A 46,630-nucleotide genomic window follows, 5' to 3' on the forward strand; every position below is an offset into this window, starting at 1 on the left:
AGAAGTACGGGCTGCGGCCGCGAATCCGGTTCGGCGCCACCATCGAACGCGCCGACTTCGACGACGACCTGCACCTGTGGCGGCTGCGCACCAGTGACGGCGACGAGCTGACCTGCCGCTTTCTCATCGGCGCGACCGGGGTGCTGACCCGCCCGAAACTGCCGGACATCGCGGGGGCGGAACGGTTCCGGGGCGTCACCATGCACACCGCGCGCTGGGATCACGACATCGACCTGCGCGGCAAGCGGGTCGGGATCATCGGGACCGGGGCCTCGGCCATCCAGATCATTCCCGAGATCGCGCCGCGAGTGTCGGAACTCGTGGTCTTCCAGCGCACGCCGATCTGGTGCCTGCCGCGGCCCGACGCGCCCATGCCGCCGGTGGCCCGCGCACTGATGCGGCTGCCCGGCGGGCAGTTCCTCACCCGCTGGATCAGCCAGGCGTTCGTGGAACTGACCTTCCCGCTGTCGGCGCACTACTACAAGGTGCTGCCGATCGTGAAGCTCGGCGAGCGCACCGGTCTCGCGCACCTGCGGGATCAGGTGCGGGACCCCGAGATTCGCGCGAAACTCACCCCCGACTACGCGCTGGGCTGCAAGCGGCCGTCGTTCTCCAACGACTATCTGAAGACCTTCAACCGCGACAACGTCACCCTCGAAACCGATCCCATCACCGAGATCACCGCGAGCGGTCTGCGCACCACCGGCCGCCACCACCAGGTCGACGTACTCATCATGGCCACCGGGTTCAAGGTCATGGAGTCGGGCAATATGCCCACCTTCGACCTGCACGGCAGTGGCGGACTGCGACTGGAGGATTGGTGGGACACCCACCGGTTGCAGGCCTACGAGGGCGTCAGCGTGCCCGGTTTCCCGAACTTCTTCACCATCATCGGGCCCTACGGCTACAACGGGGCCTCCTACTTCACGCTCATCGAGATGCAGACCACCCACATCCTGCGGCTGCTCCGCCAGGCCCGCCGCGACGCCGCCACCCGGGTGGAGGTCACCGCCGCCGCCAACGAGCGGTACTTCCAGGAGATGATGTCGCGGCGCGGCACCCAGGTGTTCTGGCAGGACAGCTGCGCGCTGGCCAACTCCTACTACTTCGACAAGAACGGGGACGTCCCGCTGCGGGCCATGAGCACGCCCGAAGCCGCCTGGCGGGCAGCCCATTTCGACCTGAACGACTACACCTTCGAGGCGCCCGGCGGACGCCGCACCGATGATCGGCCCGCCACCCGGACCGCCACGGCCTAGCGCTCAGCGGGCCGGGAACAGCGCTCAGCGGTCCAGGGAGCGGTAGAGGTCCCGCAGTTGCCGCAGCCCGGCGGCGACGGACTGCTCGTCCTCGGCGGTCATGCGCAGGGCCTGGCGCAGCAGCACCGGGTCCAGATCGTCGGGGGCCGGATGGAATTCGGGGTCCGGCAGCGTGGGCAGCGCCGCGTGCTCGCCGTACAGGTCGCCGCAGTCGAGGGTCTCGCTCTGCAGCAGGCCGCCGATGAGGTCGTCCAGCCGGATCCCGCGCAGGGTGAGCAGGTCGGTCGGGTGCTCGTCGAGCCGTTCCGCCACCACGTAGCAGATGGCGGCCGCGTGCTTGCAGGGCCAGCTGTGATCGGGGCAGCTGCAGGAGAAGTCGAGTTCGGACACTGTCGTCGGCAGCAGCAGCGGGCCCAGCGCGCGGGGCAGCGTGCCCGCCGCGATCTCGCCCAGCATGCCCGGCGACTCGCGCACCGCGTCCGCCAGCTCCTCCAGGTGGTGGCGGTCGAAGGTCCGCATGGTCAGCACGGAGACGAAGGGACGGGGCTGACTGCCCTGCACCTCCGCGGTCACCATGCCCTCCTCGAGCCGGTAGTTGATCACCTGGCCGGTGCGGGCGTACGAGCGGCCGCGCGAGAGCCGCCCGGCATCGGCGACCTGCTCGACGGCGTCCAGAAAGGCGCGGCCCCACCAGGTGCGGGCGAAGGCGGCGCCGCGGCGGCTGCGCGCGGGCACCCCGCCGCGCACCGGGCGGCGCTTGCCGTACCCGCCGAAGTCGATGACCTCGTTCATTCGCCGACCGCCTCCGCTCCCAGCGCGAACAGTTCCCGCAGCTCCTCGTCGCCGAGTTCGGTGATCCAGTGCTCGCCGGCGCCGACGGTGAGATCGGCCAGCTGACTCTTGCCCTTCAGCATGTCGTCCACCCGCTCCTCGATAGTGTCGACGCAGACCAGCTTGCGCACCTGCACATCCCGGCGCTGACCGATCCGGAAGGCGCGGTCGGTGGCCTGGTTCTCCACCGCCGGATTCCACCAGCGGTCCAGGTGCACCACGTGATTGGCGGCGGTGAGATTGAGGCCGGTGCCGCCGGCCTTGAGCGACAACAGCATCAGCGGCGCGCCGTCGCCGCCCTGGAAGTCCTCCACCATGGCATCGCGGGCCTGCTTGCCCACCCCGCCGTGCAGGAACGGGACCTCGGCCCCGAAACGCTCGGACAGGAAGGGGGCCAGCAGCTTTCCGAACTCCGCGAACTGGGTGAACATCAGGGCGCGTTCCCCGTCGGCGATCACCGATTCCAGGATGTCCTCGACCAGCGCCAGCTTCCCGGACCGGTGCTGACCGCGGCGCAGCACCGCCGAACCGTCGTTCAGATAGTGGGCCGGGTGGTTGCACACCTGCTTGAGCCGGGTGAGCGCGGCCAGCACCGCGCCCTTGCGTTCCATGCCCTCGGCGGCCTTCAGCTTGGCCGACATGTCGTCCAGGACAGCCTGATACAGCGCCGCCTGCTCCACGGTCAGGTTGGCCCGCACCGTCATCTCGATCTTCTCCGGCAGATCCGAGATCACCGCCGGATCGGTCTTGACCCGGCGCAGCACGAACGGCGAGGTGATGGCACGCAGCCGGGTGACGGCGTTCTCGTCGTGCTCACGCTCGATCGGGACCGCGAACCGGGCGTGGAACTCCGACGCCTTGCCCAGCAGCTCGGGATTGGCGAAATCCAGGATCGACCGCAACTCCTCCAGGCGGTTCTCCACCGGAGTTCCGGTGAGCGCCAGGCGATGTCGCGCCGGGACCAGCCGGGCCGCCCGCGCCTGACGGGTCCCGGCGTTCTTGATGTGCTGCGCCTCGTCCAGCGCCACCCGCTGCCAGTCCTGCCGCTTCAGCTCCTCCACATCGCGGGCCAGCAGGGCGTAGGTAGTGACCACCAGATCCGAATCCGCCACCGCCGCATCCAGTTCCGCGCCCGAGCGGCGGGCCGGGCCGTGGTGCACCAGCACGCGCAGATCCGGGGCGAAACGTTCGGCCTCCCGCTGCCAGTTGCCCACCACCGACATCGGGCACACCAGCAGGGTGGGTCCGGGCGGCGCGACGGCCGTCTCCCGCTCGTGCGCCAGCAGGGCCAGCACCTGCACCGTCTTGCCCAGGCCCATGTCGTCGGCGAGGATCGCGCCGCAACCCAGGCGGCTCATGGTCGCCAGCCAGGCCAGGCCGCGCTGCTGATACGGCCGCAGCTGGGCCTTCAGGCCGACCGGGTCGGGGACGGGCTCGGTGGCGCGTTCGCCGTCGAAAAGTTCCGCCGCCCAACCGGTCGCGGTGACCTCGTCCAGCGGCACGCCGATCACCGGGTGCGCGGACAGCTCCGCGAACAGGCCGCCGATGGTGGTCTCGGTGCCGTCGGTGCGGCCCGAGACGTAGTCGGCGGCCGCGGCGAGCATGCGATGGTCGGCCTGCACCCAGTCGCCGCGCAGGCGCACCAGATCCGATTTCGCGTCCACCAGGCGCGCCATCTCCGCGGGCGTCAGCACGGTGTCGCCCAGGGCCAGCTCCCATCGGAACGACACCAAACCCTCGAGCCCCACGGCGGTTTCGGTCGCGGCGGGGCTCTGCACCCGCAGTTTCATGGTCGGCGCGGCGACCCGCCAGGCGCGGGGCAGCATGAGGCGCACCCCGGCGGCGGCCAGCGCGTTCGCGCCGTGCGCCACCAGGTCCATGACCACCTCGGTGGGCAGGAACAGGTCCATGCTGCGCGGATCGCCGGGCAGGTCCCGCAGGCGTGGGTACACCTCCTTGGCGGCGGCCAGCTTCTCCCCGGCCAGCCGGGTCAGCACCGGATCGCCGGGCAGCAGCACCGGTTGCGGCGCTTCACCTTCGACGCGCAGGCACACCTCGAGCCGCCACAGTTCACCCGGCTCGTCGCCGTCGGGTTCCAGCAGGCGCAGCACCAGATCCGGTTCGCCCGCGGTGAGGCTGGTCCGCCAGTCCTCGAGCACCGCCGCCACCCGATGCGAGCCGGTCTCCAGCGGTGTGGCGTCCAGCAGGGCCCTCAGCAGCGGATGCGACACCGAATCCGTCGGCGCGGAGCCGATCTCGGGGTCGCGTGCCGAAATCCATTTCCGGGCAATGGGATCGGTCAGTTCGGCGACCAGGTTCTCCAGGATGTCGGCGGGCCGGCCGTGGTCCTTCAGCGCCGACGGCATGGCCACGGCCAGCTCGGCCAGCCAGGCCCGCTGCCGCTGCCCGCCCACCAGCCGCCACCGCGCCCACCACTCCCCGTCGTCGCGCCGGATCTCCGGCACGATCCGCCCCGCCCGCACCCAGCGCTCGATCCCGCGCGCCACATGCCCCAGATAGCGCAGATCCCCCGCCACCGGCCAGTGCGGCGGCAGCTCCCCCAGCAGCACCCGGGCCGCCGCCTCCGGGGCCAGCGCGTGCGCGCGCACCCGGGCCCGTTCCGTGCCGTACTCCCCCGCCAGCGTGACCTCGGCCCAGTGCCGCCACTTGGCCGCCCGCACCACCGACCGCAGCGGCTCGGGCAGCTTCTCCGTCTCGTCGGCGAGCACGAAGCCGTCCGGGTCGTGCCACAGCACCAACCCGGACCCGGGCGTCCACAGTCCGTGCAGCATCCGACCATCCAAGCAGCCCGCTCCGACAGGGCCCGCGCTACCCGCGAGTCAGGTCCCTCTTTATTTCTGATCGGATACGGCACATACTGGATAAATCCGCAGGTCACCGCATGTCGGTGACACCTGTGTGCGCACCCGACATCACCGCGACCCAATCCGGGGCCGTGGCACTTTCGAGACCGTAGGGAGGCCGTGAAGATGACGATTCTGCTCCAAGTGCTCGAGCAGGCCTTCACGCCCACGACTTCGTGGGAACGGCGGAAATTCACCTTCGTGGATGCAGGCAAGATCGTGGGGATGCGTCTGGACGGGCAGTCCGGCGTGTGGCTGGATCTGTCCCGGCCCGGTGAGTCGCAGCGACTCGCCCGCACCCCGGATCCGCGCGACTCCATCACATTCCTGCTCACCGTCTTCGCCAAGATCGCCGAGTGCGAGGACCGGGGCGGCTCGTGGCTCATCGGGCACGACGGCGCGCACGTGGATTCCATTGCGGCCACGCGCTTTCCGCCACAACTGTCGGAAACGGCGGCCGACGACATCCTGGCGCACGCCTGGCTGTAACCCGCCGCGGGGGTGCGAAGTTCGAGTGACGGCCCGCTCCGGCGGGCGGTAGCGATACACCTGATGCCGTGGGGCTCAGAGGCGCGACTTCGCTGCTCGGCACGGTGGTCATCCTGTTCACGGTCCTGGGGTGCGGGACCGTCGGGCAGGTGACTCCCGCGCCGGGCAGTCCTACACGCGTCCAGCTCGAACGCCTGCTCACCGCCGTCGTCACCGTGCCCGCGCGGCCGCGACCCGGCGGCTACCAGCGCGGATGCGACGGCGGGCAGGGGTGTGTGTTCGGTCCGGCCTGGACCGACGATCACGACGGCCCGGGCGGGCACGACGGGTGCGACAGCCGCAACAGCGTGCTGGCACGCCAGCTCACCGAAGTAGTTCTGCGGCCGGGCGACGGCTGTGTGGTGGTCGCGGGCGCGTTGGACGATCCGTACACCGGGCGGCGCATCGCGTTCGAGCGGGCGGCGGCCAAGACTGTGCAGATCGACCACGTGTATCCGCTGGCGGCCGCGTGGGATCTGGGCGCGGCGGCCTGGCCGGTCGCGCGGCGGGTGCGGTTCGCCAACGACGTCGACTACAACCTGCTCGCGGTGGACGGAAAGACCAACCAGGACAAGGGCGATCGCACGCCCGGCGACTGGCTGCCGCCCGCGCGGGCGAATCGCTGCTTCTACGCGGGCAAGTATCTGACCGCCGCCGGCCGGTACGGGCTACCCGTCACCGCCGCCGACCGCGCCGCCCTCGCGGGCGTCGCCCGCGGCTGCCCATAGCGCGGCGAAATGCCGGTACGCCTGTTCGGCGGTCAACTCCTGGGCCGGATCCATGACCGATTCGAGCAATCCGTAAAGCCCCCAGGAAAGAAAGGTGATCGCGACGGACGCCGCGGCGGGATCGGGACCGAGCAGCGGGGCCAGATGCTCGGTGAGCAGTTCGGCGTACATCTGCCGGATCGACCGCAGCACTGTGGCGTTGGCGCGCGGGCCGACCAGCGGCCGGTACACCTCGGGGTAGGCGTCGATCAGACGGAACAGGATCTCGATCGGCAGCAGCGGCGGCGGCGGGCCCGGGTGGCGGGCCATCCGCGCCGAAATCTCGGCCCGCACATGCTCGATACAGCTGACCAGCAGCAGATCGTCCTTGTCGCGGTAGTGCGCGTAGAAGGTGGAGCGGCCGACATCGGCGCGATCGATGATGTCCCGCACCGTGATTCGGGCGTACGGACGGGACAGCATGAGTTCGATGAGCGCCCGGTGCAGGGCCGCGCGGGTGCGACGCACCCGCCGGTCGTCGACCGGGTCCGGAGCCGTTCCGGGACGGATCCCGGCTGAGTGTCCCGAAACGTACACATTCGGGGAAACTGCTTCTGGCCTGGCATTTCCCATCCTTCGATGATGGAACGCATGACCCAGAACAAGCAAGTGTCCGATATCGACACCCGGTCTGTCGGAGCCCTGATCACCTGGCCGCGCGGCTACACCCTGCTCACCGACGTCTTCTTCCTCGGACGCGGCGGCAGCCTGGCGCGGCACTTCGCCACCAGCGCGGGCATCCGGCCCGGCGATCACGCCATCGACATCGGCTGCGGTCCGGGGCGGCTGGCCAATGAGCTGGCCCGCCAGGCCGGGCCGCACGGGCGGGTGGTCGGCGTCGATCCGTCCGCGCCGATGATCGAGTACGCCACCGCCCACGCCGCCGCGAACTGCGTCTTCGAACTGGGCGCGGCCCAGGCCCTGCCCCATCCCGACGCGTCCTTCGACGTGGCGACGTGCACCTTCGCCATGCACCACATCGCCGAGGCGGATCGGAACGCCGCGCTGGCGGGGTTCTTCCGAGTGCTCCGACCCGGCGGCCGCCTGCTGCTGGCCGACACCCACCCGGCGACCACGGGTGTGCGCGGACTGGCGATTCGCGCCATGGCCGGGCTCGCCGCGCATCGCGGCGGCCGTGATCACGGGCACGGCGGCAACGGTCACGGCGGAGCCGACGATCACGGGCACACGCACGACGGCCCCGGCGACTCGCTGGCCGCGGTGGATGTCCGCCGCTACCGTGCCGTGCTGGCCGAGATCGGTTTCACGGCAGTCGAATTCCGCACCGGCCCGTTCGCGACCGGCATTCTGACCGCCGTCAAACCCGAGTGATCGGTCGAACCCTGGTGATCAGGCCGGTTCCGCGCCGGTCGCGGCCGGGCGCTTGGGGTCGTTGGACCATTGCGACCACGAGCCCGGGTACAGGGCGGCGTCGATCCCGGCCACGGCCAGCGCCGCCACCTGGTGGGCGGCGGTGACCCCGGAGCCGCAGTACACCGCGACCGGTCCGGAGCCGAAACCCGCGAAGCGGGAGGCCAATTCGGCGAGCGGCCGGAAATGCCCGGCGGTGGTGAGGTTCTCGGCGGTGGGCGCGCTCACCGCACCCGGAATATGGCCCGCGCGGGGGTCGACGGGCTCGGTCTCGCCGCGGTAGCGCTCGCCCGCGCGGGCATCCAGCAGCAGCCCCTGCCAGCCGGCCGCGCCATCGGCGTCGATGGTCGGCATGTGGCCGGGAGACAGCATCACCGTGCCGGGTTCCGGGTCGGGTTCGTCACCGGCGACGACCTTGCCCCCGGCCGTCTCCCAGGCGGGCAGCCCGCCGTCGAGGATCCGGACATCGGCCAGGCCGGCCCAGCGCAGCAGCCACCAGGCGCGGGCGGCGGCCATGCCGCCGGTCGCGTCGTAGACCACCACGGTGTCGCCGTCGGAGACGCCCCAGCTGCGCGCGCACTTCTGCAAGTGCGGCAATTCCGGCATGGGGTGGCGGCCGTGCGCGGCCGAGGGCGGATCGGCGAGTTCGGTTTCCAGATCGACGAAGACCGCGCCCGGAATATGCCCGTCCAGATAGTGCTGCGGCCCGTCCGGATCCCCGAGCGCCCACCGCACATCCAGCAATCGCACCCGGCTCCCGCTCGCTCCCAGCAGGTCCGCGAGCTCCGCAACCGAAATCAGCACCGAACTCAAGCCAACTCCTCTTCGCCGATTCACCGCATCATGACGTCGATTCCGTTCCACCCTAACCAGCCCGGGCAGCACCCCGCAGCCGCCCGTCGTTCCGGCCCGGGGCCCGGGCGGCCGTCAGGCCGCGGCCGGCGGCAGGAACCAGCGCACCACCAGACCCGCGACCAGCGCCCAGAAGGCCGCGCCGATCCCGAGCATCGAGATGCCCGAGGCCGCCACCAGGAAGGTGAGGGCGGCCGCGGACCGATGCGCGGCGGGGGTGAGCGCGGCGGTCAGCGCGCTCGCGAGGGTGGCGATGAGGGCAAGTCCCGCAACGGTTTCCAGCACGCCCTTCGGAGCGGCGGCGACCAGCGCGACCAGCGCGCCCGAGGCCAGCGCGAGCAGCAGATAGGTGCAGCCCGCGGTGTAGGCCGCGACCCAGCGGCGCTTCGGATCCGGGTGCGCGGACGGGGCCGCCGAGAGCGCGGCGCTGATGGCCGCCAGATTGATGGCGTGCCCGCCCGCGGACGCGCCCAGCACGGTGCCCAGACCGGTGACGGTCATGGCCGCGCGCCACGGCACCCGATAGTCGAAGGTGCGCATGACCGCCGTGCCCGGAATGTTCTGCGCCGCCATGGTCACCACGTACAGCGGCACCGCGACGCCGATCAGGGCCTGCCAACTCCAGTGCGGCACGGTCCATTCCACCCGGGGCAGCATGGCGGACAACTCCAAGCTCCGGTGCCGTACCGCGATGTCGATGCCCGACCCGATCGCCGCGACCGCGAAGGCCGCCAGCACCGACCAGCGTGGCGCGAAGCGTTGCAGCACAAGCCAGGTCACGATGACCGGCACCACCACGGCCGGGCTCACCGGCAGCGCCTTCACCGGCGCGAGGCACAGCGGCAGCAGCACTCCGGCCAGCATGGCCTGCGCGATCTCCACCGGAATGGCGGCGATGAGCGCGCCCAGCCGGTCCCAGAATCCGGTCAGCACGATGAGTCCGCCCGCCACCGCGAACGCGCCGACCGCCGCGGCCCAGCCGCCCGCCACCGCCCCGGTGCTCGCGAGCAGCGCCGCGCCGGGCGTGGACCAGGCCAGCGTGATCGGCATCCGATACCGGCGGCTCAGCACGAGCATGCCGACCGCCTGGGTCACGCACACCGCCAGCAGGCCCGACGCCGCCTGCGCCGACGTGGCTCCCATGGCGGTGAGACCCGCCAGCACCACCGCGAACGAACTGGTGAAACCGACCAGCGCGGTGACGATTCCGGCTCCGATCGGCTGCCCGGGACCCGCCGCCGGTGGGCTCTCGACCTCGGCGGCGGGAGTGACGCTGGTGCTCATGGGGCTATCGTCGCGGTCCAGTCACCCGCAGGTCTGCGGCCAATCAGCCGAAACTGGACTGAATTACGCGCGGCCGCCGGCCGCCAGCCGTTCCAGCAGCGGCGTGATGCGGGGCCCGACCAGCGACTGCATGACCAGCGCCATATTGGTGCGCTCCACGCCCGGGATCTTCAGGATGCTGCCCGCCACGCGGTACAGATCCTCCGCGTCGGCGGCCACCACCCGGACCGTCAGATCCGTCGGCCCGGTCATGCCGCAGACCTCGGTGACCTCCGGGATCTCGGCGAGTTCGGCCGCCACCGCGTCGAGCCGATGCTGGTCCACCACCACCGCGACGAAGGCGGCCAGGGAGTAGCCGAGCGCTCGCGGGTCCACCCGGCGCTCGAAGCCGGCCAGCACTCCGCTCGCCTCCCAGCGAGCCAGTCTGGCCTGCACGGTATTGCGGGAAAGGCCCAGGCGGGCGGCCAGTTCGACACCGGTCGCGCGCGGGTTCGCGACCAACTCCAGCAACAACCGGGCATCGGTGGCGTCCAGCGGCGCCGGATTGGGCTCCCTGCTGCTCATGGGGATCAGTATGACACCGACAAACGCGAATCGACCGTGCATTCTGCTCAGTTCTGCGCGTCAGACTTGCGCAGATCGCCATGCGGAGGATGCTTGTGGTACAGGACACACATTGGTTTGCCACACGGACACAATCCCGTGGTCGAAGCGATGTCACCCGGTGTCAGGAGGCGATACCCATGCCCGACAAGAACACCTATCCGGTCCAGCTCATCCAGCCCGACGGACAGCGCGTCCACGATCGAGCGCACGCCCCACTGATCGCCGATATCGACGGCCCGCGCCTGCGCGCCCTCTATACGGACATGGTCGTGGCCCGGCGCATCGACACCGAGGCCACCGCCCTGCAACGGCAGGGCCAGCTCGGACTGTGGCCCCCGCTGCTCGGCCAGGAAGCCGCCCAGATCGGCTCGGCCCACGCCCTCGAATCCGACGACTACGTGTTCTGCAGCTACCGCGAGGCGGGCGTCGCCTACTGCCGCGGCGTCGCGCCCGAGGACCTCACCCGGCTCTGGCGCGGCGCCGCGCACTCCTGCTGGGACGCCGACGCGGTCAAGATGACCAATCCCGCCATCGTGGTCGGCTCGCAGGGCCTGCACGCCACCGGCTACGCCTACGCCGCGCATCTCGAGGGCGCGGAGATCGCCACCATCGCCTACTTCGGCGACGGTGCGACCAGCCAGGGCGATATCGCCGAGGCGCTCGGCTTCGCCGCCACCTGGTCGGCCCCGGTGGTGTTCTTCTGCCAGAACAACCACTGGGCGATCAGCGAACCGGTCCGGGTGCAGAGCGCCACCCCGATCGCGAATCGCGCCCTCGGCTACGGCATCCCCGGCGTCCAGGTCGACGGCAACGACGCGCTCGCCGTGCTGGCCGTGACCCGGCAGGCGCTGCAGCACGCGCGGGCGGGCGGCGGACCCAGCTTCGTCGAGGCCATCACCTACCGGATGGGCCCACACACCACCGCCGACGACCCCACCCGCTACCGCACCGCCGCCGAACTCGAACTCTGGCAGCGCCGCGACCCCATCGACCGGATGCGGCGGCTGCTGGAACGAGAGAACCTGTGGGACAGCGCCTTCGAGGCGACGGTGGCCGAACGCGCCGACGACGTCGCCGCCCGGCTGCGCACCGCCACCCTCACCATGCCCGACCCGGACCCCGACCAGCTCTTCGACCACGTGTACGCCACCCCGCATCGGCTGATCGAGGAAGAACGCCGCGAGTACGCGGCCTACCTGGAGGGAGTCGGACGATGAAGACCACGTTCGCCGGAGCGATCAACCACGGGCTGCGCCGCAGCCTGGAGGACGATCCCAAGGTCGTGCTCATGGGTGAGGACATCGGCCGTCTCGGCGGCGTCTTCCGGGTCACCGACACGCTGCAGAAGGATTTCGGCAACAACCGCGTCATCGATACTCCACTGGCCGAGTCCGGAATCATCGGAACCGCTTTCGGAATGGCTTTGCGGGGATTGCGTCCGGTATGTGAAATCCAGTTCGACGGATTCGTGTATCCGGCGTTCGACCAGATCGTCTCGCAGGTCGCGAAAATCCACGCCCGGACCCGTGGAAAAGTGGTCGCGCCCATCACCATTCGCATTCCGTTCGGCGGCGGCATCGGGTCGGTGGAGCATCACTCGGAATCGCCGGAGGCGTATTTCGCGCACACCGCGGGGCTGCGGGTGGTGTCGCCGAGTAATCCCGCCGACGCCTATCTGATGATCCGGCAGGCCATCGCCCTCGACGATCCGGTGATCTTCTTCGAGCCGAAACGCCGCTACTGGGACAAGGCCGAGGTGGATGTCGAACGGCTCGACCACGACGGCGGAATCGCACTGGACCAGGCGCGGATCTGTGCCGCCGGGGAGGACGCCACCATCGTGGCCTACGGCGGCACCGTGGCCACCGCGCTCACCGCCGCCGATATCGCGGCGTCGGAGGGACATTCGATCGAGGTGATCGATCTGCGCAGCCTCTCGCCCATCGATTTCGACACCATCGAGGCCTCGGTGCGGAAAACCGGGCGGCTGATCGTGGTGCACGAGGCGCCCGTATTCGCCGGGCTGGGAGCCGAAATCGCGGCCCGGATCACGGAACGCTGTTTCTACCATCTGGAATCGCCCGTATTGCGCGTCGGTGGCTTCGACATCCCCTATCCCCCGGCTAAGCTCGAGCGGCACCACCTGCCCGACCCCGATCGCATTCTCGCCGCGGTCGACCGCACGCTCGCCGCTTGAACCGCTCGCCGCACGAATGGTTACCGCACGGAGGAAGCCCGGTGGATAGTCAGCAGCAGGTCATGGAATTCCGTTTGCCCGATCTCGGCGAGGGCCTGGCCGACGCGGAACTGGTGTCGTGGGCGGTCGCGCCCGGCGACAGCGTCTCGCTCAACCAGGTCATCGCGGAGGTCGAGACGGCCAAGGCCCAGGTGGCGCTGCCCAGCCCGTACGCGGGCACGGTGCTGGAACTGCTGGCTCGGCCCGGCGACACCGTGCCGGTCGGAGCGCCACTGATCCGTATCGGCGTGGCCGCACCCGCCGAGACCAACGGCGCCACGGAATCCGCGGACGCCGCGGCGGAAGCCCCGGAGGCTCCGGCCGAACGGCAATCCGTGCTGGTCGGTTACGGCCCCGACACCGAGCCGGTCTCCCGCCGCGCGGCCCGCGCGGCGACCGCGCGCGGCATGGGCTACGACGGCGCGGAGGGGCTCGGCAGTTCCGCACCCGCCGGACGGCCCGCCGCCACGCCCGCCGCCCGGAAGCTGGCCCGCGAGATCGGGATCGACCTGAGCACCGTGATCGGCACCGGACCGCAGGGCGCGGTCACCCTCGAGGATCTGCACGGCATGCGGCCGGAATCAATAGGCACAGGCCACATTCCGATCCACACGCCACCGCCCGCCACCCTCACCGCGCTGCCCGCCAACCAGGCCGCGCCCGAGGTGACGCCCATGCATCCGGCGCTCGGCGGCGGCCGCGCCGTCCCCGCCGAACGCGAGACCCGCACGCCGATCAGCGGCATCCGCAAGCGCACCGCCGCCGCCATGGTGGCCAGCGCCCAGCACATTCCGCAGGCCAGTACCTTCGTGACCACGGATTTCACCGCGTCCATGGAGCTGCTCGAGCATCTGCGCACCACGCCCAGCTTCACCGGGCTCACCCTCACCCCGCTGGCCCTGGTGGCCCGGGCCGCGCTGGCGGCGCTCACCGAGTTCCCGGAGATCAATGCCCGCTGGGACGAGGCGAATCAGGAGATCGTCACCAAGCACTACGTGAACCTGGGCTTCGCGGTCGCCACCGAACGCGGGCTGCTGGTGCCCAATCTCAAGGACGCGCAAGGGTTCACGCTGCGCGACCTGTGCCTGGAGATCGCCGGGGTCGCGGGCAAGGCGCGCAGCGGCACCGCCACCCCCACCGACCTGACCGGCGGCACCTTCACCATCACCAATGTGGGCGTGTTCGGCGTGGACACCGGTGTGCCGCTGGTGAATCCGGGCGAGGCGGCGATCCTGTGCCTGGGCTCGATCCGCAAACGGCCGTGGGTGCATCGCGACGAACTGGCCGTGCGCTGGGTGACCAGTCTCGGCCTGAGCTTCGACCACCGGATGATCGACGGCGAGCAGGGGTCGCGATTCCTGGCGAGCGTGGCCGCCCTGCTGGAGGATCCGCTGACCCTGCTGAGCCGGGTCTAGCCCGCGGCGGGCTGCGGGACCACCAGCGGCTCGGCGGCCGCCCGGATGACCGCCGGGATCGGCACCGGCTTGCGGGTCTGCTCGTCCACGTAGACGTGCGTGAAGGTGCCGGTGGCGGCCAGCTCCAAGTGGTCGCCGCCGTCACGGAAGATGGCCAGCTCGTAGTTTATGCTGGAATTGCCGAGCCGTGCCACCCGGATGCCCACCCGCAGCATGTCCGGGAAGCTGATCGACCCCAGGAACTTGCAGGAGGTCTGGGCCACCACGCCGATCGCGTGCAGATCCCGGATATCGGTGCCGGTCGCGCTGATCAGCCAGGCGTTCACGGCCGTGTCGAAGTACGAGTAGTACGTCACGTTGTTCACGTGCCCGTAGTGGTCGTTGTCGGCCCAGCGCGTCGGCACCGGCCAGAGCACGGGGTACTCAGTCATCTTGCCCTCCGCTTCGCTCCGGGCGGGTTCGCGGCCCCGAAGTCTCGATTCTTCCCTCCTCCGCTCCTCCGCTTCGCTCCCCCGCTCCGTCAGTCCAGAATCGAGACGGCCGCGAACCTTTGAGTTGAGGCAATGCCGAAGTCGAACCTTAGCCGTTCCTTCCGCGGACGGCTTCCCATGGTCAGGCGGAGCGTTCGTCGGGTGCGGCGCGATGGTCGCGGGGGCTGATGCCGTAGTGGCGTTTGAAGGCGGTGGACAGGGCGAAGGCGCTGCCGTAGCCGACCCGGCGGGCGATGGCCTCGAGGGTGGCGTCGGATTCGTGCAGCAGGTCGGCGGCCAGGGCCAGCCGCCAGTCGGTGAGGAAGGCCATGGGCGGTTCGCCGACCAGTTCGGTGAAGCGGCGGGCCAGCGCGGCCCGGGAGACGCCGACCTCGGCGGCCAGCGAGGCGACCGTCCACGGTTGGGCGGGATTGTGCTGCATGAGCCGCAGCGCCTTGCCGACCAGCGGGTCGCCGTAGGCGTGATACCAGGCGGGGGCGTCGGCGCGGGAGAACCAGGCCCGCAGGGCGGCGATGAGCAGCAGATCCAATAGTCGGTCCAGCATGGCCCCCTGGGCGGGCAGGTCCTTGGCGGACTCGTCGACCAGCAGGTCCAGCACCCGGGAGTCGATCTCGCCGCGGCCCAGCACCGCGATCGGCGGCAATGCGCGCAGCAGCCGGCGACTGGCCGCCGACTCGTGCTCGTAGGTTCCGGTGACCAGCACGGTCGCGGCGTCGGCGCTGGTGCCCCAGCTGCGCACGCCCAGACTCAGTGCCTCACACAGGACTTCACCGTCCATGGTGGTGGTGATGTTGCCGGGTTCGATGAGCACCTGCGGCGCGGTGCCCGGATCGTCGGCGACGACGTAGTGGTCGGGGCCGCGGAAGATGGCGATATCGCCGGTGCGCAGCTGCCGCGGCGGGCCCGCCTTGCCGCTCCTGGGTTCCGGCAGCACCCAGCCGCCACCCCGCACCACCGCCACCACGGTCAGCGGGGCCTCGTCCCGAATTCGCAGGGACCACGGCGGATCGAACGACGAGCGCATCACGAATGCCGCTCGTGCCCGTGGTCCTTCGAGCAGACTGGCCAACGCATCCATGACAAAGACGATGGCAAATGCCCGGGCGCTTCTCAACCATGTTCGCGCTCGCCGAATCCCGGTGTACTCGTTACATGATCAACGAAACCACCGCGAACAGCGCGAACACCGTCCTCGTCCTCGGCGCGACCGGCAAGACCGGACGCCGGGTGGCCGCCCTGCTGACCGAGCACGGCGTGCCCGTGCGGGCCGGTTCGCGCACGGCCGCAATCCCGTTCGACTGGACCGACCGCGCGACCTGGACGGCCGCTCTGGACGGCGTGGACGCCGTATACCTGTCCTACCAGCCGGATCTGGCGGTGCCGGGCGCGCCCGCCGACATCAAGGCGTTCTGCGACCGCGCCGCGGCCGCCGGGGTGCGCAGCGTGGTGCTGCTGTCCGGCCGCGGCGAGCCCGAGGCGCTGGAATGCGAAGGCATCGTGCGGGATTCGGGCATGTCATGGACCGTGGTGCGGTGCGCCTGGTTCGCGCAGAACTTCGACGAGGGCTCGTTCGCCGACTTCATCCTGGCCGGCGAGGTGGCCCTGCCCGCCGGTGACGTGCCGGAACCGTTCGTGCACGCCGACGACATCGCCGAGGTGGCGGTGGCGGCGCTGCTCGACGACCGGCACGCCGGGCAGGTGTACGAGCTGACCGGACCGCGCGCGCTCAGCTTCGCCGCGGCGGTGGCCGAGATCGGCGCGGCGTCGGGCCGGGAGATCGCCTACATCCCGCTCACCCGAACCGAATTCGTGGCCGCCCTGACCTCCTACGGGGTCCCCGCCGACGAGGTCAGCCTGCTCGACTACCTGTTCGGCACGGTGCTCGACGGACGCAACTCGCCCGTCACCGATGGGGTGCGGCGGGCGCTGGGCCGGGAGCCGCGCGACTTCGCCGACTACGTGCGCGCGGCCGCCGCGACCGGGGCCTGGTCGGTGACGGCGGACGCGTGAGTGCCGGCCCCTAGGATCCGGCGGATCCGAGCGCTCGGGAGGATCCGGTGAGCATGGCGGATCCGGAGGCCGGGTTGAGCTGCGCGATTGTGTTCTGCCAGTACTCGGCCTGCGTGTGGCACTTGGCATCGCCGCCGCTGATGGAGTTGAAGAACGAGCTCGGGAAGCACTCGGTCGGTTCGGGGCTGGGCGGCGGCGTGACCGGGGCCGCGGTCGCGGTCGCGGCCACCGTGGCCAGCGGGGCGAGTCCCGCGACCAGCAAAGCGAAAAGGCCATGTCTGAGCTTCATGCAGGCACTGTGCAGTCCTCGGTGTGATCGCGGTAGCCCCGGAATCAAGGGGGTACCGCGGCGCGCGCCGGGCCGCGAAACTTGTCGGACCCCGGGCCTAGAATCCAAAGCAAACAGGTTGTACCGCAAACGATTCGGATCGCAGTCCCGACCGTCGACGCTGCCGGGACGGATCGCGAAAACCGGGGAGACGCCGGGTGCACCCGGTAGCGTCGTACCGATGGCCGCTGCGACGCCCACTCCCCGCCTCCGCAAGGCGCGCCTGGCGCTGTTCGCGGTGTTCGGGCTCAACGGGATGCTCTCGGCCGTATGGATCGTGCACATCCCCGCCGTCACCGCGCGCGCCGGCGTCTCACCGACCGTGCTGGGCATGCTGATCCTGCTCATGGCGGCCTGCGCCATCCTGGGCATGCAGACCGCCGGGCCGCTGGCGGACCGGGTGGGCAGCCGCACGCTCACCGCGGCGGCCGTCACGCTGCTGGCCCTGACCCTGCTCGGCCCGGCCCACGCCGCCTCCCCCGTCGCCCTCGGACTGTTCCTGTGCGCCTTCGGTTTCGCCAACGGCGCGCTGGACGTGTCCATGAACGCGCAGGCGGTCCATATCGAGCGGGCCTACGCCCGGCCCATCATGTCCGCGTTCCACGCCTTCTTCTCCTGCGGCGGATTCCTCGGCTCGGCCTTCGGGGCGGCCGCACAGCACGCGCACTGGTCCCTGCCCGCCACGTTCACCCTCACCACGGCGGTCGGGCTCGCCGTCACGGCCGGGGCGATCCCCGCGCTGCTCCCGCACACCGCTCCGGCGGCGGGCGACGTGCCGGGCACGTACGTGGATCCGGCGGCGGCCCAGCATCTTCCGGCCACCGATGCGACGCCCTCGGACGGCAAGCCCTCCCGGCGGCTGGGACGGAAGGTCGTGGCCCTCGGTCTGATCGCGTTCGCGCTGCTGATGGCCGAGGGCGTCGCCGCGGACTGGAGCGCGCTGCAGGTCCGCGATCGGCTCGGTGTCGACGCGGGTGCCGCCGCGCTGGCCTTCACCGCGTTCTCCCTGACCATGACCATCGGCCGGTTCGGCGCGGACCGGGTGAGCGGCCGCCTCGGCCGGGTGGGCGTGCTGCGCTGGGGTACGGCCGTGGCGGCCATCGGTTTCGGGGTCGTCGTACTGTCCGGGTGGCTGCCGCTGACCGTGGCGGGGTGGGCCTTGTGCGGGATCGGCCTGTCCGGCGGCGTCCCACAGGTGTTCACGGCCGCGGGCAATCTGGGCTCGGCGACGGCCGCGACCGATATGTCACGGGTCTTCGGGCTCGGCTATGTGGGTCTGCTGGCTGGTCCGGCCGTCATCGGCTGGCTCGACAAGCTGGTGCCGCTGACCGCGGCCATGACGGTGCCGCTGGTCGCGATGGCATTGTGCGCGTGGGGCGCCCGCGCGGTCGCCGCGCCGGTTCCGGCGCCGGCGAGCGACTGAGGCTCAGGCCGACGGGCGGTCGCGGGCGGTGGCGCCCAGGTCGCCGATCACCTCGGCGTGATCGAGGAAGGCGTCCACCATGCGGTGATTGAGGACGGCGACGGCCTCGATGTCCTCGGGTGTCCAGTCGGCGAGCGCCTCTGCCATCCAGCCGCGCATCACCTCGCGCACCGCCTCCACGGCCCGGCGGCCCGACGCGGTCGGCCCGACCCGCTGGGCGCGACCGTCGTCCGGGTCCTGGACGCGTTCCACGTACCCGGCCTTCTCCAGCCGCTGGATCTGGCGGCTCACGTGCGGAGCCTCCACGTCCAGGCGCGCGGCGAGCTCGCCCAGCCGCATGGGTTCGGGGGCGTCGGCGAGCAGGCGCAGCAGCGGGACGCTGGCCCGGTCCATGGTCAGGCCGCACTGCACCATGGCCTTGTCGTGGCGGCGGACCCGGGTCAGCAGATAGGCGACACGGGCCAGCGCGCGTTCCAGTTCGACGATGTGAGCTGCGTCAACTTCGATGGCGGGAATGGCTTCCGGTCGCGGCATGTGGTTATCTTACGAAACCCATTTACTTAATTTTGGTAAGTAAACCAAAGGACCATTCCCATGACTACGACCGCTGTCGGTCAGGTCGACGTGTCGAAACCCGTCGAACCTTCGAAGGCCCACCTCGGCCTCACCCTGCTCGCATTGTCTGCGGCCGGTCTGGTCGTGTCCTTGCAGCAGACCGTCGTGATTCCGCTGCTGCCGCGCTTCATCGTGCAGTTGCACACCGACGTCGCCGGGGTCACCTGGCTGTTCACCGCCGCGCTGCTCTCCGGCGCGGTCGCCACGCCGCTGCTCTCCCGCTTCGGCGACATGTACGGCAAGAAGCCGATGGTCATGGTCACCATGGGCGTGCTCATCGTCGGCTCGGTGGTGTGCGCCTTCGCCACCACGCTGCCCGTCTACATCATCGGCCGGGCGCTACAGGGCATCTCCTCGGCCATGATCCCGCTCGCCATCGGCATCATCCGCGACACCTTCCCGCGCGAAAGACTGGTCCGCGCAATCGGAGTCGTGTCCGGCACCATGGGCGTCGGCGGCACCATCGGCCTGCTGGCCACCGGTGTCATCGCCGACCACACCACCAACCCGCACCCGGTCTTCTGGCTGACCGCGGCTCTCGGCGTGGTCGCCACCGTGCTGATCCAGGTGAGCGCCAGGAACAATGGCGTGCGCCACGGCGGCAAGCCCGACTTCATCGGCGCGGCCCTGCTGGCCGCGCTGCTGATCTGCCTGCTGCTCGGCATCAGCGAGGGCCCGCGCTGGGGCTGGGGCTCCGGCTCGGTCATCGGCATGTTCGGGGCCGCCGCGGTGCTCACCGCCGTCTGGGTGTTCGTGGAGCTCAAGGTCGAACAGCCGCTGGTGCGCCTGCAGCTGCTCGTCGGCCCGCAGTCGCTGTCGGCGAACGTGGCCTCCGCGCTGCTCGGCTTCTCCATGTTCGGCGCGTTCTCGCTGGTCTCCAACTTCATTCAGACGCCCGCGGACCAGGTCGGCTACGGCCTGTCCGGGACCGTGCTGTCGGTCGGCCTCTACGGCATCCCGAGCGCGGCGCTGATGACCTTCTTCTCCTTCAACACCGGCCGCATCTCCGCCAAGATCGGACCCGCCTACACCCTCGCCATCGGCGCGACCTTCGCCGGACTGTCGATGGGCTGGCTGGCCTTCTCGCACGGCCACGGCTACGACATGGTCATCGCGAACGCGCTGCAGGGCATCGGTTTCGGCATCGGCTACGCGGCGCTGGGCACCCTCGCCGTGCAGCACGTGCCGATGAGCGAGAGCGGCATCGCGTCGGGCATCAACTCACTGGTGCGGACCGCGGGCGGCTCGATCGCGGGCGCGATCACCGGCTCGATCCTGACCGCCCACGTGCTGAAGCTGGGCGCGCACGCCGTGCCGACCGAGGGCGCGTACGTCGCGAGCTTCGCGACGCTGGCCATCGGCGCCTTCGGCGCGGCGGCCGTAGCCCTCGGACACGGCCTGCGCCACAAGGGAAACTGACCGGATCAGGTCAGCAGCGTCGTGCTCTCGCCGTCGACGACGACCACGTGGTCGTCGGTGAGCGCCCAGTGCGGGATGCCGTCGGAGACGTAGTCGCGCACCAGTTTCCGGGAAAGGCCCTGCGGGTCGGTCGGGGAATCCAGGTGCGGGACGATGCGGCGGTCGACCAGGCCGAGACCGTCCCAGCGCGGCTCGACACCACAGGCGGTGCGGACCTCGCCCGGATCGTCGATGGCCTCGATGCCGTGGAAGTCGGGAGTCATCACGCAGGCTCCCGCGCTGTAACCCGCGTACACCAGGGCATCCTCGGCGAGCAGTTTCCGCAGGGCGAGATCGGCTCCGCTGCGGGCGAACTGGGCGCGCAGCACGAAGGTGTTGCCGCCGCGCACCCACACCGCCGGGAACTCGCGCAGCCGTCGCTCCACCTCGTCCGGGCGGTCGAGGTAGTCGCGCAGGTCCAGGACCTCGGGCTGGAAACCCAAGCGGCGCAGCGGAACCAGATCGCTGGTGACCGCGCTCTGCCAGGCCGAGGGCCAGGCGTCACAGGCATTGGCGATGACGGCCACCGGGCCGGGCGCACCGGTCAGTTCGAGCAACCGCCGCTGGTGCGCGCCGAAACGGTAGCTGGACAGAAACAGGCGCACGGGTCAGATGGTGAAGGCGAGGCTGCGGACCAGGCGGTTGCCGAGGTCCGTGTCACCGGCGAGAGTGATCTCCCCCGGGTGCGCGTCGGCGGTGGTGCGGCCGCCGCGCAGGCGGGCGAACAGACGCGAGTCCAGGGTGACGACCGTGGTGGCCGGACCGTCGAGCGCCTCGACCAGGTTCGCCCGGCCGCCGTCGACCGCCACGTGCAGGGTCTGCGGCACCGGACCGGTGAGCTCGAAGGTGATGCGCGAACCGTCCGCCGCGCCCGCGCCCTTGACCGCGGCCCGGCCGAGGGCGGTCAGCAGTTCGGCGTAGGCCTGCGCGCCCCGCGCCCCGCCCTCCTCGACGGAGACGCCGAGGGCGTCGGCGATGTCGTGCTCGTGCATCCAGCAGTCGAACAGGCGGATCCGCATGAACCGGCCGTAGGGGGCCATGCCCACCGGGGTCGGCACGAGTTCGGCCCACGCCTCGGGGGTGGTCTGCTCGAGCGCCTTCAGGCGGCGGCCGGTGACGTCGAGGAAACGCTCCAGCAGTTGCGGCCCGGCGAGCGGGCGCAGGGATTCGATCCACTTCTCGTTGAGCGCGCCGATGTCGTTGCGGATGTGCTCGCCGGACACCTCGGTGTCGGGGGTCGGCTCGCCCAGCAGCAGCGATTCGGTGCCGACCACATGGGCGATCACGTCGAAGACCGTCCAGCCCGGCAGCGGCGAGGACACACGCCACCGGCTTTCGTCCAGCCCGTCCACCAGCCGGGTGAGGGCGTCCCACTGGTCGGATAAAAGGGCGGTGATCTCGGCGCGGTCCGGCACCGTGTCGGTCATGCGGTGGTCTCCCTTTCCTCGTCCGCGAGCCGGTCCAATCCGGCTCGCAGTGCCGCGGCGGTGCGCTCGGTGTCGTGCGGGCGGCGCAGCACGAAGCCCTTCGCGAAGCGAAGGGTGTCGCCGTGATGGCGGGGAATCACATGCAGGTGCACGTGATGAACGGTCTGGAAGGCGGCCTTGCCGTCATTGATGAGCAGATTCGCACCGTCGGCCGTGAGGCCGGCCCGGCGCATGGACTTGGCCAAGCGGTGGCCGAAGCCGAACAGGCGGGCGCCCATCTCCGGGTCGAGCTCGTCGAGATCGGTCGCGTGCCGCTTGGGGATCACCAGGGTGTGCCCCCGGGTGATCGGCCGGACGTCGAGGAAGGCGACCAGATGGTCGTCCTCGAAGATCTTGGTCGCGGGTGCGTCGCCCGCGACGATCCGGCAGAAGATGCAGCCACTCACCATGCAGACATTACGGCGTACAGGTGATGCGCGACACCCCCTACTCGACCCCGATACGGGCACAACCGAACCCAGAGTTACCGACCAGTAGCATCAGGGATTCGATCGTGTTCGACGCCGGGAGAACCCCGGCCGAGCACGGAGTTGTCCGGTTTTCTCGCAACACCATGTGATGGGCATCTCCGCTACGCTCACCGCGAACCAGGTACAGTTGCGAGAATTCTCACGAACTTACTGCACAGTAAGTTCGGACCACCGTTCAACCGGTGACACGGCTTGGAACCGACAGGTGGCCTGGACTCACCACGAGAAGGAAGTTTGACAAGTGGACACAACGCAGAGCGCACAGACCGCTGCGCCCCGCGGTGCGCGCGTCGGAGTGGTTCGCGAGACGAACCCGGACGAACGACGCGTCGCATTGGTGCCGAAGATCATTCCGGCCCTGCTGAAGCAGGGTGTCGAGGTGATCGTCGAGGCCGGTGCCGGTCTGGGCGCGTTGATTCCGGACGAGGCGTACACCGAAGCCGGTGCGACGCTGGGCGATCCGTACAGCGCCGACGTCGTCGTGAAGGTCGCGCCGCCCAATGACGGCGAGATCGGCAAGCTCGCGCCGGGCCAGACCCTCATCGGGTTCCTCGCGCCCCGCAACGCCGACACCAAGATCGGTGCGCTGAAGACCGCGGGCGTGCAGGCCTTTGCCGTGGAAGCGATTCCGCGCATCTCCCGCGCCCAGGTCATGGACGCGCTGTCCTCCCAGGCGAATGTCGCCGGCTACAAGGCCGTGCTGCTCGCCGCGTCGGAATCCACCCGATTCTTCCCCATGCTGACCACCGCCGCCGGCACCGTGAAGCCGGCCACCGTGCTGGTCCTCGGTGTCGGCGTCGCCGGTCTGCAGGCCCTGGCGACCGCCAAGCGCCTCGGTGGCCGCACCACCGGTTACGACGTTCGCCCCGAGGTCGCCGACCAGGTGCGCTCGGTCGGCGCGCAGTGGCTCGACCTCGGCATCGACGCCGCCGGTGAGGGCGGGTACGCCCGCGAGCTCACCGACGACGAGAAGGCTCAGCAGCAGCAGGCCCTCGAGAACGCCATCAAGGGCTTCGACGTGGTCATCACCACCGCGCTCGTCCCGGGCCGCCCGGCCCCGCGCCTGGTCACCGCCGCCGCTGTCGAGGGCATGAAGCCCGGCAGCGTGATCGTGGACCTGGCCGGCGAGACCGGCGGTAACTGCGAGTTGACCGAACCCGGCAAAACCGTTGTGCGCCACGGCGTCACCATCGCCTCGCCGCTGAACCTGCCGGCCACCATGCCGGAGCACGCCAGCGAGCTGTACTCCAAGAACATCGCCGCCCTGCTCGAGCTCATGCTGAAGGACGGTGCCCTGGCACCCGATTTCGAGGATCAGGTGCTGGCGGATTCCTGTGTCACGCGCGAGCGGAGCGAGCAGAGCGCTCAGAAGGTGGAAGCCTGATGTACACCGAATTGTTGGCGAACATCGCGATCCTGGTGCTGTCCGGGTTCGTCGGTTTCGCCGTGATCTCCAAGGTGCCCAACACCCTGCACACCCCGCTGATGTCGGGTACCAACGCCATTCACGGCATCGTGGTGCTCGGCGCGCTGGTGGTCTTCGGCAAGATCGAGCACCCCTCGGTCCTGATGCAGATCATCCTGTTCGTCGCCGTCGTGTTCGGAACCCTGAACGTCATCGGCGGTTTCGTCGTGACCGACCGCATGCTGGGCATGTTCAAGGCGAAGAAGCCTGCTGCGCAAGAGAAGGCGGGCGAGTAACCCCATGGACAATCTGGTCAACGTTCTCTACATCGCCGCGTTCGCGCTGTTCATCTACGGTCTGATGGGCCTCACCGGCCCCAAGACCGCGGTGCGCGGCAACTGGATCGCCGCGGTCGGCATGGGCATCGCGGTCGTCGCGACGCTCATCTCCATCCGGCACACCAACAACTGGATCCTGATCGTCGCCGGTCTGGTCGTCGGCATCGGCCTGGGCGTGCCGCCCGCCAAGTTCACCAAGATGACCGCCATGCCGCAGCTGGTCGCCGCGTTCAACGGCGTCGGCGGTGGCACGGTCGCGCTGATCGCGTGGGCCGAGTTCCTCGACACCAAGGGCTTCTCCCAGGTGCACGAGCAGCCGTCGGTGCACATCGTGATCGCCTCGCTGTTCGCGGCCATCATCGGCTCGGTCTCGTTCTGGGGCTCCTGCATCGCGTTCGCGAAGCTGCAGGAACTGCTGTCCGGCCGCCCGATCACCGTGGGCCGCCTGCAGCAGCCGCTGAACCTGCTGCTGCTCGCCGGTGCGATCGCCGCGGCCGTGGTCATCGGCATCGGCGCCACCAATGACGGTGTGCCGCAGTACTGGATGATCGCGGTGCTGGTGCTCGCCGGCATCCTCGGCCTGATGGTCGTGCTGCCCATCGGCGGCGCGGACATGCCGGTCGTCATCTCGCTGCTCAACGCCCTCACCGGTCTGTCGGCCGCGGCCGCGGGTCTGGCGCTGAACAACACCGCCATGATCGTGGCGGGCATGATCGTCGGCGCGTCCGGCACCATCCTGACCAACCTGATGGCCAAGGCCATGAACCGGTCCATCCCCGCGATCGTCGCCGGTGGATTCGGTGGCGGCGGAACGGCTCCCGGCGCGTCCGGCAGCGGCGAGCAGAAGCAGGCCAAGGCCACCTCCGCCGCCGACGCCGCGATCCAGATGGCCTACGCCAACCAGGTCATCGTGGTCCCGGGCTACGGCATGGCCGTCGCCCAGGCCCAGCACGCGGTCAAGGAGATGGCGGCCCTGCTCGAGGCCAAGGGCGTCGAGGTCAAGTACGCCATCCACCCGGTCGCCGGTCGTATGCCCGGCCACATGAACGTGCTGCTGGCCGAGGCCGAGGTCTCCTACGACGCCATGAAGGAAATGGACGACATCAACGGCGAGTTCAGCCGCACCGATGTCGCCCTGGTCATCGGCGCCAACGACGTCACCAACCCGGCCGCCCGCGAGGACTCCACCTCCCCGATCTACGGCATGCCGGTCCTGAACGTCGACCAGGCCAAGTCGGTCATCGTGCTCAAGCGCTCGATGAACTCCGGCTTCGCCGGCATCGACAACCCGCTGTTCTACGCCGACCACACCTCCATGCTGTTCGGCGACGCCAAGAAGTCCGTCGGTGCGGTCACCGAGGAACTCAAGGCGCTGTAACCGCGACTCCATCGCGACGGCCCGCATCCCGGAAGGGATGCGGGCCGTTGGCGTTTCAGAGCTTGTCGATCAGCTGGGAGACGGTGACGAAGCGGTAGCCCCGATCGTGCAGGGCCTGGGCGATCAGGGGGATCGCGGCCAGGGAGGGGTCGCCCGCCGGATACATGGTGTGCAGCAGGATGATCGAGCCGGGGCGGACGGTCGCGAGGGTTTCGGTGACGATCTCGTCGGTGGTGGGGGTCTTGCCGGAGTCGGGTTCGACGTCCCAGGTGACGGTGGTGCGATTGTGTTTGGCCAGGTACCACGGGAGCGCGATCAGCTTCTTGCCGTTGGGCGGGCGGAAGGTGATCGGGCCGCGGTAGCCGGTTTTCGCGATCTCGGCGTCGGTGCGCTCTACCTCGTCGCGGACGAAACCGGGGGTCACGAAGATCATGCGTTCGTGGTGGTAGGTGTGGTTGCCGATCTCGTGGCCGGAATCGGCGATGGCGCGGCCCTCGTCCGGATGGGTGGCCAGTTCACCGCCGATGAGATAGAAGGTGGCGGGGATGCCCGCGTCGGACAGCGTCCGAAGGATCTCGGGGGTGCGTTCGGTGGGGCCGTCGTCGAGGGTGAGGGCGACGACCTTCTCGGTGGTGTCGACTCGGGAGACCAGGCGTCCGGCGACCTGGTAGGTGCGGGAGTTCATGAGCACGTACAGACCGGTCGAGATCAGCACCAGCCCGGCCAGGATGAGCGCGCCCCGGACGAGCAGCTTGAGTCCCATAGTTATTGACCTCCAGGTTCAAAACAGCTAGTTTCGATCACATGGGCAGACCACGAGGCTTCGACGCGGACACGGTAGTGGACCGCGCCATGGACGCGTTCTGGACCCATGGGTACGCCAACACCTCGCCCGCACAGCTCGCCGACGCTACCGGAGTCGCGAAAGGCAGTCTCTACAACGCCTTCGGAAGCAAACGAGAACTGTTCGACCTGTGCATGGCCCGCTACGACCGGATGGGCACCGAACTCGCCAACGACGTGCTGAACCAGCCCGGCACCACCAAGGAACGGTTGCGGGCCTGGATGCGGCTGGTCGTGGACAGCGATCTGGAGCAACCGGTACGACGGGGCTGCCTGGTGGCCAATACCGCCATGGAACTCGGCGGGCACGACACCGAGGCGACCACCGCGGTGACCGTCGCGGTCGAGCACATGGTCGAGGCGTTCATCGCGCGCATCGAGCGGGGGCAGCGCGACGGCGACGTCCGGGCCGAGATCGACGCCCGCGCGTACAGCGAGTTCCTGATGAATACCGTTGGCGGACTCCGCATCACCACGAAGGTCTCGGACGCGGAGACGCTGTACCGGATCATCGACACCGCCCTGTCCACCCTCTGACCCCGGGCCGCAGCCCTGCGGCCTTTTCTTTTACCCCAGTTTTTGACCCACAGTTCAAGAAAGGTACGGATCATGGATCTCGGATTGAACGGCAAGACCGCACTCGTCACCGGCGCCAGCCGGGGCATCGGCCTCGCCGTCGCCGAAGCACTGGCCGAGGAAGGCGTACGGGTCGCCGGCGTCGCCCGCACCATCACCCCGGAACTCGAAAAGGTCGCGGCGGCCACGGTTTCCGCGGATCTGAGCACCACCGCGGGCGCGCTGGCCGCCGTCGGGACGGCGCTGGCCGAGCTCGGCGGAATCGATATCCTGGTCAACAATGTCGGCGGCGGTGACGCCGACCAGCTGACCCTGGGCGGCTTCCTCGACATTCCGGAAGACCAGTGGCGCAAACTGTTCGACCTCAACCTGTTCGGCGTCGTCGCCACCACCCGTGCGGCGTTGCCCAGCATCATCGAACGGCGGGGCGCGATCGTCACCGTCTCCTCGATCAACTCCCGCCTGCCCGCGGTCGGACCGGCCGGCTACAGCGAGGCCAAAGCCGCGCTCACCGCGTTCGGCAAGCGACTCAGCGAGGAATTCGGCCCGCAGGGCGTCCGCGTCAACACCGTCTCACCGGGACCGGTCGGCACCGACATCTGGCGCGGACCCGACAGCCTCGGAGCCCGCCTCTCCGCGGCCAACGGCCTTGCGCAGGAAGACTTCCTGGCGGCCATGCCCACCCAGTTCAATATCGCCGCGGGGCGGATCGCCGAAGCCCGGGAAGTCGCCGCGCTGGTGACCTTCCTGGCCTCCGAGCAAGCCGCCATCATCAACGGCGCCGACTACGTCATCGACGGCGGCATCGTCAAAACGGTCTGATCAGAGGTAGAGGCCGGTGCCGTGTTCGGGGTGGGTGTTGGCGACGGCGTGCAGATCACGTTCGCGCAGTACGTAATACGCCTGCGCCTGGATCTCCACCTCGAACTGGTCATCGGCGCTGAACAGCACCTGATCGCCCACGGTCACCGCGCGCACGTGCGACCCGACGCCGCACACCTCACCCCAGGACAGGCGCTTGGCGACCTGGGCGGTGGCGGGAATGAGGATGCCGCCACTGCTGCGCCGCTCGCCCGCCTCGGGGCTGAGTTTGACCATCACGCGGTCGTGCAGCATTTGGATTTCGAGCTTGGCATCGGACACCGCGGCAGTGTACTGCGCGGGAATGTCCGGTTCCGCCCCGGTGCCCGCCCGACCGCGTAGGTTCGAAACCGTGACGGGCCAAATCTCCGATATCGACGGTCTCCGGTCTCTCCTTCCCGCGGGCATGGTGGTGACCGATCCGGATGTGCTGGGCGGTTATCGGCAGGACCGGGCGCTGGATCCGGATGCCGGGACCGCGCTCGCGCTGGTGCGACCGCTCACCACCGCGCAGGTCGCGGCCACCGTGCGGTGGGCGGCCGAGCATCGGGTGCCGATCGTGCCGCGCGGGGCCGGCACCGGGCTCTCCGGCGGGGCCACCGCCCAGGACGGGGCGCTGCTGCTGAGCACCGAGAAGATGCGCGAGATCAGCGTCGACACCGTGACGCGGACCGCGGTGGTGCAGCCGGGACTGCTCAATGCCGAGGTGAAGCGGGCCGTCGCAGCGAAGGGGCTCTGGTATCCGCCGGACCCCTCCTCCTTCGAGATCTGCACCATCGGCGGCAACGCGGCCACCAACGCGGGCGGACTGTGCTGCGTGAAGTACGGGGTCACAACCGATTACGTGCTCGGCATGGAGGTGGTGCTGGCCGACGGGACCGCGGTGCGGCTGGGCGGGCCGCGACTCAAGGACTCCGCGGGCCTGTCGCTGACCAAACTTTTCGTGGGCAGCGAGGGGACGCTCGGCGTCATCACCGAACTGACCCTGCGGCTGCTGCCCGCGCAACCGCCGCAGTCCACGGTGGTGGCGAGCTTCCCGACGCTCACCGCCGCCACCGACGCCATCCTGGCCATCACCGGCCAATTGCGGCCCTCCATGCTGGAATTCATGGATTCGGTGGCGATCAACGCCGTCGAGGACGAGCTGCGGATGGGGCTCGACCGGCAGGCGGCCGGGCTGCTGGTGGCGCGTTCCGACGCCCCGGGCGAGCACGCCGGGCACGAGGCCGACCTCATGCTCGCGGCGTGCGAGAAGGCCGGGGCCACAGAGGCTTTCCGGACCGACGATCAGGAGGAGGGCGAAGCCTTCTGCGCGGCACGGCGATTCGCCATCCCCGCCGTGGAGCGCAAGGGTCCGCTACTGCTCGAGGATGTCGGGGTGCCGCTGCCCCGGCTGGGGGACCTGGTGAACGGGATCGCGGAGATCGCGGCAAACCGGCGGGTCCTGATCTCCGTCATCGCGCACGCGGGCGACGGCAACACCCATCCGTTGATCGTGCACGACCCGGCGGACCCGGAAGAATCCGAACGGGCACATCTGGCATTCGGCGAGATCATGGATCTGGCCATCGCCCTGGGCGGCACCATCACCGGTGAACACGGTGTCGGCCGGCTGAAGAAACCGTGGCTGCCCGACCAGCTCGGCCCCGATGTGATGGGGCTCACCCGCCGGATCAAGGATGCGCTGGATCCGAACGGGATACTCAATCCGGGTGCGGTGCTGTGACCGCCCCGCCGGAACAATCCGCATCACAAGGGAGTTCACACAGGTCATGAGCACCACGCTGGAACACAATGCCGACGCGACCCGCTACGAGATCTACCTCGACGGCACGCTCGCGGGCTACGCCGACTACGCGGAGCGGGTCGACGGCGACGTCAAGGTCCGCGATATCCAGCACACCATGACCTTTCCCGAGTTCCGGGGCCGCGGCGTGGCCGCGCAGGTGGTGGAGTACGCGTTGCGGGACGCCCGCACCGAGGGCTTCTCGATCATCCCCACCTGCTGGTATGTGGAGAAGTACATCGGCGAGCACCCCGAATACGCCGACCTGGTGGCCTGATTCGCTAGTTGGCGCGGTGGTGCCGGCGCTGCCAGACCCGGAAATGCCGGTCGGCGCTGCCCACCATCGCCTCCCCCACCTTCGCGTCGTCGAACCCCGGCAACGACTGCAACTTCGTCAGGAACACGGTGTCGGCGGCCGAGTAGGGCACCACGCATCCCTTACCGGTCGCCCCGATGAGCACGAAGAACACGTCCCCGGCGAACGGCCCGTCCGCCGCGGTGATGATGCGCACTTCCGCCAGTTCCGTCCACGCGACCTCTTCAACCCGCCCATCGGCCAGTGTCCGCCGCACGAAGGTGTCGTTGATTTCGACTCCGGACATGGCTCCATAGTGCCCCCAGCATCCCGGCCCGAAAAGCCCCCGAATCCGTGCTTCACCTGAGGAAGCGGGAAAGAAAAGCCCTGGCGAACCCCCCTGCCGCACATCGAGGGCGAACCGTTTCCCGGAGCAATTCTCCAGCTATTGAAGAGTTTTCGACGTGCCGCGATCCCGCGCGTCATCCGGGCAACCGTTGATTCGTCCACAGCGATTCACAGCAGATTCCATGCTGTGTGAAGTATTTACATTTCACCAGGCGGGTTAGTGTCCCGGAGCCCCCTCGACACAGGGGTTTTCGACAACTCGGGAGACACAATCCTTATGAAGAAGTCGGTTCTCGCTCGATCGGGCGCCGGAATCGCCGGGGCCGCGGCCGTCGCCGCCGTCACCATCGCGATGGCCCCCGCCGCCTCGGCCCAGATCGCCATCACCACCTCGACGGCCTACTGCGCCGACACCACCTACACCGTCACGCTGCCCGCGGCCGACGCCGCCGCCATGGCGAGCCAGTACGGGGACAACAACTTCGTGCTGCAGGCCACCAACACCAGCACCAATGTCACCTGGTGGTCGGCCGCGCAGGCCTCGGTCTCCGGACAGGACCTGACCTTCCAGTGGACGCCGTCGCAGTCGATCCCGGCCTCGGGGACCGCCACCGGCACCTGGAGCCTCTTCATCACCGAGGCGCACGTCGCGGCCACCGCACTGGGACCGGTGTCGGTCACCGTCGTGCAGACCGCGCCGCAGGGCACCACCTGCCTGCCGCAGACCAGCACCGGCAGCTCGACGCTGACGCCGCTGGGCAGCATCATCAGCAATCTGCTGAGCAGCCTCTCGGCCCAGTAGACGCGAACTTCGGTCCAGCCCAACCCTGGACCGAAGCGACCGGAGGCGGCCCGACCGAAAGTCGGTGCCGCCTCCGGGTGTTCGTCACGCCGTCCGGAAAGGAATCAGCGCAGGATCTGGCGGGACATGACCAGACGCTGGATCTGGTTGGTGCCCTCGTAGATCTGGGTGATCTTGGCGTCGCGCATCATGCGCTCCACCGGGAAGTCGGTGGTGTAGCCGGCGCCACCGAAGAGCTGGACGGCGTTGGTGGTGACCTCCATGGCCACATCAGAGGCGAAGCACTTGGCGGCCGCGGAGATGAAGCCCAGGTTCTTCTCGCCACGCTCGGCGCGGGCGGCCGAGGTGTAGACCATCAGGCGGGCGGCCTCGACCTTCATGGCCATGTCGGCCAGCATGAACTGGGTGTTCTGGAAGTCGGCGATGGCCTTGCCGAACTGCTTGCGGTCCTTGGTGTAGGCGATCGCGGCGTCCAGCGCGCCCTGCGCCAGACCCACGGCCTGCGCGCCGATGGTCGGGCGGGTGTGGTCCAGAGTCTGCAGCGCGGTCTTGAAACCGGTGCCCGGCTCGCCGACGATGCGATCGCCCGGAACCTTGCAGTTCTCGAAGTACAGCTCGGCGGTCGGGGAACCCTTGATGCCCAGCTTGTGCTCGAGCGGGCCGACCACGAAGCCCTCGTCGTCCTTGTGGACCATGAACGAGGAGATGCCGTTGGCGCCCTTGTCGGCGTCGGTCACGGCCATGACGGTGTACCAGTCGGACTTGCCGCCGTTGGTGATCCAGCACTTGGAGCCGTTGATGATCCAGCCGTCGCCGTCCTGACGGGCGCGGGTGCGCATGGAGGCGGCGTCGGAGCCGGCCTCACGCTCGGACAGCGCGTAGGAGGCCATCTTGCCCGCGACGATGTCGGCGAGCACCTTGGTCTTGAGCTCCTCGGAACCGTTCAGGATCAGGCCCATGGTGCCGAGCTTGTTGACGGCGGGGATCAGCGAGGAGGAACCGCAGACGCGGGCCACTTCCTCGATCACGATGCAGGTGGCGACCGAGTCGGCGCCCTGGCCGCCGTACGCCTCGGGCACGTGCACGGCGTTGAAGCCGGCCGCGTTGAGGGCGGTCAGCGCCTCCTCGGGGAAGCGGGCGTTGCCGTCCACGTCCTTCGCGTAGGGGGCGATCTCCTTCTCACACAGGCCGCGGATGGCCTCGCGCAGCTCGTGGTGGAAGTCCTCGAGCTGGAACAGGTTGAAATCGGGGTTGCCCGCCATGGGGTTGTCTCCTGGTCGTCGCCAACTTATGCGGCACTCAGTGCCATTTGAAGCCAAGTATACGCCGCGATATGGCGGCCACGTGCGAGTACTTCCTCACAAGGATGTGGCACGCAGTGTCAATTACCCCACCGCGGTTACTTCACAGCGTATCGAGACGACGGGCCAGCAGGTCCGCGACCTGCCGAGGCGCCAGATCGCGGGGGAACACCGCCACCACCATCTGATCCGAACCCGCCGCGGTCTCGCGGCCCGCTCCCCCACGCGGGATCGCCGCCAGGGCCGACCGCAGATCCTCCGGACTGGCCGCGGACTCGCCGCGCACCATGCGGCGCAGCAGATAGTTGTGGGTCGCCGTCACCGCGGCGGTGAACTGCACCAGCGCCAGATCCGAAGTCCCGGGCAGCGTCCGACGCAGATAGTCGGTGAACAACCGCTCATAGCGGAACACCGTCACGATCTCGCGCTCGCGCAGGGTCGGCACCTGCCGCACCACCCCGTAACGGCGGGCCGCGAGGTCACGCCACTGCGTGAACCGCTCGAACACCTCGACCACGGCCTCGCACACGGCATCCCAGGCATCCCCGCGCGCGGCCTCCAGGAAGGCCCGCGCCTGCGTCAGCTGCGACTCGTGATCGGCGAAGACCACATCCTCCTTGGACCGGAACTGCCGGAAGAAGGTGCGCCGCGAGATCCCCGCGGCCTCCGCGATCTCGTCGACCGTCGTTGCCTCGTAACCCTTCTCGGCGAACAACCGCAGCGCCTGGTCCACCACCGTCAATCGGCGTTCGGTCGAATCCGCGTCGGCGCGCGGCCGCGCGGGCTGGTCGTTGGGCATCCGCCAACGGTAGCCCGGCGCGGGAGCCCGGTGGCTCAGCCCAGCAGTTTGGTCCGCAGCGCTTCGTCCTTCTCCAGGACCAGGGTTTCCAGGTCGGCCTGGAATCGCTCCATGCGCGAACGCAATTCGGGGTTCGCGGTGGCCAGGATGCGCGCCGCCAGCAGGCCCGCGTTGCGCGCACCGCCGATGGAGACGGTGGCGACCGGCACGCCGGCCGGCATCTGCACGATCGACAGCAGCGAGTCCATGCCGTCGAGGTACTTCAGCGGCACCGGGACGCCGATCACCGGCAGCGGGGTGGCCGAGGCGACCATGCCCGGCAGGTGCGCCGCGCCGCCCGCGCCGGCGATGATCACCTTGATACCGCGGTCCGCGGCGGTCTTGGCGTAGTCGAGCATGCGCTGCGGGGTGCGGTGCGCGGAGACCACGCCCACCTCGAAGCGGATCCCGAACTCGGCCAGCGCTTCCGCGGCGGCTTCCATGGTGGGCCAGTCGGAGTCCGACCCCATGATGAGGCCAACCTGGGCGGTGTCAGTCATGGTGCGGATCCCATCCGTCGGTCCAGATCGCGTGCGACATCCAGTGCGCCGCGCGCTCGGCTTTCTCCCGGGTGTCGGCGACATCGTCGCCGAGGACATTGATGTGGCCGATCTTGCGGTCGGGGCGTTCGCCCTTGCCGTAGAGGTGCACCTTGGCCTCGGGGAGGCGGGCCGAAAGATGGTGCAGGCGTTCGTCCATCGACATCTCGGGGGCTTCGGGCGCGCCCAGGATATTGGCCATCACGGTGACCGGGGCCAGCGGCTTGGTGCTGCCCAGCGGGTAGTCCAGGACCGCGCGCACATGCTGCTCGAACTGGCCGGTGCAGGCGCCGTCCATGCCCCAGTGGCCGGAGTTGTGCGGACGCATGGCGAGCTCGTTGACGAGCAGTTCGCCGGAGTGGGTCTCGAACAGCTCCACCGCCATGGCGCCGGTGACGCCCAGCTCGGCGGCCAGCCGCAGGGCCAGCGCCTCGGCCTCGGTGGCCTTCGCCGACGACAGGTTCTGGGCGGGCGCGATCACGACCGCGCACTGGCCGTTGCGCTGCACGGTCTCGACCACCGGCCAGGCCGCGGCCTGACCGAACGGGGACCGCGCCACCATGGCCGACAGTTCACGCTTCAGATCCACCTTGGCCTCGGCCATCAGCGAGACCCCGTGCGCCAGCTGGTCCTCGATGATCGGGGTGGCCTCGGCGGCGTCGGCGGGCATCCAGACGCCGCGGCCGTCGTAGCCGCCGCGGACCGCCTTCAGCACGAAGGGCCAGCCGTGCTCGTCGGCGAAGGCGACGGCGTCGGCGACCGAGTTCACCTCGGTGTAGGCGGGGATCGGCACATCCAGCTCGGCGAGCTTGCGGCGCATGCGCAGCTTGTCCTGCGCGAAGATCAGCGCCTGCGGCCGCGGCTGCACGTTCACGCCCTCGGCGATCAGCGCCTCGAGGTGCTCGGTGGGCACGTGCTCGTGGTCGAAGGTCAGCGCGTGCGAGCCGACCGCGGCCTTGCGCAGCGCGGTCAGATCGTGGTGGCTGCCGAGCACGACGTCCGGGGTGACCTGCGCGGCCGGGTCGTCGGGCCGTTCGGCGAGCACGCGCAGCCGCTGGCCCAGCGCGATGGCCGCCTGGTGGGTCATGCGTGCCAGCTGGCCGCCGCCGATCATGGTGACGGTGGGCATCGCGGAGGTATCGAAGGAACGGGCGCTCACGCTGCACTATGTTGTCATGACACCCACCGGCCGCTCCCCCGCGGGTCGCGTGACAGGTATCGGCGAGTCTCCCGAAGGGTCGCTGCCCCGATTTGTACCGGCCCGACACAGCCGAGTCGAGAGACGTAGACTCGCACCGTGTCATTTGTCGATGAAGTGGTCAATCGCCTGCCCGCGCCGCTGCGGGACCTCGCGGACCGCCATTACGAACTACTGAAGTTCGCGATTGTCGGTGCGACCACGTTCGTCATCGACCTCGGAATCTTCTACGTCCTGAAATGGACGATCATGGACACCAAGCCCACGGTGGCCCGCATCATGTCGGGCATCGTCGCGGTCATCGTGTCCTACATCCTCAACCGGGAATGGACGTTCGACAAGCGCGGTGGTCGCGAGAAGCACCACGAAGCGCTGTTGTTCTTCCTGGTCAGCGGTATCGGCGTCGGCCTGGCCGCGCTACCGCTGTGGGTGTCGAGCTACGTGTTCGACCTCCGCCAGCCCAATGTGAGTTTCACCGTCGAGAACATCGCGGACTTCTTCAGCGCCTTCATCGTCGGCAACCTGCTGCAAATGGCATTCCGATTCTGGTCCATGAAGAAGTGGGTCTTCCCGGACGAAATGCAGGAACTCCAGGACGAATTCGAGGACCTGGTCAACGAAGAGCAGCTGGGTCACAGCTGAGCGTGACGGTCAGGCGGACGCCGCCTGCCGGACTTTCCCCGATTGTCGCGGTTCCACCGTGTAAGCGGGCCTGCTGAAGGACCAGCGCGAGACCCAGTCCACTGCCCGGGGTCACACTCGCCCGATAGAAGCGTTCGAAAACACGCTCGCGATCCGCGACGGGGATGCCGCCGCCATTGTCGTCGATGGTGAGGATCGCGACACCGCCCTCGGAGCGCGCCGCGATCTCGACGCGATCGGCCGCGCCGTGCCGGACCGCATTGGTGACGGCATTGTCGACGACCGAGCGCAGGCCCGCGGCCAGACCGCGCAGGCGAATCGGCTCGACCGCGTCGGCCACGATGGTCACCCCGGGATACTGCCGCCGGGCATCGTCCACCACCTGGTCGACCACCTCCCCCAGATCGAGATCCGCCCAATCGGATTCGGTGGTGAGATCGCCCACCGCCAGTCGTTCCAGCGCGTGCAACGTGGACTCGACCGAACTCTGCGCACTCAGCACGTCGTCGAGGATCTCCGCGCGTTCGGTCGCCGAGAGCGGCATGGACCGCAGCACCTGCAGATCGGTGCGCATGGCGGTCAACGGGGTCCGTAATTCGTGGGCGGCGGTGGCGGCGAAATCGCGGGCGGTGACCAGCGCCTCGTCGGTGTGCCGGCGCTCGGTGGCGATGCGGCCCAGCATGGTGTTCATGGCCTGCGCCAATTCCGTTGTCTCACTGGCCACCGGGTGGCGCGGGGTCTGCACCGCCAGGCCCTCGCCGAGCCCGGCCGTCGCGGCGGTCAACCGGCGCAGCGGGACCACCGCGCGATGCGCGGCCAGCCAGCCCAGCACCGCCGCCAGCGCCACCCCGGCGACGCCGATCAGCACGATCCGAATGCGTTGCCGGGTGGCCGAATCCGAGGCGACCTCGGTGGGGACGGTCAGCGCGACCGGCTCGCCGTTCAAGGCCACGGTGCGCGAGAACTCCGCATTCGGATTGCCCGGATCGATGCGGGTGATGAGCAGACCCGGCGACGAGGAGGTCGGCAGGGCGGGCAAGGCGGTCGGCATGTGTGCCGGAGTGCCCGGGAGCGGTTGCGCGGGAACACCCGGTTCCGGCGGGTGCACGGTGTCGGCGGGGGCCAGCGCGATCGCACTCACGATGCGGCCCACCTGATTCGACGCCTCGGCGGGCGCGAACGCGAACAGCACCACCGACATGACCGCCACCACCACCGCGGCCGTCGCCGCACTGGCCAGCGCCACCCGGGCGCGCAGAGACAGTGCCACCCGGCCACGCAGTCGCGGTCCGCGGATCACGGCTCGGTCCGCAGGACGAATCCGACGCCGCGCACGGTGTGGATCAGGCGCGGGCAGCCGGTGTCCTCGAGCTTGCGGCGCAGGTAGGAGACGAACACATCGACCACCTTGGTCTGGGTTTCGAAGTCGTAGCCCCACACGCGATCCAGCAGCTGGGCCCGCGAGAAGACCTGCCCGGGCGCCGAGGCCAGCGCGGCGAGCAGATCGAATTCGCGTTTGGTCAGGTCGAGGGGGCGGCCGTCGATGGAGGCGCGCCGCGCGCCCGGCAGCACGGTCAGCGGGCCCACCACGATCCGATCGTCGGCGACGTGCGCGGGCGCGGGGGCCCGCCGCAGCATGGCGCGCAACCGGGCCACCAGCTCACCGAGGTCGAAGGGTTTGGTGAGGTAGTCGTCGGCCCCGGCCTCGAGCGCGTCGATGCGGTCGGTGACCTCCGCGCGGGCGCTGAGCACACAGATCGGGATGTCGTTGCCGAGCGCGCGCAGGGCCGTGACCACGCCCACCCCGTCCAGATTCGGCATGTTCAGGTCCAGCAGCACGGCCTGCGGGGCGTCGGTGGTGATGTGGCGCAGCGCGGCAGCCCCGTCCGCCGCGGTATCGACCTCGAAACCGGACATCCGGAGCCCCCGCGCCACCGAGGCCAGCACCCTGGCGTCGTCATCCACGATCAGAATCCGGGGACCCGTCATGGGATCAGACGATACGGGCGCGGACTGAGAGAACCCGATCAGCGAACCGGGTCGATCACGATGGTGTCGGACGGCGCGTGCCCGTCCGGCACCGTCACCACCGGACCGCCCGGGAAGTGCGCGCCCGGCTGCGCCGGGAGGGCGGGCACGCCCGGGCCGATCGGCTCACCGGGCTGGAGCCGGCGCACGGTGACATTGCCGTCGCGGTCCTTGATGATCACCATGCCCGGCTCGGACGGGGAGCCTGGCAGGGCGGGCAGACCCGGTTCGAGCGGCACGGCGGGCTGGGTGGCGAGGGCGGGGCCCGCACTGCCCGTATCCGTCAGTCCGGCAATCGAATCGGGGGTGTCCGCGCCGGCGGTGGCGGGCAGGGCCAGCACGGTCAGGGCGGCCGCCCCGACCACTCCGGCGGTCACGGTGCGGCGAACGGTGAACGTGGGCATGGGATCTCCTGTTCTTCGTCGACGATCGCTCGTCGGTTCCTGATGACGGGACCCAACGTAGGAACCGAGTTCTCAGGGCCGGATAACGAAGAGTTAGAGAACCGATAGAAGAATCAGCGCGGCTCGGTGCCCACCGGGATCGGCCGCGACGCCACCCCCGAGGAGCCGAGGAACACCGCGAACAGGGCGGGGCGGCGGCGCTGCAGTTCCAGTCGCCCGCCGTCGGCCTCGATGAGCGCGCGGGCCAGGGCCAGCCCCACACCGGTGGACCCCGCCGCCGAGAAGCCGCGGTCGAAGATGTGCGGCGCCAGCTCATCTCGAACCCCGTCGCCCTCGTCGGCGACCTCCACCACCACCAGCGGCTCGCTGTCGTCCATGCGGCCCGCCACCGTGCGCACCGACACCGTGCAGGTGCCGCCGCCGTGCATGAGCGCGTTGTCGACCAGCACGGCCAGCGCCTCCCGCAGGCGCGAACCGGTCACCGGCGCCTTCAGGGTCGGGTCGCCGAGCAGCACCAGTTTGCGTCCGGCCTCGGCGAAGGGATGCCGCCATTCCGCTACGACACTGCGCAATTCGGCCACCACGGGCAGCGGGTCGCGTTCGGCCGCGCCCTCGTCGCGGGAGGCGCGGACCAGTTCGTCGATGGCGTCGGTGAGCCGATCCACCTGCGCCATGGCCTCTTCCGCCTCGTGCACCACGGCCGGATCGGCGTGGGCGGACAGTTCGTCCAGGCGCAGCCGCACCGCGGTGAGCCGGCTGCGCAGCTGATGCGAGACGTCGGCGACCAGCGCGTGCTCGCGTTGCAGCCGGCCCGCGATCTCCACGGTGGCCGAATCCAGCACGTCGGAGACGCGATCCAGTTCGGTGATCCCGTGCCTGCGCGGGTCGGCGCGGAAGTCGCCCATGGCCAGCCGGGCCGCGCGGGCCGCCACGTCCCGCAGCGGGTCGGCCACCCGGCGCGCGGTCACCACCGCCACCGCGATGCCCGCGCCCAGCGAGATGAGCACCAGGCCCAGCACCGCGCCGAGCGCCTGCCGCTGCATGGAATGCATGGGGGCGGAGGGGATCTCGAGGCGCAGCGAGCCGTTGATGCCCATCGACCAGGACTCGGCCAGCGGATCGGCCAGCGTCTCCGCGCCGATGTCGATCTTCTTGTTGTTCTCCGACTGGGTCGGATAGATGATGGTCAGCTTGCCGTTGGCCGGGATCAGCAGCCGCACCGCCTTGGTGTCCAGTTCGCCGTACACCATGCCGTCGTGCTCCTGCCGCATCACCTCTTCGGAGATGCTGTTGAGCCGATTGCGCAGCTCGTTGCGGCTGATGTCCTCGACCCACTTCCAGGCCGTGAACGCCAGCGGCACACCGAGAACCAGGGTGGTGAGGGTCAGCGCGGCCACCATGGACAGCAGGATCCTGCGTCTCATCGTCGAGATGCCTCGCTTCGCCGGGGCTTCGGGGTTCACACGCGCACGGAACAGCACAACAGATCAGATCGGCAGAGATTTCGAACGGCTAGTCGGTATTGAAGCGGAAGCCTACGCCGCGCACGGTCACGATACGCCGCTCGGCCACCGGACCCTCGTCACCGATCTTCCGGCGCAGCCACGACATGTGCATGTCCAGGGTCTTGGAGCCGCGCAGATCCGCGTCCCCCCACACCTCGCGCAGGATGGTCTCGCGCGAGACCACCTGCCCGGCGCGGTCGATGAGCACCTTCAGCAGCTCGTACTCCTTGTTGGCGAGGTTCACCTCGATGCCGTTCACCAGCACCCGGCGCGCCGCCGGCTCCAGCCGGATACCGCCGACCTCGACCGCCTCGTCGCCGATTCCGCTGCGGCGCAACAGCGCCCGCACCCGGGCCAGCAGTTCGGCCAGCCGGAACGGCTTGCCCACATAGTCGTCGGCGCCGGCGTCCAGGCCGACCACGAAGTCCACCTCGTCGGTACGCGCGGTCAGCATGAGCACCGCCAGCTCCGCGCCGCGGGCCCGCACCTGACGGCACACCTCGAGCCCGTCCATGCCGGGTAGCCCGAGATCCAGGATGAGCAGGTCGTGACCGCCCTCGAGCGCCCGCTCGAGCACCGCGGGACCATAACTCTCCACGGTTACCGAATAGCCCTCACGGCCCAGCGCCCGCGACAGCGGCGCGGCGATGGCCTCGTCGTCTTCGGCCAGCAAAACTGCGGTCACGGCATCAGCCTACGGGTACGGACCGGCGGAACCCTAGAAGCCGCCGCCGTTCGGATTCTTCTGCACCACATCGAAGACCTGGTGGTAGAGCAGGTTGTGCACCCGCTGCACGTGCGGAATGTCGTCGTACTCCAGCGGATCCTCCGACGCCGACCCGATGATCAGGGTGCCGGTGCCCAGCATGCGGTCGAACAACCCATGGCGGAACTGCACATTCGAGATCCGGTTCATCGGAATGTCGATGCCGGTGTGGGTGAGCACGCCCTGCCGGATCAGCACCCGCCGATCGGTCACGATGAAATGCGTCGATTTCCATCGGATCAGCGGAGCGACGCTGCGCCACAGCACGATCCCCGCCCACAGCGCGAGAATGCCGAGGAGCAGGCCGGTTCGGAGGCCATCCTCGGTATTGCGCGCCGCCACCCCGGCGCCGAATCCGGCCAAAGCCGTGATCAGGATGAAAGTCACAGCGGGCCAGAACAACATCTTCCAATGCGGATGGCGATGTAGGAGCAGCACCTCTTCGGGGGCCAGTGCCTCCTCCGGATAACCCATGCCCGAACCCTATCCCGCCGAGATGCCGGAATGCCTCACGCGGCTCCGGGGACCGGGGCACAATCGTGCGGTTGCCGGTAGCATCGTCGGCACGCGTTTGCCGTTCGTCATCAGCAGGCTCCACCCGGTGTGCAAGACACAGGAGGCGTGTGTGACCCGAGAGTTGACGCAATACCAGATACTCCGCGAGCTCGAACCCGTTGCCGAAGAGAACCTGAACCGGCATCTGTCGATGGCCAAGGATTGGCACCCGCACGATTACGTGCCGTGGGATCAGGGCCGCAATTTCGCCGCCATGGGTGGTGAGGACTGGGATCCGTCGCAGTCCACGCTGTCCGAGGTCGCCAAGGTCTCGATGATCACCAATCTGCTCACCGAGGACAACCTGCCCTCCTACCACCGTGAGATCTCCGAGAACTTCTCCCAGGACGGCGCCTGGGGCACCTGGGTGGGCCGATGGACCGCCGAGGAGAACCGACACGGCATCGTCATGCGCGACTACCTGGTGGTGACCCGCGGCGTGGACCCGGTGGCGCTGGAGCAGGCCCGCATGATCCACATGACCGGTGGCGCGCAGTCGCCCGACGAGTGGGGCGGTTTCCTCGACAATGTCGCGTATGTGACGTTCCAGGAGCTGGCCACCCGCGTCTCCCACCGCAATACCGGCCGCGTGTGCGACGACCCCATCGCCGACCGCATGCTGCAGCGCATCGCCGCCGACGAGAACCTGCACATGATCTTCTACCGCACCCTCTGCGGCGCCGGCCTGGACCTGGTGCCGGATCAGGCGATCGACGCCATCACCCGGGTGCTCACCGGTTTCGTCATGCCCGGATCGGGCATGCCCAACTTCCGCCGCAACGGCGCGCTGATGGCCAAACACGGCATCTACGACCTGCGCCAGCACCTCGACGAGGTGGTCGCGCCGGTACTCAAGAACTGGAACGTCTTCGAGCGCAACGACTTCGGGCCCGCCGGTGAGCAGGCGCGCGAGAAGCTGGCCGCGTACGTGGAGAAACTGGGCAAGGACGTCGTCAAGTTCGAGGAGCAGCGCGACCGCCTGCTGGCGCGGGAAGCCGCCCGCGGGGTGCTGCAGACCGCATGACCGTCACCCGCGTGCGGCGCGGGTGAAATAAATTCGGTTCGCTATGGTAGTCCCCCAGTGTGACGAGAGGAACTCCGTTGGGGGATGGCTATCTGGGCCGATACCGCCTCGACGAACTGCTCGGCAGCGGCGGGTCGGCGGAAGTGTGGCGTGCCCACGACACCGCGACGGATCGCACCGTCGCGCTGAAGCTGCTGGCGCCCGTGCTGACCGCCGACCCCGAATACCGGGAACGGTTCGAACGAGAGGCGCGGGCCGCTTCGATGCTGCACGGACCCCACGTGGTCGCGGTGCACACCTACGGCGAGCTCGAGGGGCGACTGTTCATCGAGTCCGAGTTCGTCGACGGCCTCGATATCGAAGCCCTGCTCGAATGGGAGGGGCCGATGGCCCCGGACGCGGCCGTCGGGCTGATCGCGCAGGTCGCCTGCGCCCTCGACGAGGCCCATGCCGCCGGGCTGGTACACCGTGACGTCAAACCGCAGAACATCATCGTGGCGCCCGACGACGTCGCCTATCTGATCGACTTCGGCACCGCGCTGCAGGACGGGCAGACCGCGATCACCCAGACCGGCATGCTGGTGGGCACGCCCGCCTACATGGCGCCCGAACGCTTCGACGGCACCGTCTCGGTCCGCTCGGACATCTACTCGCTGGCGTGCGTCCTCTACGAATGCCTCACCGGGGAGCGGCCTTTCCGGGTCAAGAACCCCGCGCAGCTCATGCGCGCCCACCTGGAGCGAGTGCCGGAGCCGCCGTCCAAGCGCTCCCCCGACGTCCCGGCGGCCCTCGACCGGGTCGTCGCGCAGGGTCTGGCCAAGAATCCGGCCGAACGGCACGCCACCGCAGGCGAATTCGCGGACGCCGCCCGCGCCGCGCTCATCGAGTCGGCCGTCCCGGCGGCCGCCGCCGAACCGGAACCCGACGACCGGGCCACCGTGAGCATTCCGATGCCACGCCCGCCCGCTCCGGCGAAACCCGCTGCCGCACAACGCAAGCCACCTGAACTCGACTCGGACACGCGAACCGTCGCGCTGCCGATAGCGGTGCTCACCGCCGCGCCCCCGGCCGTCCGAGGGTGGACCAGACAGCGCAAATTCGCCGCCGCCGGAGTCGCCGTCGCGGCGCTGGTACTGGGCGTGGTCTGGATCAACGGGAGCTCCGCCGACACCGAGCCCCGGCAGACGCGGGTACCCGGCACGATCGCGAAAACACCGGTCCAGGAAGCGATTCCGACGACGACCGAACAGCCGGTGCAGGAGCAGCTCCCGCCACCGGAGCCGAGCGAACCGGCCGCCCCGGAACAGCCCGCGCCGGGCGGGCCCGTCATTCCACTGCCGACCGTGCCGTGGAATCTGCCCGGCCTCCCCGACCTGTCCAATATCCCGAATCCCGACCTGTGGCCCGACATCAGGAAGCCGGGCGGCGGGCAAGGCAATCCGGGCGGCGGCCGCCCGCACGGCGGCGGGAACAAGCAGTAGCGAATCCGAGTGCGGCGGAGCGGTTTCCGCTCAGTACTCGGCGCGCAGGTGCGTGACGTCACCGGCCGAGACGGCGCGGTCGCCGATCAGCAGGCGGCCGTTCTCGTCGATACCGGTGGCGACTCCGGTGAGCACCTCGCCGCCCGGCAGTTCCGCGCGAACCTGCGCACCGAGGGTGGCGCAGCGTTCCCGGTAGGCGACCGCCAGCTCGGTGATGTCCCAGCCCGCGGCCTCCCAGACGGTGAAGCGGCGCGCGAACTCACGCAGCATGGCCTGGGCCAGCGCGGTCCGATCGACGCCGGGCGCGCCGGCCAGCTGCAGCGAGGTGCCGTGCGGGACAGGCAGTTCGGCATCGGTGAGCGAGACGTTCAGGCCGACGCCCACCACCACGGCCGGATCCGGGCCCACGGCCGCGATCTCGGCCAGGATGCCGGCCAGCTTGCGCGCGTCCACCAGCACGTCGTTGGGCCACTTGAGGACCGCCTTCAGACCGGTCTCGGCCCGTACCGCGTCCACCACCGCGATCCCGGTGAGCAGCGGCAGCCAGCCCAGCACCGCCGGGTCGATGCCGCGCACCCGCACCAGCACCGACATGGCGATCTGCGCCCGCGCGGGGCTCACCCACTGCCGGTCGTGGCGGCCGCGGCCGTGCTCCTGCGCCTCGGCGATCAGCACCAGCCGATCGGCACTCGAATCCGCGGCCCGCGCAACCAGATCCGCATTGGTCGAACCGGTCGACTCGACCACCTCGATGGCCGAGAAGAACCCCAGCTCCGGCGACTCGGCAATGCTCCGGCGCAGTACATCGGCGTCCAGCGGCGACCTCTCCATGCCCCCAGACGCTACCCGTCCCGCCTCTCCGCGCCTTCAGCGGACAGCTGAGTGTCGTCGACAGTCACGCATCCGTGCCGGCGGTCGGGTGCCGAACCAATTCCGGACGTACCCGGGGAGTTGCCCCGACCGGTGCGAGATCGGTAGTCGCCGTGGGATACGAGGAAGCCCATCCGGGCCCGTCCGGCTCGCAATGACGCGCGAGCGCGAGGAACAGCTCGGCGAGGGCGCGCTCGGAAATATCCTCGTACGCGCCGTCGTCCGCCTCCCCGCCCTCGTCGTCGGTCTCGTCGAATGCCGGGTCGGTCACGGTCGGTTCCGGGTCGCGTAACCGCCACGCGGTGAACGATCCCGCCGCCGCCCGATCAGCCTGGTGTCTGCTCCATTCCCACATAACCGCCTCCCCTGGTCGTCGGTTCCGGATGCGATTCCAGACTGACGCACGACCGGGGCCGGGCACGAGTGATTTTCCGGCGGACGAACACGATCGCCGCTGGTGAACAGACGTTTTCGGGAGTTCGATCAGGTTTCCGGACCGGACAGCCGGACGACGATCTCAGGCGTCGACGGGCTCCAGGCCGAGCGCGCCCGCGGTGAAACGGCGGACCGAGACCAGGCCGTCCTCGAGGGCGGAGTCGTATCCGGTACGGGCCCAGCCGGTCACGGTCGCGGTGCCGTCGGCATTGGGGCGCACGCCGATCTCGGCGACCAGTTCGGCGGTGGTGGGCACGCACACCGCCCACGAGAAGTGGCTCTCGTCGGCCCATTCCGCGGTGCGGCGGTCCACGTAGCCGGGGTCGGTGATGCCACCGTCGGCCAGGGCCGGGCGGTCGTCGATGCGCTCGTCGGCGCGCAGGGCCCGCAGATACCAGCTGCCCGCGTTGATCTCGATGGGTTCCATCAGTCCTCCTGTCCGCGGTCGAGCCGCCGCCGTCGTCGATCCCGGCGCTCGCCCCGCTTGCGGCGTTCCCGGCCGCTCTCCCCGAACAGCACCGCGCCCGCCAGCGGGATCAGCAGGAACACCCACCACTGGTGCGTCACGAAGAACAGGATCACCGCGAGGATCGGGATGACCGGCATGATCCGCTCGGGCGGAATCGACCCGAACGGCATCCGGCGGGGCGCCGGAGCGGGCTTGTCCGCCACCGGTTCCGGCAGATCGGTGAACACCTGCTCCAGGTCGCCACGGGTCAGCGCCGCGGCCACGACGCCACTGCGTTCGTCGAACTCGGCCACGCTGAGCCGTCCCGCCGCGAAGTGGTCCGACAGCCGTTTCATCGCGTCCTCGCGCTCGACGGTGCCGATACGGATCTCCGGTGGTTCAGCCATGCCACGACATTAGCGCGAGTGGCCGCTCACCTGCAGGTGAGCGGCCACTGGCGAATTGTCTTGCGTTACTTGATCTCGGCCAGGACGGTGCCCTGGGTGATGGCCGCGCCGGCCTCCACCGCGAGACCCGTGATGACACCGGCCTTGTGGGCGGTGACCGGGTTCTCCATCTTCATGGCCTCGAGCACCACGACAAGGTCGCCCGCCTCGACGGACTGCCCCTCTTCGACGGCCACCTTGACGACGGTGCCCTGCATCGGAGCGGTCACGGCGTCACCGGAGGCGGCACCCGCGCCCGCGCCACCGCGCTTGCGCGCCTTGGGCTTCTTGCGGACGACGCCCGCGCCGTTCGCGGACGCGGCGGCGCCGACCGAGAACTGACCCGGCAGCGACACCTCGAGGCGACGGCCACCGACCTCGACGACGACCTTCTGGCGCGGCGCCTCTTCGTCCTCTTCGATGGCGACAGCACCCGTGTAGGGCTCGATCGGGTTGTCCCACTCGTTCTCGATCCACTTGGTGTAGACCTCGAACTTCTCGCCGTCGCCGATGAACGCGGGGTTCTCGACGATGTGGCGGTGGAACGGGAGGACGGTCGCGAGACCCTCGATCTGGAACTCGGCCAGCGCGCGAGCGGCACGCTGCAGCGCCTGGTCACGGTTCTCACCGGTCACGATCAGCTTGGCCAGCATGGAGTCGAACTGACCGCCGATGACCGAACCCTCGACCACACCGGAGTCGACGCGCACACCGGGGCCCGCGGGCTCGCGGTAGACGACGACCGGACCGGGCGCCGGGAGGAAGCCGCGACCGGCGTCCTCACCGTTGATGCGGAACTCGAACGAGTGGCCGCGCGGGGTCGGGTCCTCGGTGACGGACAGCTCGTGGCCCTCGGCGATGCGGAACTGCTGGCGCACCAGGTCGATTCCGGCGGTCTCCTCGGTGACCGGGTGCTCGACCTGCAGGCGGGTGTTCACCTCGAGGAAGGACACGGTCTCGCCCTGCACCAGGTACTCCACGGTGCCGGCGCCGTAGTAACCGGCTTCCTTGCAGATCCGCTTGGCGGACTCGTGGATCTTGCCGCGCACCTCGTCCGACAGGAACGGGGCCGGGGCCTCTTCGACGAGCTTCTGGAAGCGGCGCTGCAGCGAGCAGTCACGAGTACCAGCGACGACCACGTTGCCGTGCTGGTCGGCGATGACCTGGGCCTCGACATGGCGGGCCTTGTCCAGGTACTGCTCCACGAAGCACTCACCACGACC

At 69.6% G+C, this 46,630-nt stretch carries 51 protein-coding genes and 1 pseudogene (1 of these 52 running past the window's edge); 21 read left to right on the top strand and 31 right to left on the bottom strand.

What is annotated here, in order from left to right:
• Window positions 1-1,259: the 3' portion of a flavin-containing monooxygenase gene (locus ACWEOI_RS33190; protein ID WP_452362167.1), read on the top strand. It extends 280 nt beyond the left edge of the window; the window shows 1,259 of its 1,539 coding nt (coding positions 281-1,539); its start codon lies off the left edge, out of view; its stop codon occupies window positions 1,257-1,259.
• 24 nt (window positions 1,260-1,283) lie between these two features.
• Here the strand turns inward: ACWEOI_RS33190 and ACWEOI_RS33195 are convergent, their stop codons facing one another.
• Together ACWEOI_RS33195 and ACWEOI_RS33200 are read right to left on the bottom strand one after the other, a co-directional pair.
• On the bottom strand, window positions 1,284-2,051 hold the full coding sequence (locus tag ACWEOI_RS33195) for an SWIM zinc finger family protein (protein WP_379272262.1): 768 nt from the start codon (window positions 2,049-2,051) through the stop codon (window positions 1,284-1,286).
• A complete protein-coding gene (locus ACWEOI_RS33200; protein ID WP_452362152.1) occupies window positions 2,048-4,882 on the bottom strand; it encodes a DEAD/DEAH box helicase in 2,835 nt (944 codons plus the stop codon). The genes ACWEOI_RS33195 and ACWEOI_RS33200 overlap by 4 nt, the downstream gene beginning before the upstream one ends.
• A gap of 198 nt (window positions 4,883-5,080) precedes the next feature.
• Here ACWEOI_RS33200 and ACWEOI_RS33205 point away from each other — a divergent pair, with 198 nt between their 5' ends.
• Both ACWEOI_RS33205 and ACWEOI_RS33210 read left to right on the top strand, forming a co-directional pair.
• The gene (locus ACWEOI_RS33205) at window positions 5,081-5,443 is read left to right on the top strand and encodes a hypothetical protein (RefSeq protein WP_357097719.1); all 363 of its coding nucleotides are present in this window, start codon (window positions 5,081-5,083) and stop codon (window positions 5,441-5,443) included.
• Between the two features lie 68 nt (window positions 5,444-5,511).
• Entirely contained in the window at window positions 5,512-6,210 is a 699-nt protein-coding gene (locus tag ACWEOI_RS33210) for an HNH endonuclease family protein (RefSeq protein ID WP_452362153.1), read from the top strand.
• Here the strand turns inward: ACWEOI_RS33210 and ACWEOI_RS33215 are convergent.
• Window positions 6,151-6,717 carry a TetR/AcrR family transcriptional regulator gene (locus tag ACWEOI_RS33215; protein ID WP_452362154.1) on the bottom strand — a complete coding sequence of 189 codons (567 nt, stop codon included), beginning with the start codon at window positions 6,715-6,717 and terminating at the stop codon, window positions 6,151-6,153. The two genes, ACWEOI_RS33210 and ACWEOI_RS33215, sit on opposite strands and share 60 nt — an antisense overlap.
• Before the next feature lie 123 nt (window positions 6,718-6,840).
• Between ACWEOI_RS33215 and ACWEOI_RS33220 the strand changes: the two genes are divergently transcribed.
• Window positions 6,841-7,581, top strand: a complete 741-nt coding sequence (locus tag ACWEOI_RS33220) for a methyltransferase domain-containing protein (RefSeq protein ID WP_433671020.1) — start codon at window positions 6,841-6,843, stop codon at window positions 7,579-7,581.
• A gap of 18 nt (window positions 7,582-7,599) precedes the next feature.
• On the opposite strand, the gene ACWEOI_RS33225 is transcribed toward ACWEOI_RS33220, so the two are convergent.
• From ACWEOI_RS33225 to ACWEOI_RS33235, 3 genes are all read right to left on the bottom strand, one after another.
• Window positions 7,600-8,433, bottom strand: a complete 834-nt coding sequence (locus ACWEOI_RS33225) for a sulfurtransferase (RefSeq protein ID WP_452362155.1) — start codon at window positions 8,431-8,433, stop codon at window positions 7,600-7,602.
• Between the two features lie 114 nt (window positions 8,434-8,547).
• Complete coding sequence (locus ACWEOI_RS33230) at window positions 8,548-9,756, bottom strand: benzoate/H(+) symporter BenE family transporter (protein WP_452362156.1); 1,209 nt, start codon at window positions 9,754-9,756, stop codon at window positions 8,548-8,550.
• 63 nt (window positions 9,757-9,819) lie between these two features.
• Complete coding sequence (locus ACWEOI_RS33235; protein ID WP_357097711.1) at window positions 9,820-10,320, bottom strand: Lrp/AsnC family transcriptional regulator; 501 nt, start codon at window positions 10,318-10,320, stop codon at window positions 9,820-9,822.
• 179 nt (window positions 10,321-10,499) lie between these two features.
• On the opposite strand from ACWEOI_RS33235, the gene pdhA reads away from it, so the two are divergent.
• The 3 genes from pdhA to ACWEOI_RS33250 all read left to right on the top strand — a co-directional run bounded on the left by pdhA (window position 10,500) and on the right by ACWEOI_RS33250 (window position 14,013).
• Window positions 10,500-11,579 (top strand): pyruvate dehydrogenase (acetyl-transferring) E1 component subunit alpha, encoded by a 1,080-nt coding sequence (gene pdhA / locus ACWEOI_RS33240; RefSeq protein WP_433671015.1) that lies wholly within the window; start codon window positions 10,500-10,502, stop codon window positions 11,577-11,579.
• Complete coding sequence (locus tag ACWEOI_RS33245) at window positions 11,576-12,559, top strand: alpha-ketoacid dehydrogenase subunit beta (RefSeq protein WP_357097707.1); 984 nt, start codon at window positions 11,576-11,578, stop codon at window positions 12,557-12,559. Before pdhA ends, ACWEOI_RS33245 begins: the two co-directional genes overlap by 4 nt.
• A 62-nt stretch (window positions 12,560-12,621) precedes the next feature.
• Window positions 12,622-14,013 (top strand): 2-oxo acid dehydrogenase subunit E2, encoded by a 1,392-nt coding sequence (locus ACWEOI_RS33250; RefSeq protein ID WP_433673246.1) that lies wholly within the window; start codon window positions 12,622-12,624, stop codon window positions 14,011-14,013.
• Here the strand turns inward: ACWEOI_RS33250 and ACWEOI_RS33255 are convergent.
• Both ACWEOI_RS33255 and ACWEOI_RS33260 read right to left on the bottom strand, forming a co-directional pair.
• Complete coding sequence (locus ACWEOI_RS33255; RefSeq protein WP_433671013.1) at window positions 14,010-14,444, bottom strand: thioesterase family protein; 435 nt, start codon at window positions 14,442-14,444, stop codon at window positions 14,010-14,012. The genes ACWEOI_RS33250 and ACWEOI_RS33255 overlap by 4 nt on opposite strands.
• Before the next feature lie 181 nt (window positions 14,445-14,625).
• Window positions 14,626-15,582 (bottom strand): cupin domain-containing protein, encoded by a 957-nt coding sequence (locus ACWEOI_RS33260; RefSeq protein ID WP_452362157.1) that lies wholly within the window; start codon window positions 15,580-15,582, stop codon window positions 14,626-14,628.
• A gap of 74 nt (window positions 15,583-15,656) precedes the next feature.
• Between ACWEOI_RS33260 and ACWEOI_RS33265 the strand changes: the two genes are divergently transcribed.
• Complete coding sequence (locus ACWEOI_RS33265) at window positions 15,657-16,514, top strand: NAD(P)H-binding protein (protein WP_433671009.1); 858 nt, start codon at window positions 15,657-15,659, stop codon at window positions 16,512-16,514.
• A 10-nt stretch (window positions 16,515-16,524) separates the two neighbouring features.
• Here the strand turns inward: ACWEOI_RS33265 and ACWEOI_RS33270 are convergent, their stop codons facing one another.
• Window positions 16,525-16,803, bottom strand: a complete 279-nt coding sequence (locus ACWEOI_RS33270) for a hypothetical protein (protein ID WP_433671007.1) — start codon at window positions 16,801-16,803, stop codon at window positions 16,525-16,527.
• Window positions 16,804-17,023: 220 nt separating this feature from the next.
• Between ACWEOI_RS33270 and ACWEOI_RS33275 the strand changes: the two genes are divergently transcribed.
• The gene (locus ACWEOI_RS33275) at window positions 17,024-18,265 is read left to right on the top strand and encodes an MFS transporter (RefSeq protein ID WP_452362158.1); all 1,242 of its coding nucleotides are present in this window, start codon (window positions 17,024-17,026) and stop codon (window positions 18,263-18,265) included.
• A gap of 3 nt (window positions 18,266-18,268) precedes the next feature.
• Here ACWEOI_RS33275 and ACWEOI_RS33280 read toward each other — a convergent pair whose 3' ends face one another.
• Window positions 18,269-18,799, bottom strand: coding sequence for a MarR family transcriptional regulator (locus ACWEOI_RS33280; protein WP_433671004.1), 531 nt, complete (start codon window positions 18,797-18,799; stop codon window positions 18,269-18,271).
• A 60-nt stretch (window positions 18,800-18,859) separates the two neighbouring features.
• Between ACWEOI_RS33280 and ACWEOI_RS33285 the strand changes: the two genes are divergently transcribed.
• On the top strand, window positions 18,860-20,299 hold the full coding sequence (locus tag ACWEOI_RS33285; RefSeq protein WP_452362159.1) for an MFS transporter: 1,440 nt from the start codon (window positions 18,860-18,862) through the stop codon (window positions 20,297-20,299).
• Window positions 20,300-20,304: 5 nt separating this feature from the next.
• Here ACWEOI_RS33285 and ACWEOI_RS33290 read toward each other — a convergent pair whose 3' ends face one another.
• From ACWEOI_RS33290 to ACWEOI_RS33300, 3 genes are read right to left on the bottom strand one after another with little or no spacing between them, the layout of a single operon-like run.
• A complete protein-coding gene (locus ACWEOI_RS33290; RefSeq protein ID WP_433671002.1) occupies window positions 20,305-20,943 on the bottom strand; it encodes a Type 1 glutamine amidotransferase-like domain-containing protein in 639 nt (212 codons plus the stop codon).
• Window positions 20,944-20,946: 3 nt separating this feature from the next.
• Window positions 20,947-21,765: a maleylpyruvate isomerase family mycothiol-dependent enzyme gene (locus tag ACWEOI_RS33295; RefSeq protein ID WP_433671000.1), complete on the bottom strand. Its 819-nt coding sequence runs from the start codon at window positions 21,763-21,765 to the stop codon at window positions 20,947-20,949.
• On the bottom strand, window positions 21,762-22,211 hold the full coding sequence (locus ACWEOI_RS33300) for an HIT family protein (RefSeq protein ID WP_357282123.1): 450 nt from the start codon (window positions 22,209-22,211) through the stop codon (window positions 21,762-21,764). The genes ACWEOI_RS33295 and ACWEOI_RS33300 overlap by 4 nt, the downstream gene beginning before the upstream one ends.
• A 325-nt stretch (window positions 22,212-22,536) precedes the next feature.
• Between ACWEOI_RS33300 and ACWEOI_RS33305 the strand changes: the two genes are divergently transcribed.
• Genes ACWEOI_RS33305 through ACWEOI_RS33315 form a run of 3 tightly spaced genes read left to right on the top strand, consistent with a single transcriptional unit; the run spans window position 22,537 to window position 25,416 of the window.
• Window positions 22,537-23,679 carry a Re/Si-specific NAD(P)(+) transhydrogenase subunit alpha gene (locus ACWEOI_RS33305; protein WP_433670998.1) on the top strand — a complete coding sequence of 381 codons (1,143 nt, stop codon included), beginning with the start codon at window positions 22,537-22,539 and terminating at the stop codon, window positions 23,677-23,679.
• Entirely contained in the window at window positions 23,679-23,996 is a 318-nt protein-coding gene (locus tag ACWEOI_RS33310) for an NAD(P) transhydrogenase subunit alpha (RefSeq protein WP_357097688.1), read from the top strand. The genes ACWEOI_RS33305 and ACWEOI_RS33310 overlap by 1 nt, the downstream gene beginning before the upstream one ends.
• A gap of 4 nt (window positions 23,997-24,000) precedes the next feature.
• The gene (locus ACWEOI_RS33315) at window positions 24,001-25,416 is read left to right on the top strand and encodes an NAD(P)(+) transhydrogenase (Re/Si-specific) subunit beta (RefSeq protein ID WP_433670996.1); all 1,416 of its coding nucleotides are present in this window, start codon (window positions 24,001-24,003) and stop codon (window positions 25,414-25,416) included.
• A gap of 55 nt (window positions 25,417-25,471) precedes the next feature.
• Here ACWEOI_RS33315 and ACWEOI_RS33320 read toward each other — a convergent pair whose 3' ends face one another.
• Complete coding sequence (locus tag ACWEOI_RS33320) at window positions 25,472-26,179, bottom strand: polysaccharide deacetylase family protein (RefSeq protein ID WP_452362160.1); 708 nt, start codon at window positions 26,177-26,179, stop codon at window positions 25,472-25,474.
• Between the two features lie 41 nt (window positions 26,180-26,220).
• On the opposite strand from ACWEOI_RS33320, the gene ACWEOI_RS33325 reads away from it, so the two are divergent.
• Together ACWEOI_RS33325 and ACWEOI_RS33330 are read left to right on the top strand one after the other, a co-directional pair.
• The gene (locus tag ACWEOI_RS33325; RefSeq protein ID WP_433670992.1) at window positions 26,221-26,796 is read left to right on the top strand and encodes a TetR family transcriptional regulator C-terminal domain-containing protein; all 576 of its coding nucleotides are present in this window, start codon (window positions 26,221-26,223) and stop codon (window positions 26,794-26,796) included.
• Window positions 26,797-26,868: 72 nt separating this feature from the next.
• Window positions 26,869-27,657 carry an SDR family oxidoreductase gene (locus ACWEOI_RS33330; RefSeq protein WP_433670990.1) on the top strand — a complete coding sequence of 263 codons (789 nt, stop codon included), beginning with the start codon at window positions 26,869-26,871 and terminating at the stop codon, window positions 27,655-27,657.
• Here ACWEOI_RS33330 and ACWEOI_RS33335 read toward each other — a convergent pair whose 3' ends face one another.
• Complete coding sequence (locus tag ACWEOI_RS33335; protein WP_433670989.1) at window positions 27,658-27,978, bottom strand: GroES family chaperonin; 321 nt, start codon at window positions 27,976-27,978, stop codon at window positions 27,658-27,660.
• A 124-nt stretch (window positions 27,979-28,102) separates the two neighbouring features.
• Here ACWEOI_RS33335 and ACWEOI_RS33340 point away from each other — a divergent pair, with 124 nt between their 5' ends.
• Window positions 28,103-29,422 (top strand): FAD-linked oxidase C-terminal domain-containing protein, encoded by a 1,320-nt coding sequence (locus ACWEOI_RS33340; protein WP_433673245.1) that lies wholly within the window; start codon window positions 28,103-28,105, stop codon window positions 29,420-29,422.
• A 46-nt stretch (window positions 29,423-29,468) separates the two neighbouring features.
• Window positions 29,469-29,759: a GNAT family N-acetyltransferase gene (locus ACWEOI_RS33345; RefSeq protein WP_379272292.1), complete on the top strand. Its 291-nt coding sequence runs from the start codon at window positions 29,469-29,471 to the stop codon at window positions 29,757-29,759.
• A gap of 4 nt (window positions 29,760-29,763) precedes the next feature.
• Here the strand turns inward: ACWEOI_RS33345 and ACWEOI_RS33350 are convergent, their stop codons facing one another.
• On the bottom strand, window positions 29,764-30,084 hold the full coding sequence (locus ACWEOI_RS33350) for a hypothetical protein (protein WP_357097672.1): 321 nt from the start codon (window positions 30,082-30,084) through the stop codon (window positions 29,764-29,766).
• A 318-nt stretch (window positions 30,085-30,402) separates the two neighbouring features.
• Here ACWEOI_RS33350 and ACWEOI_RS33355 point away from each other — a divergent pair, with 318 nt between their 5' ends.
• Window positions 30,403-30,927, top strand: coding sequence for a hypothetical protein (locus tag ACWEOI_RS33355; protein ID WP_357097670.1), 525 nt, complete (start codon window positions 30,403-30,405; stop codon window positions 30,925-30,927).
• A 104-nt stretch (window positions 30,928-31,031) separates the two neighbouring features.
• Here the strand turns inward: ACWEOI_RS33355 and ACWEOI_RS33360 are convergent, their stop codons facing one another.
• From ACWEOI_RS33360 to ACWEOI_RS33375, 4 genes are all read right to left on the bottom strand, one after another.
• Entirely contained in the window at window positions 31,032-32,189 is a 1,158-nt protein-coding gene (locus ACWEOI_RS33360) for an acyl-CoA dehydrogenase (protein WP_357097668.1), read from the bottom strand.
• 142 nt (window positions 32,190-32,331) lie between these two features.
• Window positions 32,332-33,027: a TetR family transcriptional regulator gene (locus ACWEOI_RS33365; RefSeq protein WP_433670985.1), complete on the bottom strand. Its 696-nt coding sequence runs from the start codon at window positions 33,025-33,027 to the stop codon at window positions 32,332-32,334.
• 35 nt (window positions 33,028-33,062) lie between these two features.
• Window positions 33,063-33,566 (bottom strand): 5-(carboxyamino)imidazole ribonucleotide mutase, encoded by a 504-nt coding sequence (purE, locus tag ACWEOI_RS33370; RefSeq protein WP_433670984.1) that lies wholly within the window; start codon window positions 33,564-33,566, stop codon window positions 33,063-33,065.
• Window positions 33,559-34,764: a 5-(carboxyamino)imidazole ribonucleotide synthase gene (locus tag ACWEOI_RS33375; RefSeq protein ID WP_452362161.1), complete on the bottom strand. Its 1,206-nt coding sequence runs from the start codon at window positions 34,762-34,764 to the stop codon at window positions 33,559-33,561. Before ACWEOI_RS33375 ends, purE begins: the two co-directional genes overlap by 8 nt.
• Before the next feature lie 138 nt (window positions 34,765-34,902).
• On the opposite strand from ACWEOI_RS33375, the pseudogene ACWEOI_RS33380 reads away from it, so the two are divergent.
• A pseudogene (locus ACWEOI_RS33380) lies at window positions 34,903-35,427 on the top strand (GtrA family protein); the annotation flags it as partial.
• Here ACWEOI_RS33380 and ACWEOI_RS33385 read toward each other — a convergent pair.
• The 6 genes from ACWEOI_RS33385 to ACWEOI_RS33410 all read right to left on the bottom strand — a co-directional run bounded on the left by ACWEOI_RS33385 (window position 35,417) and on the right by ACWEOI_RS33410 (window position 40,622).
• On the bottom strand, window positions 35,417-36,646 hold the full coding sequence (locus tag ACWEOI_RS33385; protein ID WP_452362168.1) for a sensor histidine kinase: 1,230 nt from the start codon (window positions 36,644-36,646) through the stop codon (window positions 35,417-35,419). The pseudogene ACWEOI_RS33380 and the gene ACWEOI_RS33385 sit on opposite strands and share 11 nt — an antisense overlap.
• Window positions 36,647-36,741: 95 nt before the next feature.
• Window positions 36,742-37,434 carry a response regulator gene (locus ACWEOI_RS33390; protein WP_433670981.1) on the bottom strand — a complete coding sequence of 231 codons (693 nt, stop codon included), beginning with the start codon at window positions 37,432-37,434 and terminating at the stop codon, window positions 36,742-36,744.
• Between the two features lie 38 nt (window positions 37,435-37,472).
• The gene (locus tag ACWEOI_RS33395) at window positions 37,473-37,877 is read right to left on the bottom strand and encodes a hypothetical protein (protein WP_452362162.1); all 405 of its coding nucleotides are present in this window, start codon (window positions 37,875-37,877) and stop codon (window positions 37,473-37,475) included.
• A gap of 113 nt (window positions 37,878-37,990) precedes the next feature.
• Window positions 37,991-39,301, bottom strand: a complete 1,311-nt coding sequence (locus ACWEOI_RS33400) for a sensor histidine kinase (RefSeq protein WP_452362163.1) — start codon at window positions 39,299-39,301, stop codon at window positions 37,991-37,993.
• A gap of 88 nt (window positions 39,302-39,389) precedes the next feature.
• Entirely contained in the window at window positions 39,390-40,067 is a 678-nt protein-coding gene (locus ACWEOI_RS33405; protein WP_040805082.1) for a response regulator transcription factor, read from the bottom strand.
• Window positions 40,068-40,100: 33 nt separating this feature from the next.
• Window positions 40,101-40,622: a PH domain-containing protein gene (locus ACWEOI_RS33410; RefSeq protein ID WP_379272303.1), complete on the bottom strand. Its 522-nt coding sequence runs from the start codon at window positions 40,620-40,622 to the stop codon at window positions 40,101-40,103.
• A gap of 151 nt (window positions 40,623-40,773) precedes the next feature.
• On the opposite strand from ACWEOI_RS33410, the gene ACWEOI_RS33415 reads away from it, so the two are divergent.
• Window positions 40,774-41,727 carry an acyl-ACP desaturase gene (locus ACWEOI_RS33415; RefSeq protein WP_433670978.1) on the top strand — a complete coding sequence of 318 codons (954 nt, stop codon included), beginning with the start codon at window positions 40,774-40,776 and terminating at the stop codon, window positions 41,725-41,727.
• 77 nt (window positions 41,728-41,804) lie between these two features.
• On the top strand, window positions 41,805-43,208 hold the full coding sequence (locus ACWEOI_RS33420) for a serine/threonine-protein kinase (protein WP_452362164.1): 1,404 nt from the start codon (window positions 41,805-41,807) through the stop codon (window positions 43,206-43,208).
• 30 nt (window positions 43,209-43,238) lie between these two features.
• Here ACWEOI_RS33420 and ACWEOI_RS33425 read toward each other — a convergent pair whose 3' ends face one another.
• From ACWEOI_RS33425 to ACWEOI_RS33445, 5 genes are all read right to left on the bottom strand, one after another.
• The gene (locus ACWEOI_RS33425) at window positions 43,239-44,039 is read right to left on the bottom strand and encodes a biotin--[acetyl-CoA-carboxylase] ligase (RefSeq protein ID WP_452362165.1); all 801 of its coding nucleotides are present in this window, start codon (window positions 44,037-44,039) and stop codon (window positions 43,239-43,241) included.
• 64 nt (window positions 44,040-44,103) lie between these two features.
• A complete protein-coding gene (locus tag ACWEOI_RS33430; RefSeq protein WP_433670973.1) occupies window positions 44,104-44,349 on the bottom strand; it encodes a hypothetical protein in 246 nt (81 codons plus the stop codon).
• A gap of 246 nt (window positions 44,350-44,595) precedes the next feature.
• On the bottom strand, window positions 44,596-44,940 hold the full coding sequence (locus ACWEOI_RS33435) for a hypothetical protein (protein WP_433670971.1): 345 nt from the start codon (window positions 44,938-44,940) through the stop codon (window positions 44,596-44,598).
• Window positions 44,940-45,368, bottom strand: coding sequence for a DUF1707 SHOCT-like domain-containing protein (locus tag ACWEOI_RS33440; protein ID WP_379272310.1), 429 nt, complete (start codon window positions 45,366-45,368; stop codon window positions 44,940-44,942). Before ACWEOI_RS33440 ends, ACWEOI_RS33435 begins: the two co-directional genes overlap by 1 nt.
• 65 nt (window positions 45,369-45,433) lie before the next feature.
• Window positions 45,434-46,630, bottom strand: a 1,197-nt coding sequence (locus ACWEOI_RS33445) for an ATP-binding protein (RefSeq protein WP_452362166.1), incomplete at its 5' end; no start/stop codon positions are given.

The sequence above is a fragment of the Nocardia sp. NPDC004340 genome (assembly GCF_053602575.1).

What these genes read in the sequence shown, in the direction of transcription:
- ACWEOI_RS33195 (WP_379272262.1), bottom strand. Translation starts at nt 2,051, where the DNA reads ATGAACGAGGTCATCGACTTCGGCGGGTACGGCAAGCGCCGCCCGGTG.
- ACWEOI_RS33200 (WP_452362152.1), bottom strand. Translation starts at nt 4,882, where the DNA reads ATGCTGCACGGACTGTGGACGCCCGGGTCCGGGTTGGTGCTGTGGCAC.
- ACWEOI_RS33205 (WP_357097719.1), top strand. Translation starts at nt 5,081, where the DNA reads ATGACGATTCTGCTCCAAGTGCTCGAGCAGGCCTTCACGCCCACGACT.
- ACWEOI_RS33220 (WP_433671020.1), top strand. Translation starts at nt 6,841, where the DNA reads ATGACCCAGAACAAGCAAGTGTCCGATATCGACACCCGGTCTGTCGGA.
- ACWEOI_RS33230 (WP_452362156.1), bottom strand. Translation starts at nt 9,756, where the DNA reads ATGAGCACCAGCGTCACTCCCGCCGCCGAGGTCGAGAGCCCACCGGCG.
- ACWEOI_RS33235 (WP_357097711.1), bottom strand. Translation starts at nt 10,320, where the DNA reads ATGAGCAGCAGGGAGCCCAATCCGGCGCCGCTGGACGCCACCGATGCC.
- pdhA (WP_433671015.1), top strand. Translation starts at nt 10,500, where the DNA reads ATGCCCGACAAGAACACCTATCCGGTCCAGCTCATCCAGCCCGACGGA.
- ACWEOI_RS33245 (WP_357097707.1), top strand. Translation starts at nt 11,576, where the DNA reads ATGAAGACCACGTTCGCCGGAGCGATCAACCACGGGCTGCGCCGCAGC.
- ACWEOI_RS33250 (WP_433673246.1), top strand. Translation starts at nt 12,622, where the DNA reads ATGGAATTCCGTTTGCCCGATCTCGGCGAGGGCCTGGCCGACGCGGAA.
- ACWEOI_RS33255 (WP_433671013.1), bottom strand. Translation starts at nt 14,444, where the DNA reads ATGACTGAGTACCCCGTGCTCTGGCCGGTGCCGACGCGCTGGGCCGAC.
- ACWEOI_RS33260 (WP_452362157.1), bottom strand. Translation starts at nt 15,582, where the DNA reads ATGGATGCGTTGGCCAGTCTGCTCGAAGGACCACGGGCACGAGCGGCA.
- ACWEOI_RS33265 (WP_433671009.1), top strand. Translation starts at nt 15,657, where the DNA reads ATGATCAACGAAACCACCGCGAACAGCGCGAACACCGTCCTCGTCCTC.
- ACWEOI_RS33270 (WP_433671007.1), bottom strand. Translation starts at nt 16,803, where the DNA reads ATGAAGCTCAGACATGGCCTTTTCGCTTTGCTGGTCGCGGGACTCGCC.
- ACWEOI_RS33275 (WP_452362158.1), top strand. Translation starts at nt 17,024, where the DNA reads ATGGCCGCTGCGACGCCCACTCCCCGCCTCCGCAAGGCGCGCCTGGCG.
- ACWEOI_RS33280 (WP_433671004.1), bottom strand. Translation starts at nt 18,799, where the DNA reads ATGCCGCGACCGGAAGCCATTCCCGCCATCGAAGTTGACGCAGCTCAC.
- ACWEOI_RS33285 (WP_452362159.1), top strand. Translation starts at nt 18,860, where the DNA reads ATGACTACGACCGCTGTCGGTCAGGTCGACGTGTCGAAACCCGTCGAA.
- ACWEOI_RS33295 (WP_433671000.1), bottom strand. Translation starts at nt 21,765, where the DNA reads ATGACCGACACGGTGCCGGACCGCGCCGAGATCACCGCCCTTTTATCC.
- ACWEOI_RS33310 (WP_357097688.1), top strand. Translation starts at nt 23,679, where the DNA reads ATGTACACCGAATTGTTGGCGAACATCGCGATCCTGGTGCTGTCCGGG.
- ACWEOI_RS33315 (WP_433670996.1), top strand. Translation starts at nt 24,001, where the DNA reads ATGGACAATCTGGTCAACGTTCTCTACATCGCCGCGTTCGCGCTGTTC.
- ACWEOI_RS33320 (WP_452362160.1), bottom strand. Translation starts at nt 26,179, where the DNA reads ATGGGACTCAAGCTGCTCGTCCGGGGCGCGCTCATCCTGGCCGGGCTG.
- ACWEOI_RS33325 (WP_433670992.1), top strand. Translation starts at nt 26,221, where the DNA reads ATGGGCAGACCACGAGGCTTCGACGCGGACACGGTAGTGGACCGCGCC.
- ACWEOI_RS33330 (WP_433670990.1), top strand. Translation starts at nt 26,869, where the DNA reads ATGGATCTCGGATTGAACGGCAAGACCGCACTCGTCACCGGCGCCAGC.
- ACWEOI_RS33340 (WP_433673245.1), top strand. Translation starts at nt 28,103, where the DNA reads ATGGTGGTGACCGATCCGGATGTGCTGGGCGGTTATCGGCAGGACCGG.
- ACWEOI_RS33345 (WP_379272292.1), top strand. Translation starts at nt 29,469, where the DNA reads ATGAGCACCACGCTGGAACACAATGCCGACGCGACCCGCTACGAGATC.
- ACWEOI_RS33350 (WP_357097672.1), bottom strand. Translation starts at nt 30,084, where the DNA reads ATGTCCGGAGTCGAAATCAACGACACCTTCGTGCGGCGGACACTGGCC.
- ACWEOI_RS33355 (WP_357097670.1), top strand. Translation starts at nt 30,403, where the DNA reads ATGAAGAAGTCGGTTCTCGCTCGATCGGGCGCCGGAATCGCCGGGGCC.
- ACWEOI_RS33360 (WP_357097668.1), bottom strand. Translation starts at nt 32,189, where the DNA reads ATGGCGGGCAACCCCGATTTCAACCTGTTCCAGCTCGAGGACTTCCAC.
- ACWEOI_RS33365 (WP_433670985.1), bottom strand. Translation starts at nt 33,027, where the DNA reads ATGCCCAACGACCAGCCCGCGCGGCCGCGCGCCGACGCGGATTCGACC.
- purE (WP_433670984.1), bottom strand. Translation starts at nt 33,566, where the DNA reads ATGACTGACACCGCCCAGGTTGGCCTCATCATGGGGTCGGACTCCGAC.
- ACWEOI_RS33385 (WP_452362168.1), bottom strand. Translation starts at nt 36,646, where the DNA reads ATGTCGGTGGTGCTGTTCGCGTTCGCGCCCGCCGAGGCGTCGAATCAG.
- ACWEOI_RS33390 (WP_433670981.1), bottom strand. Translation starts at nt 37,434, where the DNA reads ATGACGGGTCCCCGGATTCTGATCGTGGATGACGACGCCAGGGTGCTG.
- ACWEOI_RS33395 (WP_452362162.1), bottom strand. Translation starts at nt 37,877, where the DNA reads ATGCCCACGTTCACCGTTCGCCGCACCGTGACCGCCGGAGTGGTCGGG.
- ACWEOI_RS33400 (WP_452362163.1), bottom strand. Translation starts at nt 39,301, where the DNA reads ATGAGACGCAGGATCCTGCTGTCCATGGTGGCCGCGCTGACCCTCACC.
- ACWEOI_RS33410 (WP_379272303.1), bottom strand. Translation starts at nt 40,622, where the DNA reads ATGGGTTATCCGGAGGAGGCACTGGCCCCCGAAGAGGTGCTGCTCCTA.
- ACWEOI_RS33425 (WP_452362165.1), bottom strand. Translation starts at nt 44,039, where the DNA reads ATGGAGAGGTCGCCGCTGGACGCCGATGTACTGCGCCGGAGCATTGCC.
- ACWEOI_RS33435 (WP_433670971.1), bottom strand. Translation starts at nt 44,940, where the DNA reads ATGGAACCCATCGAGATCAACGCGGGCAGCTGGTATCTGCGGGCCCTG.
- ACWEOI_RS33440 (WP_379272310.1), bottom strand. Translation starts at nt 45,368, where the DNA reads ATGGCTGAACCACCGGAGATCCGTATCGGCACCGTCGAGCGCGAGGAC.